The organism is Halomonas rhizosphaerae (assembly GCF_030012485.1).
Lineage (GTDB): Bacteria > Pseudomonadota > Gammaproteobacteria > Pseudomonadales > Halomonadaceae > Halomonas > Halomonas rhizosphaerae.
In genome coordinates, this window is record NZ_JASCQQ010000003.1 from 57,672 (window position 1) to 113,871 (window position 56,200).

A 56,200-nucleotide genomic window follows, 5' to 3' on the forward strand; every position below is an offset into this window, starting at 1 on the left:
GGCCGACCAGCCCCGCGCCGGGATGGTCGAACAGGCCGCCGAGGGCACCCTCTTCCTCGACGAGATCGGCGATCTCAGCCTGGCCTCCCAGGTCAAGCTGCTGCGGTTGCTGCAGGAAGGGGAGTACTATCCCCTGGGCAGCGACCGCCCCAAGCGGATGCAGGCGCGGATCGTGGTGGCCACCCACCATGACCTCGACGCGCGCCAGCGGGAGGGATCCTTCCGCAAGGACCTCTACTACCGGCTGCGCACCCACCAGGTCCAGATCCCGCCGCTGCGTCGGCGCAAGGGGGACATCCCGCTGCTGCTGGATCACTTCCTCGCCGAGGCCGCCGACGAGTTCGGCAAGGCCCGGCCGACCTATCCCCCCGAGCTGCCGGTGCTGCTGGCCAACTACGACTTCCCCGGCAACGTGCGCGAGCTGCGCGCCATGGCCTACGACGCCATGAGCGTCCACCGTTCCAGGACGCTATCCATGGAGGTGTTCAAGCGCGCCATCGACCCGTCCCAGGCGTCTCCTCCGCCGACGAACGGGCGGCAGACCGAGCAGGCGGTCTTCGCCCCGGACGCGCCCCTGCCGACGCTGCATGAGGTGACCGACCTGCTGGTGCACGAGGCCATGCGTCGCGCCGAGGGCAATCAGTCCATCGCCGCCCGGCTGCTCGGCATCTCCCAGCCGGCACTGAGCAAGCGGCTGAAGAAGATGCGCGAGACGGGGCCGGAACCCCTATAACCTCCTTGCGCCCATAACCCAGGTTATAAGCTCGAATAATCCATTCTACTTCATGCACTTACATACACCACGCCGACTAGTGCCGCCCCGGGGTTATACCCCTTTGGCACCGCGTCTCGCCGCCTGCGCCGTCAGTAGTCCCTTTTTATTCAACCACCTATGACGAAACCTCCCGATTGGCACACGCCTTGCTCTGGATAGGCTGGCTCCCTGACGGGAGCCACCACCCTCCAAGAGCAAGAGGTTCGACGACCTATGCCAACAACAATGATGGCGGCCGCGACGGCCGCACCCGCATCCCGCACGACGACCACCGCGATGACAGGAGGTGCCGGATGCTGGATCTGATCAACGACCTGCTGTGGGGCAAGGTGCTGATCGCCTTGCTGATCGCCGTCGGGATAGGCTTCACGCTGCGCTCCCGCTGCGTCCAGTTCCGCTATTTCGGCCGCATGTTCCGCATCCTCGGTGCCAGCCAAGCGTTCAAGCGCGACAAGCACGGCCACCTGAGTTCTTTCCAGGCGCTGCTGCTGTCGGTGGCCGGACGTGTCGGCGGTGGCAACATCGCCGGCGTCGCCGTGGCCATCACGCTCGGCGGCCCTGGAGCCGTCTTCTGGATGTGGGTGGTCGGCCTGATGGGCATGGCCACCAGCTTCCTCGAGTGCACCCTGGCCCAGGCCTACAAGACCGCCGAGCCCGATGGCACCTTTCGCGGCGGCCCGGCGCGCTACATCGCCCGCGGGCTCGGCCGCCGCTGGAACTGGCTGGCCGGGCTCTACTCGGTGCTGCTGCTGGCCACCTTCGGCTTCGCCTTCACCGCCCTGCAGTCCTATGCCGTGGCCACCTCCTTCGACGATGCCTTCGGCATCCCGGCCCACGTCACCGGCCTCGCCCTGGCCCTGCTCGTGGGCCTGATCATCTTCGGCGGCGTCAAGCGGATCGCGCGGGTCACCGAGGTGCTGGTCCCGGTGATGGCGGGTGGCTACCTGCTGATCGCCCTGGTGGTGTTGGCGCTAAACCTGACCCGGCTGCCCGACGTCATCGGACTGATCGTCAACAGCGCCTTCGGCCTCGGGCCGGCCATCGGTGGGGGCATCGGCGCGGCCATCCTGATGGGGGTCAAGCGCGGCCTGTTCTCCAACGAAGCGGGGCTGGGCAGCGCGCCGAACGTCGCCGCCGTCGCCTATGTACCGCACCCGGTCAACCAGGGCATCGTTCAGGCGTTCTCGGTGTTCATCGACACCATGATCATCTGCTCCGCCACCGCCTTCATCATCCTGCTCGGCGGGGCCTATGACCCGACCGCCGGCGCCGGGATCGACGGCATCGCCCTGACCCAGGCCTCCCTGGCCGACCATGTGGGGGAGTGGGGCCGCAGCTTCGTGAGCATCGCCCTGCTGCTGTTCGGCTTCAGCACCATCCTCTACAACTACTATCTGGGCGAGAACAGCCTCGACTTCTTCAGTCACCGCAACCGTCCCCTGTTCAACGCCTTCCGTGTCGCCATCATCGGCCTGTGCACCTGGGGCGCGATGACCGACCTGGGCACCGTCTTCGCCTTCGCCGACACCACCATGGGCCTGCTGGCCCTGGCCAACCTCGTCGCCCTGATGCTGCTGTTCAAGCCGGGGCTGCGCTTCATGCGTGACTTCGACGGCCAGATCCAGGATGGGGTGAAACAGCCGATCTTCGACGCTGCTCGATTCGCCGACCTGAACGTGGATCCGGCCGCCTGGGCGATCGAACCCGAGGACCGCGAGCGGGTACGACGCGCGTCCTCCGCCCGCCCCGCCGCCCAGTGAGCGACACCCGGCCCGGACCCCGTCCGGGCCATTTTCCCTGCCTCTCGAGGTCACCAGCATGAATGCCACACTCTCCTGTCCACGGCCCGGCACCTCGCCGGTGTTGCAGGCCTGGGTGAACGACATCGAGCGTCGAGCGCGAACCCGGCTCGGCATGGGGCGGATCGCCGACTACATCCCGGCCCTGGCGAACCAGGACCCCGCATGCTTCGGCCTCGCCGTCTGCACCAACGACGGCAACCTCTACATGGCCGGCGACGCCGAGATACCCTTCTCGATCCAGAGCCTGTCGAAGGTACTGCTGCTGAGCCTGGCGCTGCGCACCCATGGGGATGGCCTATGGCGGCGGGTCGGGCTCAACCCCTCGGGGATGCCCTTCAACTCCCTGATGCAGCTCGAGACGGAGCAGGGCAAGCCCCGCAACCCCTTCATCAACGCCGGGGCCATCGTGGTCGCCGATCACCTGGTCGGCGCCTTCGCCACGCCGGCGAAGCACCTGCAGGACATCGCCCGGACGCTGTCCGGGAATCCCAGGGTGCTGATCGACCACGAAGTCCTGGCGTCGGAATGGGGGCATCGCGCCCGCAATGCGGCCGCCGCCTACCTGATGAAGGCCTTCGGCAACCTCTACAACGAGGTCGACGAGGTCCTGACTGCCTACTTCGCCTGCTGCGCGCTGCGCATGAGTTGTGCGGACCTCGCCGTCGCCCTGAACTACCTGGCGGCCGACGGCCGCGCCCTGACCACGGGCGAGCCCTTCGTCCCACCCGCCATGGCACAGCGCATCAACGCCCTGATGTTCACCTCCGGCATGTACGACGCCGCGGGGGACTTCGCCTATCGCGTGGGGCTGCCGGCGAAGAGCGGGGTGGGCGGCGGTATCGTCGCCATCGTGCCCGGCCGGCTGTCGGTCTGCGCCTGGTCGCCGGCGCTCGACGCCAGCGGCAACTCGGTGGCGGCCCAGTACGCCCTGGAGCTGATCGCCGAGGACCTGGGGCGCTGGCATCAGGCGCCCTTGGACTACGTCGATGCATCGACTCCCTGCTGACACCTAACCACCGACTGCCCCAGCCAACCGTGCCGAGCTCCACGGCAGAGCTATCTCAGGCGGACATGGCGAGCGGCGCCGGGGACAAGTCGAAGAGAGGGTCCTACGCCACGCGTGAGGAGGATTCCTCCGAACGGGCTGGCCAGGGATGGCCAGCACCGGTCCTGCAAGCGTCGCAGGATGCGAGAGCGCCGCAGGGCGTCGGTGGCGCCCTAGGATGGGGTCACAGTGCCCCCTCGCAAACCTGTCGACGGTCTTAGCCCCGAGCAGCCTGATTAACCGCGACAGCCTCGGTTCTCGAAGCCCGGGTGCTGCGGGCGACAAGCCAGTTGTGCGATACTCCACCCTTTCCGCAGCCGCTCACCATCCGTTGTAACGTCGGGGACCCCTGCTCATGGCCCAAGGTACGCTCTTCATCGTTTCCGCTCCCTCCGGTGCCGGCAAGACCAGCCTGGTCCGCGAGCTGATCGAAAGCCTCGACGGCATCCAGGTCTCGGTCTCCCACACCACCCGTGAGCGCCGCGAGGGCGAGGTGGACGGCGTCAACTACCACTTCGTGGACGTGCCGGCCTTCGAGGCGATGATCGAGCACGGCGACTTCTTCGAGTATGCCCGGGTCTTCGACAACTACTACGGCACCTCGCGCCGCACCGTGGAGGCGATGCTCGCCGCCGGCCAGGACGTGATCCTGGAGATCGACTGGCAGGGCGCCCGCCAGGTTCGCCAGCAGCTGCCTGATGCCGTCTCGGTCTTCATCCTGCCCCCTTCCCGGGAAGAGCTGGAGCGCCGTCTGGCCAGCCGCGGTACCGACGAGCACGCGGTGGTCGCCCGGCGCATGCGCGATGCGGTGAACGAGATGACTCACCACGACGAGTACGACTACCTGGTGATCAACGACGACTTCACCACCGCCCTGCGCGAGCTGCAGTCGCTGGTCATCGCCCGCCGCCTGACCCGCGAGCGAGTGAGCGAGCACCACGCCCCACTGCTTGCCGCGCTCTTGTCCTGACGCCAGCAGCGGCGCTTGTCTTGAGGCTGCGGCGCCTGTCCTGACCCCGCCGCGGCGCTTGTCAGGGCAACCTGGCGTCGAGTAATCTATCCGGTCTACCCATCGGTGGAATTCCCGGGGCGTTCCCACGCCGGCCGGGGTTTTGCCCGTCAGCATTATTCAGGAAGGCATCCATGGCACGTGTCACCGTCGAAGATTGTCTGGAAAACGTCGAAAACCGCTTCAAGCTGGTGATGATCTCCACTCACCGTGCCCGCCAGCTGGCCCGTGGCTCCCGCGACGCCCTCTTGCCCTGGGAGAACGACAAGCCCACCGTCATGGCCCTGCGCGAGATCGCCGAGGGGCTGGTCGACGCCAGCGTGCTCGACGAGCCCGTCGAGGCGGCGCCGGTGCGGGTCCGGCCCGAGTTCGAGCCGGGCACCCACGTCGAGGAGTGATCCTGCCCCTCCCGGCGCAGGAGCGCTTTCCCGCAGGGCCACCACGCAGCATTCAGGGCGCGCCGCATGTTCACCATCGATGACCTGGCCGACCGACTCGGCGGCTACCTTCCCCAGGACGAGATCCGGCAGGTCAGGCGCGCCTTCTACTATGCCGAGCAGGCCCACGACGGCCAGCGTCGCCGTTCCGGGGAGCCCTACGTCACGCATCCCCTGGCGGTGGCCAACATCCTGGCCAACATGCACATGGACCATCAGAGCCTGATGGCCGCCATGCTGCACGATGTCATCGAGGACACCGGCATCTCCAAGAAGGCCCTGGGCGAGCAGTTCGGTAAGCCCGTCGCCGAACTGGTCGACGGCGTCTCCAAGCTGACCCAGATCACCTTCGAGGACAAGGCGGTCGCCCAGGCCGAGAACTTCCAGAAGATGGTGCTGGCGATGTCCCGGGACATCCGCGTGATCATCGTCAAGCTCGCCGACCGCCTGCACAACATGCGCACCCTGGGCGCCCTGCGCCCCGAGAAGAAGCGCCGCATCGCCCGCGAGACCCTGGAGATCTATGCCCGTATCGCCAGCCGGTTGGGCATCAACACCATCCGGGTCGAGCTCGAGGACCTGTCGTTCCAGGCCCTCTACCCGATGCGCGCCGAGCGCATCAAGCGCGCCGTCTCCAGCGCCCGGGGCCATCGCCGCTCGACGATCCGCCAGCTCCAGACCAGCCTGCAGCAAAGCCTCGACGACGAGGGCCTGCCGGGCACGGTGATCGGCCGCCAGAAGCACCTGCTGTCGATCTATCGCAAGATGCGCGACCAGCGGAAGTCCTTCGCCGAGATCATGGACGTGTTCGGCTTTCGCATCATCACCGAGGACGTCGACAGTTGCTACCGCATCCTCGGCGTGGTCCACAATCTCTACAAGCCGGTGCCGGGGCGCTTCAAGGACTACATCGCCATCCCCAAGGCCAACGGCTACCAGAGCCTGCACACCACCCTGTTCGGCCGGGGCGGCATGCCCATCGAGGTGCAGATCCGCACCCGCGAGATGGAGGCACTGGCCAACAACGGCATCGCCGCCCACTGGCTCTACAAGGCCGGCCAGACCGAGCACCCCATTGCCCAGGGCAGCCATGCCCGGGCCCGGGCCTGGGTCAAGGGCCTGCTGGAGATGCAGCGCCACGCCGGAGATTCCCTGGAGTTCATCGAGCACGTCAAGAACGACCTCTTCCCCGACGACATCTACGTCTTCACGCCCAAGGGCGACATCATGGAGCTGCCCCAGGGTGCCACGGTGATCGACTTCGCCTACAGCGTGCACACCGATATCGGCAACGGCTGCATCGCCTGTCGCATCGACCGGCACCTGGCCCCGCTCTCGACCCGCCTGGAGAGCGGCCAGACGCTGGAGATCATCACCGCCCCGGGGGCGCGACCCAACCTGGCCTGGCTCAATTTCGTGGTCACCGCCAAGGCGCGCTCGGCGATCCGCCATGCGCTGAAGCACCAGCAGCACACCGAGGCGGTGCAGCTCGGTCGGCGCCTGCTCAACAAGGCCCTGGCGCCGTTCGAGACCAGCCTGGAGGAGTTGCCGGAGGGCCTGCTTGCCAGCCTGCTCAGGGAGCATTCGCTGAAGGGGGAGGAGAGCCTGCTGGAATCCATCGGGCTGGGCACCCGGGTCGCCCATGTGGTGGCCCGCCGGCTGCTCGACCTGCAGCAGGGCGAGTCGGGCGATACCACGGAGGACCCGCAGCGCGCCCAGGGGCCGATCGTGATCAGCGGCGCCGAGGGCATGGTGATCAAGTTCGCCCGCTGCTGTCGCCCGCTGCCCGGCGACCCGGTGATCGGCCACCTGTCCGCGGGCAAGGGCATCGTGGTCCACCGCGCCGAGTGCCGTAACCTCGCCGAGCTCAGGAACGACCCGGACAAGCTGTTCGCCCTGGAATGGTCCGACGACATCGACGAGGACTTCCCGGCCGCCCTGCGCCTGGAGGTGGAAAGCCGCCGCGGCCTGGTGGCGGAGCTCGCCGCCCTGGTCACCGACGCCGGCGCCAACATCGAACGCATCGGCATCGAGGAGCGCGACGCGCGGCTGTCGATCGTCAACCTCATCCTCTCGGTACGCAACCGCGTGCACCTGGCGCGGATCATCAAGCGCCTGCGCAACCTCGCCCACGTGGGCCGCATCACCCGCCTCGGCAACTGAACCCATGCCGTCCCGCCAGCCGCATGGCGCGGTGGGCGGGCGGCTTTCCCATTTCACGACGCTGGACTGAAAGGAGCACCACCATGAGCAACAAGGCCGTGATCAACACCGACCAGGCCCCCGCCGCCATCGGCCCCTACTCCCAGGCCATCAAGGCCGGCAACACCGTCTACCTGTCCGGGCAGATCCCGCTGGACCCGGCCACCATGGCGCTCGTCTCCGATGACTTCGAGGCCCAGGCACGCCAGGTCTTCACCAATCTCAAGGCCGTCTGCGAGGAGGCCGCCGGCACCCTGCAGGACGTGGTCAAGCTCAACCTCTACCTGGTCGACCTGGAGCACTTCGCCGTGGTCAACGAGGTGATGGAGGAGTTCTTCGACAAACCCTACCCGGCCCGAGCCGCCATCGGCGTCAAGGCGCTGCCCAAGGGGGCGCAGTTCGAGGCCGAGGGCATAATGGTCATCGGCGACTGATAAGCATCCGAATAAATGCCTGCGCGGGCGAATCACTGCGTTGCACAGCGCTCGGAATCCTCAGTTCCTGCGCGCTGTGCGCCTTGTGCTTCATCCCGCTCGGCGATTGATTCGGCCACTTCTATGAGATTATTTCTGGCGCTGGAGCCTCCCGAGACGCTGCGCCAGCAGCTCGGCGAGCTGGCCGAGCTCGCCCAGGCCCGCTGCGGTGGGCGCCGCATGCCCGACGATAGCCTGCACCTGACGCTGGCCTTCCTCGGCGAGGTGGCCGAGGAGCGAGCAGCGGCGCTCGCGGCCTGGGTCGGCGAGCGGTCGATCCCGGCGGGGGAGTGGCGACTCGATGCCTGGGGGGCTTTCCGTCGCCCCGGCATCGTCTGGGTCGGCGGCCAGACGCCGGACCCTGAGCTGGTGCGCCTCCATGAAGCACTGTGGAAAGAGCTGGCAGCGTTCGGCTTCAACCACAGGCCGGGGCACTTCGTGCCCCACGTTACCCTGCTGCGCCGCGCCCACCACCTGGAGACTCGGGGACTGCCCTCGCTCGACCTGGTCTGGCCCTGGCGGCGGCTCTCGCTGGTGCGCTCCTTCACCGAGAAGGACGGGGCCCGCTACGCGACCCTGGCCCGCTCGTCGTCGGCCTGAGCGGGCCGTCTTTCTCTCGGGTCTCCATCAGGCCCTTTCTGGCAGGAAGCCCCCTTGCTTCAGCACCTGGGCATAGCCCTCGCGGAAGCTGGGATAGCGGAAGCGATAGCCGCTCTCGAGCAGCCGGGTGTTGTCGCAGCGCTTGCTGGCGCGGCGGCGCAGCGGCGACTGGATGGTCTCGGTGGCCTCGACCTTCAACTGCTTCGCCAGCCAGGCCATCACCTCGTGCAGGGGGGCCGGCTCGCAGTCGCTGGCGAGGTAGAGCGCCTCGAGCGACTCGCCGGCCAGGTGCCGACCGATCAGGTGTGCCAGCACCCCGGCGCAGTCGTCACGGTGGATGCGGTTGGAGTACATGACGGGGCTCGAGGGGGCGATGCGCCCCTCGCCGACCTGGTGAATCAAGCGATCTCGACCCGGGCCGTAGATGCCCGAGAAGCGCACCACGGTACCCGGAAGGTCATGGTCGATCAGCGCCTGCTCGGCCTCGCACATCAGCAGGCCCGAGAAGCCCGAGGGCTCGGCGGGGCTGGTCTCGTCGACCACCTCGCCATCCCGCTGGGCGTAGACGCTGGTCGAGGAGACGAAGAACACCCGTCCGGGCGCCTTGTCGCGACCGGCGAACTCGGCCAGCACCGCGGTCAGGCCATCGAGGTAGGCGGCACGATAGGCCGCCTCATCGAAGCGGTCGGCGCTGACCACGTAGACCAGCGTATCGGCGTCCGGCAGCCCGGCCAGGGTGGCCGGGTCATTCAAGTCGACCGCGACGGCCTCCAGTCCGCTGCCTTCCAGCGCGCGAGTGTTGCGGCGCGCCCCGATCACCCGGTGCCCCGCCTCGCGCAGCTCGCGTCCCAGGGCCATGCCGATGTCGCCACAGCCCAGAATCAGTGTCGTTGTCTTCACCTTTCCCTCGCCCCCTGATAAAAAGTCCCTATTGGCATTATTGTGTCCCTGTGCATCGGGCGAGATCACTGGGACCTTCACCCGTTTCGGAAGAGGATGCCTGCCGGCACCACAATGACTCTAACAGAACTCCGCTACATCGTGACACTGGCCCAGGAGCGCCATTTCGGACGCGCGGCGGAGCGCTGCTTCGTCTCCCAGCCGACCCTGTCGGTGGCCGTCAAGAAGCTCGAGGAAGAGCTGGGCGTGGCGCTGTTCGAACGCTCGAAATCCACCGTGCAGGTCACCCCGCTGGGCGAGAAGATCGTCGAGCAGGCGCAGCGCGTACTGGAACAGAGCAGCGTCATCAAGGAACTCGCCACGGCCGGTCGCGACCAGCTGGCGAGCCCCCTGCGCATCGGCGCCATCTACACCATCGGCCCCTACCTCTTCCCCCACCTGATCCCGGAGCTCTCCCGGCGTGCGCCGCAGATGCCGCTCTACATCGAGGAGGGCTTCACCGGCAACCTGCGCCGCAAGCTGCGCAGCGGCGAGCTCGACGCCATCATCATCGCGCTGCCCTTCACTGAGACCGACGTGGTCACCAAGCCGCTCTACGAGGAGGCCTTCGAAGTGCTGCTGCCGGCCGACCACCGCTGGGCCTCCCGGGAGAGCATCGACAAGGAGGACCTGCTGGAGGAGCGCCTACTGCTGCTCGGCGAGGGCCACTGCTTCCGTGACCAGATCCTCGAGGCCTGCCCAGCCATCAGCCACCAGCTCAACAGCCCCTCCAACACCCTCACCGCCGAGGGCGGGTCGCTGGAGACCATTCGCCACATGGTGGCCTCACGGCTCGGCATCACCGTACTGCCCCACTCGGCCATCGGCACCGGCCATTACGAGAGCGGCATGCTGATCAGCCGCCCCTTCACCGCCCCGGCACCCGCACGGACCGTGGCGATCGCCTGGCGCGCCAGCTTCCCCCGGCCCCGGGCCATCGATGCCGTCACCGAGGCCATCGCGCACTGCCGTCAGGCAGAGCTCGAGCCGGCATGAACGAGCTCGACGCGCCCGTCACGGAGCTCAAGGGCGTCGGCGAGGCGCTGTCGCTCAAGCTGGCCCGGCTGGGCATCGAGCGCGTCAGCGACCTGCTGTTTCACCTGCCGCTGCGCTACCAGGACCGTACCCGCATCACTCCCATCGCCACCCTGCGCGCGGGCCACGAGGCCGTGGTGGAGGGCGAGGTGGTGGCCGGCGAGGTGGTGCGCGGCCGCCGGCGCAGCCTGCTGGTGCGCCTGCGCGACGGCTCCGGGATCCTCAGCCTGCGCTTCTTCCACTTCTCCCCGGCACAGCAGCAGCAATTCCAGACCGGGGCGAGAGTGCGCGCCTTCGGCGAGGCCCGCGCCGGCGCCACCGGCCTGGAGCTCTATCACCCGGAGTACCGCCTGCTGGCCGGTGGCGAGGCGCCGGTGGAGGACCACCTGACGCCCATCTACCCGGCCACCGAGGGCCTCCACCAGACCCGCCTGCGGGCGCTGATCGACCAGGCCCTGGCCCGCCTGGATGCCGCTCCAGACGCCCTCCCCGACGGCATTCCCGCGCCCCTGCGCCAGCGCTTCGGCCTGCCCGAGCTTCACCACTGCCTGGACACCCTGCACCGGCCGCCGCCGGAGGCCGACGCGGAGCAGCTGGCGGCCGGCCGGCACCCGGCGCGGCGCCGCCTGGCTCTTGAGGAGCTGCTCGCCCACCGGCTCAGCCTGCAGGAGGTGCGCCAGCGCATCCAGGAGGACGGCGCCCCGGCCCTGCCCGGCGGCCGCAGCCTTCAGGCGCGCTTCCTGACCCAGCTGCCCTTCTCGCTGACCGGCGCCCAGCGCCGGGTGCTCGACGAGATCGCCGCCGACCAGGCACGCCAGGTGCCCATGCTGCGCCTGGTTCAGGGCGACGTGGGCTCGGGCAAGACGGTGGTCGCCGCCATGGCGGCGCTCTCGGCCATCGCCGCCGACTGCCAGGCGGCGATGATGGCCCCGACCGAGATCCTCGCCGAGCAGCACTACCGCACCTTCAGCGCCTGGTTCGAGCCGCTGGGCATCGAGGTGGCCTGGCTGTCCGGCAAGCTCAAGGGCAAGGCGCGACTCGACACCAAGGCGGCCATCCAGGACGGCCGGGCCCGCATGGTGGTGGGGACCCACGCGCTCTTCCAGGGCGACGTGCACTTCCAGCGCCTGGGCCTGGCAATCATCGACGAGCAGCACCGCTTCGGCGTCCACCAGCGCCTCGCGCTGCGCGAAAAGGGCGAGGCCGGCGGCCTGACGCCCCACCAGCTGGTGATGACCGCCACCCCGATCCCGCGCACCCTGGCGATGAGCGCCTATGCCGACCTGGACGTCTCGGTGATCGACGAGCTACCCCCGGGCCGGACCCCGGTGAAGACGGTGGTGATGCCCGATGAGCGGCGCCCCGAGGTGATGGCGCGCATCCGCCACGCCTGCGCCGAGGGGCGCCAGGCCTACTGGGTCTGCACCCTGATCGAGGAGTCCGAGGTACTGGAGTGCCAGGCCGCCGAGGCGACCCGCGACGAGCTCGTCGAGACCCTGCCGGAACTGGCCATCGGCCTGGTCCACGGGCGCATGAAGGCCAGCGAGAAGGCCGCGGTGATGGAGGCCTTCAAGGCCGGCGAGCTGGACCTGCTGGTTGCCACCACGGTGATCGAGGTGGGGGTCGACGTGCCCAATGCCAGCCTGATGATCATCGAGAACCCCGAGCGCCTGGGCCTCTCCCAGCTCCACCAGCTGCGCGGGCGGGTGGGACGCGGCGCCGTCGAGAGCTTCTGCGTGCTGCTCTATCACCCGCCGCTGTCCGCCCACTCCCGGGAGCGCCTGGCGGTGATGCGCGAGACCACCGACGGCTTTCGCATCGCCGAGAAGGACCTCGAGATCCGGGGTCCCGGCGAGGTGCTGGGCACCCGCCAGACGGGGCTTGCGCAGATGAAGGTCGCCGACCTGGAGCGCGACGCCGACCTGCTGGACCGCGTCGCCCCGTTGGCCGAGGCGCTACTCGACGAGCATCCCCAGGCCAGCCGCCCGCTGATCAGGCGCTGGCTGGGGGAGGAAGCGGGACGCTACGGGCAGGTGTGACAGCGCCAAGCTGCCAAGCAGAGGATCCGCGTATAAGGGGCTGGGCGTAACGGGCGGGAAGGGGCAACGTCTTGCTTGGCGCTCGGCGCTTTCAGCTCGTGCTTACAAATGCTTGAGAAGCTTCTGCAGCTTCTGCAGGTCGCCGGAATCGCCGACCAGGCGCACGCTGCCGGCCATCATGCCGTCGAGAAAGGCCTGCTGGGTGGGCTTCTTGAGGACCTTGATGGCCGTGGCCTCGTCCTCGAAGCGCAGCTCCAGGTCAAGGTCCACCGGCAGGCCGCGGCCCGCGCGGATACCGCGGGGCGACATGCGGTAGTGGCGGGCGATGGAGAGGTCCTCGGTGGCGATGCCCCAGTCGAGGCCACGCATCTCGCCGAGCAGTTCGCGGAACCGCGCCTTGCGGCGCAGGGCACGCTTGAGCATCAGCCCGAGCAGCCACAACATCATTCGCAGCTTCATATCGGCTCCGCCACCGGGAACAGGGAGTGGTTGGGCGACCCGCACGGGACGGGCCGCAATGCCTTATTTCGCGACGGCGTCCTTGAGGCCCTTGCCCGGCTTGAAGGCGACGGTCTTGCTGGCCGGAATGGTCAGCGGCTGGCCGGTCTGGGGGTTCTTGCCGGTGCGCGCGGCTCGCTCGCGCACGCTGAAGGTACCGAAGCCGATAAGGGTGACATCCTGACCCTGGGAAACGCTACCGGTAATCTCGTCGAGGATCACATTGAGCACCTGGCTCGCCTTGTCCTTGGAAAGATCGGCACGCTCGGCAATCGCCGCGGCGAGTTCTGGCTTGCGCATACAGCCCTCCTGGTATTGGCATCATGTTGCCGGCGATCACCACCGGCGGTGTTGTTATGGCATATGACCTGTCAGTGCATCACGCGCATGCCGGCTCACTCGATCCCGGGGCCTCGTGCCGCAGACGGGGAGATCTCGGGAAACGACATGCGGATGATACCGGTCCTCAACGCCGCTGCCTTGCCGGCTCGCTATCCGCTGCAGGCCCCGTCGTTGACGAGACTAGCCTAGCAACGGCGGCGCGGCTCGCGCCAGTTCGACTTTCCGACGGACGCAGCGTCCTGTCAACGCAAATCCGATCAAACGTCCGTCCTCGGCCTCGGCCAGGGCGGTCAGGTCACCGCCCTCGCCCTCGAGGCGCCAGCGGGACGGGGGACGGGCCGGCGGAAGGGCCACCACCGGCAGCAAGGGGGTCTTGACCAGCACCGGCCAGGGGCCATAGGTCACCGCGGAGGGAGTACCGGTCAGGGTGCTGGCCAGGGCCTTGGCACTGGCCAGCAGCGGCTGCACGTACATGGCATTGACGCCGTCGACGCAGGCCGCATCGCCCAGGGCATGGATGCCCGGCGCCGAGGTGGCCAGGTGCCGGTCGGTGTGGATGCCGGCCTCGCTGACCCTGAGCCCGGCCGATTCGGCCAGGGCGGTACGCGGCCGCAGCCCCGTGGCCACCAGCACCAGGTCGGCCGAGAGCGAGGCGCCATCATCGAGTTCCAGGCCGACGGAGGCGCCATCCGCCCCCAGGGCCACCAGCTGGCGTCCGCTGTGCAGCACCATGCCCGCCTCCCGGAAAGCCTCGCCCAGGGCGCGTCCCAGGGGCTCCGGCACCAGGCGCGGCAGGGGGGCCGGCTCCGGGGCTATCAGCTCGACGGCGTGGCCGCCGGCGGCGAGGTCGTTGGCGAACTCGCAGCCCACCAGGCCAACGCCGATGATCGCCACGCGTGCCGGCCTGCCCAGCGCCTCCAGAGCCGCGTGGAAGGCGCGATAGTCGTCCAGGTCATTGACGCTGAAGACCCGGTCGGCCACGGCGTCGGGCACCGTGAAAGGGCGCACCGGCGCGGCGCCGGTGGCCAGCACCAGCTCGCTCCAGGGCAGGGTCTCGGTGCCGATGGTCAGGGTGCGCTCCACCGGGTCGATGGCCTCCACCCGGGTGTGGGTCCGCACCACGGCCCCGAGATCGGCTGCGACCTCCAGGGCCGAGCGTGCCGCCAGGTGCTCCGGCGGCAGGCGCTTGGCGAAACCGGTGGAGAGCAGCGGCTTGGAATAGTCATCGCCGCTGTCGGCGGTGATCAGCGTCATCGGTCGTGCCGGGTCCTGCCCGCGCAGCTGGCGCAGCAGGCCCAGGCCCGCCATGCCGGAACCGATGATGGTCAGGGGTGCAGCCATGGCAATCCTTCCTGCAGGGGCCGTCGAGATCAGATTTGTCTTCTTTTGATCGGGGCTGACTGGAGTTTTCCTGGCTCTCGCGGCCGGCCACGATAAGCGTTTCCGGTCGCCATGGTACACTAGCCGCCCCCGAAATCGACGCGGAGAGTGACGGTGAGCAACGGCCCGGGAAGCGATCCCCGCTGGCGCCCCCTGGCGGCGGCGCGCCCTGCCATAAGCGCTGCCTGGTGGCAGTGGGTCGCCTCCCGCGACTCGCTCACCGCCCGGCTGATCAGCGCCGGCGGCCAGCGTGCCTTCAGGGTCCGGCTGCTGGACCAGCGCCTCGGCCGGCCACGTCGCGACGAGGCGCTGGCCCTGGGCCTCCCCCCGGCCCGCCATGCCTGGCTACGCGAAGTGGCGCTGTGCCTCGACGAGCGCCCCTGGGTGGTGGCGCGCTCGGTGGTGCCCCTGGACGGGCTGCACGGCCAGCGGCTCGACCGCCTGGGCGAGCGCTCTCTGGGCAGCTGGCTGTTCCGCCAGCCGGACCTGGAGCGCGGCCCCCTGGAGGTCAGTGCCGACCCGGCCCCCTTCCACGCCGCCCCGGGCCCCTGGGCGCGCCGCTCGCTGTTCCGCCACCGGCGCTTCGCCGTGCTGGTCCAGGAGTTCTTTCTCGAGCGCATGGCGGATGACCTCGGGCTGCCTTCACGCTAGGCTCTGCCGGCAAGCTTCCACATGCGAGAGACCGAGATGGATCGATCCCTGATGCACCCCAGGGGCCTGGCCCGGGTGCCCGACTTCCTGCACCTGACCCGCCTCGACCGCCCCATCGGCACCTGGCTGCTGATGTGGCCCACCCTCTGGGCCCTGTGGGTCGCCGCCGAGGGCATCCCCGGTCGCAAGGTGCTGCTGATCTTCGTGGCCGGGGTCTACCTGATGCGCGCCGCCGGCTGCGTGGTCAACGACTATGCCGACCGCCACTTCGACGGCCACGTCAAGCGCACCAGGAACCGCCCCCTGGCCACCGGCCGGATCAGCGAGGGGGAGGCTCAGGCGCTGTTCCTGATGCTGGTGATGGCCGCCTTCGTGCTGGTCTGGTTCACCAACCTCTTCACGGTGATGCTCTCGGTGGTGGGGGTCATCCTGGCCTTCATCTACCCCTTCATGAAGCGCTACACCCACCTGCCCCAGGCCTTCCTCGGCGCGGCCTTCTCCTGGGCGATTCCCATGGCCTTCGGTGCCGTGCTGGGAACGCTACCCCCGGTCGCCTGGCTGCTGTTCGCCGCCAACGTGGCCTGGACGGTGGCCTACGACACCGAGTACGCCATGGTCGACCGCGACGATGACCTGAAGATCGGCATCAAGTCCACCGCGGTGTTGTTCGGCCGCGCCGACCGGCTGATGATCGGCCTGCTGCAGGGCCTGACCCTGGGGCTGCTGGCCTGGGCCGGCGGGCTGCTGGCGCTGGGGGGCTTCTTCTGGCTGGGGCTCGCCGCCATGGCGGCGACCTTCGTGCACCAGCAGTTCCTCATCCGCGAGCGGGACCGGGACCGCTGCTTCCAGGCCTTCCTCAACAACCACTGGTCGGGCCTGCTGGTCTTCGCCGGCATCGCGCTCTCCCTGTGGCCGACGGTGAACGGCGGCTGAGCGGGCGGGCGACAGGCCGAACCTGTCACGCTATTGTCATCATGACGTGCTGTCATCGTCATCGATCTGTCATTGACCACGAGGCTCCGGGATGACCGCCAAGACCGTACTGATTGTCGATGATGAGGCGCCGATCCGCGAGATGATCGCGGTGGCGCTGGAGATGGCCGACTATCGCGTCCTCGAGGCGGACAATGCCCAGGATGCCCACGCCATGGTGGTCGACCACCAGCCCGACCTGGTGCTGCTGGACTGGATGATGCCCGGGACCAGCGGCATCGAGCTGGCCCGCCGCCTGAAACGGGAGGAGGCGACCGCCGAGCTGCCGATCATCATGCTCACCGCCAAGGGCGAGGAGGACAACAAGATCCAGGGGCTCGAGGCCGGGGCCGACGACTACATCACCAAGCCCTTCTCGCCGCGCGAATTGGTGGCGCGCCTCAAGGCGGTACTGCGCCGCGCCACGCCGCGGGGCATCGAGGACCCGGTGGAGGTCGCCGGGCTGCTGCTCGACCCGGTCAGCCACCGGGTCAGCGTCGATGGCCGCTCGCTGGAGATGGGGCCCACCGAGTACCGCCTGCTGCAGTTCTTCATGACCCACCAGGAACGCGCCTACACCCGCGGGCAGCTGCTCGACCAGGTGTGGGGCGGCAATGTCTATGTCGAGGAGCGTACCGTGGACGTGCATATCCGCCGCCTGCGCAAGGCGCTGGGCGAGCCTCATCACCAGCTGATCCAGACCGTGCGTGGCACCGGCTACCGGTTCTCCACCAAGGGCTGACGTGGGGCGGCTCTGGCGACGCGAGCTCTGGCGCCTGGCGACCCTGGTCGCCGCCGGGGCCCTGGTCGGCTGGCCCTTTTCCGCCATTCCGGCCGGCATCGCCGCCGGTCTGCTGCTCTGCCTGACCTTCCACCTGCGCCAGCTGCACGCCCTCTACCAGTGGCTCACCCTGCGCCCCCAGGAGGAGCCCCCCGCCGCCAGCGGCCTGTGGGGCGAGCTGTTCGACCGCCTCTACCGCTACCAGAAGAGCCAGCGCCTCACCCAGCAGCGGCTGCGGGCCACGCTGCAGCGTATCCAGGAGTCCTCCGAGGCGATGCGCGACAGCGTGGTGATGCTCGACCGCCACGGCGACCTGGAGTGGTGGAACAGCGCGGCCGAACGCATGCTGGGCCTCAAGCCCCAGCTCGACCGCGGCCAGCACATCACCAACCTGCTGCGTGACCCGCGCTTCGTCGACTACTTTCATGGCCGCGACTATCGCGAGCCGCTGACCCTGCCCTCGCCCATCGACGAGAGGCTGATCCTGCAGTTCCAGATCACCCTCTACGGCGACGACGAGCGGCTGGTAATGGCCCGCGACATCACCCGGCTGCACCGCCTGGAGCAGATGCGCCGCGACTTCGTGGCCAACGTCTCCCACGAGCTGCGCACCCCGCTGACCGTGTTGGCCGGCTACCTGGAGACCTATGGCGACATGGCCGGCCAGCTGCCGCCGCGACTGGGCCGCGGCCTGTCGCAGATGAAGGCCCAGACCGATCGCATGCAGAACCTGGTCAACGACCTGCTGCTGCTGTCACGGCTGGAGATCGACCAGGGCGGGCGCGATGACGCCCCGCTGGCGATGGGCGAGCTGCTCGAGGCCGTGCAGAGCGACGCCGCGGCGCTCTCCGCCGGCCGCCAGTCGATCGCGGTGGAGGTCGAGGAGTCCCGCGCCCTGGTCGGCAGCGAGCAGGAGATCCGCAGTGCGCTCTCCAACCTGGCCTTCAATGCCGTGCGCTATGCCGGGGACGGGCGCCATATCGTGCTGCGCTGGCGCCCCCATGGCGAGGGCGCCTGCCTGGAGGTGGAGGACGACGGCGAAGGCATCGACCCGGTGCACCTGCCGCGCCTCACCGAGCGCTTCTACCGGGTCGACAAGGGCCGCAGCACCGCCACCGGCGGCACCGGCCTGGGGCTCGCCATCGTCAAGCACGTGCTGCTGCGCCACGACGCCCGCCTGGAGATCGCCTCCCGCCCCGGCCGCGGCGCCACCTTCCGCTGCCTGTTCCCCGCCGAGCGCCTGCGCGACACGAGCGAGAGGGCTCAGCGCGCCTGAGGCGGCCCGCCATGCGCCGCGCCGATCTCGATACCTCGATAGTGCCGCTCCCACATCAGGACGGCGGCGGCCACGGCGCCGGGCAGCAGGAAGAGGTTGGCCAGGGGGATCCAGGTGATCAGGGTCACCCAGCCGCCATAGGTGAGGGTCGGCCACCAGCGGGCCTTCAGCCGGCGACGCATGTCGGCGAAGCTGACCTTGTTGTTGTCCATGGGGTAGTCGAGGTAGGTGATCGCCATGATCCAGGCCGAGAAGGCCGCCCACAGCAGCGGTGCCACCAGGTTGAGCACCGGGATCCAGCTGAGCACGAAGAGCAGCGCCATGCGTGGCAGGATGTAGCCCAGCTTGACCAGTTCGCGCCCCATGGCGTCCATCGCCGTCTTCGCCAGGCCACGGTCGTCCAGCGGCGGTCGCCCGGTCGCCTCCAGCTCCACCCGGGCGGCCAGGAAGCCGTAGAAGGGCGCGGCGATCAGGTGGGTCACCAGGGTGAAGGTGAAGAAGACGATCAGCACCAGGCTGACCACAAAGAGCGGCCAGATCAGCCAGGAGAGCCACTCCAGCCAGCCGGGGACCATGGCCATCCAGCCCTCCAGCCAGCCGCCGAAGTGGCCCAGCACGTACCAGAGCATGGCCGTGTAGACCAACAGGTTGACGACTATCGGCAGGAACACGAAGCGCCGCAGGCCGCGGGAGTAGACCAGGCGGGTCCCGCGGGTCAGCGCCGTCAAGGCATCGAGCATCCGTCACGTCCTCATGTCACACGGCAGGCCGCCGCCCGACGGGGCGGCGGCCTGCATCATTGAGGGTCAAGCGACGTTTGCGGTCAACCCTTGCCCTCGAGCATATCCTTGTCGAGGTCCTCGGGGTCGGTGTGGCGGATATCGAGCCCCTTGACCAGGTAGACCACGTACTCGGCCAGGTTGTTGGCGTGGTCTCCGATGCGCTCGAGGGCCCGCAGGATCCACATCACGCTGAGGACCGACGAGATCGAGCGGGCATCCTCCATCATGAAGGTCATCAGCGAGCGCATGGCGCTGCGGTACTCGTTGTCCACCTCCTCGTCCTCGTGGACCAGCTTGAGCGCCAGCTCGGTGTCGAGGCGGGCGAAGGAGGTCAGGGCGTCGCGCACCATGCGCCGCACGTGCTCGCTGATCATGCGCACCTCGACGAAGCCACGGTTGCCGTTGTCGGCCTCGATCAGGTCGATGGCGTTGCGGGCGATCTTGCTCGCCTCGTCGCCGATGCGTTCCAGGTCGGACGCGGCGCGAATCACCGCCAGGACCAGGCGCAGGTCGGAGGCGGTGGGCTGGCGCCGCGCCAGCACCTGGGTGCACTCCTCGTCGATCTTGATCTGCATGTCGTTGACCGCGCGGTCGTTGGCGACCACGCGCTGGCCCAGTTCGGAGTCACTCTCGAGCAGGGCCGCCACGGCGTCCTGGACCTGCTTCTCAACCAGCCCCCCCATCGCCATCAGGTGGGTCTTGAGCTCCTCGAGCTCCTGGTTGAACTGCCGGGAGATATGCTGGCTGTGGATATCGCTGGTAATGTCCATGGGATCTCTCCTTGGGGCCGGCCGTCAGGCCATGCGCCCGGTGATGTAGTTCTCGGTACGCCGCAGGCGCGGGTGGGTGAACAGGGTGTCGGTGGGGCCATATTCGACCAGCGCGCCGTCCTGCAGGAAGGCGGTGTAGTCGGAGACCCGGGCCGCCTGCTGCATGTTGTGGGTGACCAGCACCAGGGTCAGGTGCGACTTCAGGTTGCCGATCAGCTCCTCGATCTTCAGCGTGGAGATGGGGTCGAGGGCCGAGGCGGGCTCGTCGAGCAGCAGCACCTCGGGGCCCACCGCCAGGGTGCGGGCGATCACCAGACGCTGCTGCTGGCCCCCGGAGAGCGACCAGGCCGAGGCACGCAGCCGATCCTTCACCTCGTCCCATAGTGCCGCCGAGCGCAGCGCCCATTCGATGATGTCGTCGCGCTTGCGCTTGCTCAGCCCCCCCTGCAGGCGCAGGCCGAAGGCCACGTTGTCGTGGATCGACATGGGGAAGGGGTTGGGCGCCTGGAACACCATCCCCACCCGACGACGCAGTTCGGCCACGTCCACCTCCGGCGCGTGGATGTCCTCGCCCTCGAGCTTCACCTCGCCCGTGCGTACCACCTCGTCATTGAGGTCGTGGAGGCGATTGAGCACCCGCAGCAGGGTCGACTTGCCACAGCCGGAGGGCCCGATGAAGGCCGTGACGCGGTGCCTGGGAATTCTCAGGGTGAGATCCCGCAGCGCCGGCGTGTCCCCGTAGGCGAGGCTCAGCCCCCGGATGGCCAGGCTGCTGGCCTCGGGGGAAAAGTCGATGACCGCCGCCGGGTCGGGCGACGGGCGCAGGTCCTGGACGAATGGCATCGAGGCTCCCGGTTGGCGTGGCGGTACTGGGCTCATCGACGGGTGAGCGCCCCGTGACGCGTACTGAGATGATGACGCAGAAATATTGCAGTCAGGTTAAGCACCAGGATCACCAGCACCAGCAGCAGGGCAGTGGCATAGACCAGCGGCATCGCCGCCTGGACATCGCCGCCGTGGAAGGCCGCATCGAAGATATGGTAGCCGAGGTGCATGAACTTCCTGTCAAGATGCAGGAAGGGGAAGTCGCCGTCCACCGGCACCTGGGGCGCCAGCTTGGCCACGCCCACCAGCATCAGCGGCGCTACCTCGCCGGCGGCGCGGGCCACGGCCAGGATCACCCCGGTGAGCATGGCCGGCGTGGCCATGGGCAGCACCACCCGGGAGAGCATCTCCAGTCGGGTGGCCCCCAGGGCCAGGGCGCCCTCGCGCTGCTGGTCAGGGATCCGCGCCAGCCCCTCCTCGGTGGCCACGATCACCACCGGCAGGGTCAACAGGGCCAGGGTCAGGGAGGCCCACAGCAGCCCGCCGGTGCCGAAGGTCGGCGAGGGCAGGGCCGCGTCGAAGAACCACTCGTCCAGGGTGCCGCCGATGCCGTAGACGAACACGCCCAGACCGAAGACCCCGTAGACGATGGACGGCACCCCGGCGAGGTTGCGCACGGCGATCCGCACCAGCCGCGTCAGCCGCCCCTGGTGGGCCACCTCGTTGAGGTAGATGGCCGCCAGGACCCCGAAGGGCGTCACCAGAATCGACATCAGCATCACCATCAGCACGGTGCCGAAGATCGCCGGCCAGACGCCGCCGGCGGTATTGGCCGCCCGCGGGCCCTCCGAGAGGAAGCGCCAGACGCCCTCCCCCCAGGCGACCAGCTTGTCGAACGGCGACATGGCGTTGGGACGCCGCACCCGCAGTACCTGCTCCAGCGGCACCGCCAGCCGCCCGCCGTCGGCGGTCGCGAGGGTCAGCCGGCCGCCTTCCATGGCCGCCTGCAGCGCGCGCAGCCGGGCATTGGCGGTAGCCAGCTCGCGGTCCACGTCACCCCCCTCCTCGAGGGCCCGGACCCGCGGCAGGATGACCTCGTCGCGCAGGGCGTCGCGGGCCTGGCGCAGCGATGTCAGCTCGGCCAGCCGCGCCTCGAGGGCCGGCCAGGCGCCCTCGCCCTCGACCCGTTCTCCCGTCTCGCTCTCCAGCGCCGTGAGCCGGCCGATCGCTTCCCCCCAGCGGCGGCGCTCCAGCACCACCAGGTCGGGCGGATGGCTGACCTCGGCGATGGCCGACACCGCCACCCACTCCCAGCGGGTGCCGTAAAGGTCCCGGTTGCCGGTCCGATAGAGCCGTTCGCGCCCCGTTCCCTCGGGCAGCGGGACCTCGCGGACCCGTTCGCCGGCGAGCTGTCGGCCGTCCTCGAGCACCACCAGGGCGACGGGAGCGGGCCAGAAGTGTTCGAGGCCGCGAACCGCCAGCAGCGAAAGCAGCGCCAGCAGCGCCAGCAGCGAGAGCGCCACGCTGCCCGCCGCCAGCCAGGCGCCGGGGCCCTCACCGCGGGGCAGACGCGCCCGTGAACCGGACACCGGCCTCATGCCCCGCCCCCCAGGCGCCGGTAGCGCCGGCGCAGGCGGGTCCGCACCAGCTCGGCCAGGGTATTGACCAGGAAGGTGAAGACGAACAGCAGCAGCGCCGCCAGCAGCAGCAGTCGATAGTGCAGGCCCCCTGGGCCAGCCTCGGGCAGTTCGATGGCGATGGTGGCCGCCAGGGAGCGCAGGCCGTCCAGGGGGTTCCAGGTCATCAGGGCCGCATTGCCGCTGGCCATCAGCACGATCATGGTCTCGCCCACGGCCCGCCCGGCGCCGATCATCACCGCCGAGAAGATCCCGGGGGACGCCGCCGGCAGCACCACCCGCCACAGGGTCTGCCAGCGGGTCGCCCCCAGTGCCTGGGCGCCCTCCGCGAGGCTTCGCGGCACCCCCGAGAGGGCGTCCTCGGCCAGCGCATAGACGCTGGGCATCACCGCAAAGCCCATGGCCATGCCGACGATGATGGCGTTCCGCACGGCGACGTCGAGCCCCAGGCGCACCTCCAGCCAGTGGCGCAGGTCACCGCCAAACGCCCAGGCCTCGAGCCAGGGCGAGAGCGCGTGGGCGGCAGACAGCAGCAGCAGCAGCCAGGGCACCAGCCACAGGCCCGCCCAGCCCAGCGGCATCGCCTGCTGCAGACGCGGGGGCAGGCGCGACCAGAGGCCGCCCGCGAGCAGCAGCCCGGGCACCAGCAGCACCAGCATGGCCAGGACGTCCGCCAGGTGGCGTTCCACCCAGGGGGCGAGCACCAGGCCGGCGACGAAGCCGATCACCACCCCGGGCAATGCCTCCATCAGCTCCAGCGTTGGCTTCAGGCGGCTGCGCAGGCGCGGCGACATGAACAGGGCCGAGTGGGCGGCCGCGCCCAGGGCCAGGGGCACGGCGATCAACAGGGCCCAGGCCGCCGCCTCCAGGGTGCCCCAGGCCAGGGGCACCAGGCTGACCCGGGCCGCCTCGTCCGTCCCCAGGGTGGTGGTGGGATCCCAGCGATAGCGGGCCGGGTCAGCCGAGCCCTCCATGGGCAGCCAGAGGGCCTGCTGGCTGACCGCCTGCGTCGTGCCGGTGGGCCAGAACAGCGGCACCACCTCGACCGCCAGGAAGACGCCGATGGCCAGCAGCGCGGCGATTACGCCGATGCCGCCCGCGGTGACCAGCACGGTGGCCAGGCGATCGCGCCCCTGACGCAGGCGGCGTCGAACGGAAGTCGGGGAGGAGGAGTCGGGCATGACCGGGCCTGCGCGAAACGGGGGGCTAGCGGAATCGTACGACAGTGTGATGACAGGGAGATGACAGCATCAGCGGCCCGCCTCGTCCAGCACCAGCCCCTGTCGCTGGCGCTGGCGCTGCCGCCTCGCCTCGGGTAGGGCCACGAAACCCAGCTCCTCGACGATCGACTGCCCGGCCGGTGACAGCACTAGGTCGAGGAAGGCCCGCTCGGCGGCCGGCAGGGACTCGCCGGGAGGGTGGTTGAGATAGAGGTAGAGGTCGCGGGACAGCGCATAGTCGCCGCGCCGCACCGCCTCGGGGTCGGGGAAGTGGCGCACCCCCTCGGCTTCGCGGCGCGCCAGGGCCTTCACGCCCGGCGTGAGGTGGTTGAGCCCGGCATAGCCGATGGCCCGCGGGTCTTCGGCCACCGCCGCCACTACCGCGGCGGATCCCGGGTGCTCGTTGACCTCGGGACGGAAATGACCGTCACACAGCGCGATCCGCCGGAACAGTCCCTGGGTGCCGGACGCCGCATTGCGACCATGCAGGCGGATGCGTCCCTCCGGCCTGTCGAGCCCCAGCTGTCGCCAGCGTAGGACTCCCTCGCTTGCCCCACAGCGCCGTGAGTCGGAAAAGATGGCATCCAGCTCGCGATGCCCCAGGCTCTCGAGGGGGTTATGCCGATGGACCACGACCACCAGGGCGTCCCGGGCGACCGCCAGTTGCCGAGGCGGATAGCCGTGGCGCTCGATGAAGGCCCGGCGCTCGGCCTCGTTCATGGGACGGGACATCGGCCCCAGCCGGGTGGTACCGGCGACCAGGGCCGGCGGCGCGCTGGCCGACCCGCTGGCCTGCAGCTGCAGGCGGATGCCGGGATGCTGCCGGGTCAGCGCCTCGCCCCAGCGCAGCATCAGCCCCGCCATGGTATCGGAGCCCACCGCTCCCAGGGTCCCGGCGATCTCCTCTGCCTGGGCCTGGGCCTGGGCCTGGGGCGCACCGAGCATGACCAGCAGCAGCGAGGAGGCGAAACAATGACGCAGGATGGCAGACATCTCAGCTTCCTCGATGAAGGGATGAACCGGGCCGGAAATGGGACATCCTGTCGCAATGGTGGTGAACCGATGGCCTCGCCGTATACCATGGCGAGCTGATGAACGTCCCACAACAACAACCCGAGTCGCTCAGCCTTCCATGACAGATATCGACGATATTCCCGCCCCCCAGGGTCGACTGACCCTCAAGCTGCTGGCCAGTCGCCAGGATACCAACCTGCACGGCGACATTCCCGGCGGCTGGCTGATCGCCCGGATGGACCAGGCCGCCGAGGTGGCCGCCGGCCGCGAGGCCCGGGGCCGCACCGCCACGGTGGCCATCGAGGCCATGGACTTCCTCTGCCCGGTGCGGGTGGGCTCGATGGTCAACATCTTCACCCGGGTCAGCGAGATCGGCCACAGCTCGATCAAGATCGACGTGGAAGTGTGGATCCGTGCCCCCCATGAACGCGACCCCGACGAGCTGCACAAGGTCACCGAGGCCCGCTTCGTGATGGTCGCCCTGGACGACAACGGGCGGATCCGGGCCGCCCGCCAGGGCGACTGATGCCGCATCCAGCGACATCGCGCCCCAGAAGCGACGATGGGCGCCGCAGGGCGCCCATGGCAGAATGGCGAGTGACCGCCAGGCCTCAGACGCCGACCTTCTCCCGCGTCTTCAGGTAGGCGAATTCGCCCACGTCGGTGAAGCGCCGTACCTTCTGCTGGAAGGCGGTGTAGGAGTCATAGACCTTCCGCGACTCCTCGTCGGCTTCCACCTGCTTCTCGAGCACCTCCTGGGAGGAGGCGTAGAGCGCTTCCAGTACCTCATCCGGGAAGGTGCGCAGCTCCACCCCGTGTTCGCTGACCAGGGTATCGAGCGCCTCGGCATTGCGCACCGCGAACTCGCTGATCATCGCCAGGTTGGAGGCCATGGCCGCCTCGCTGACCACCGCCTTGAGGTCGTCGGGCAGGGCGTTCCAGGCCTCCAGGTTGACCGTGCCCTCGAGAATGGCGCTGGGCTCGTTCCAGGCCGAGGTGTAGTAGTACTTGGCCACCTGGTGCAGGCCGAAGGCCAGGTCGTTGTAGGGGCCGACCCAGTCGGCGGCATCCAGCACGCCGGTTTGCAGAGAGGTGAAGATCTCGGACCCCGGGGTGTTCACGGTGGTCACGCCGATGCCGTTCATGGCCTCGCCAGCCAGCCCCGGCAGGCGCAGCTTGAGGCCCTGCATGTCCTCCAGCGAGTTGATCTCCTTCTTGAACCAGCCGGCCATCTGGGTGCCGGTATTGCCCACCGGGAAGGGCTTGAGGTTGTGCTTGGCGTACACCTCGTCCCAGAGTTCAAGGCCACCGCCATGGTAGAGCCAGGCGTTGGTCTCGGTGGTGTTCATGCCGAAGGGCACGGCGGTGAAGAACTGGGAGGCCAGGGTCTTGCCGCGCCAGTAGTAAGAGGCGGAGTGGCCCATCTGGGCGGTGCCCTCGCCTACCGCGTCGAACACCTCCATGGCGGGCACCAGCTCCCCCGCGCCGTGCACGCGAACCTTCATGCGCCCACCGGAGAGGCGCTCGATGCGCGCGGCGAAATCGTTGGCCCCCGTGCCCAGGGCCGGGAAGTTCTTGGGCCAGGAGGTCACCATATCCCAGGTGATGGTCTCCTGGGCGCTTGCCGTGGAGAGGAAGGGGACGGCGGCGCCGGCGGCGGCACCGGCGCCCAGGGTCTTGAGAAACTTGCGACGTTGCATGCGAGCGTGACTCCAGGATGATTGTTATTCCCGCAATGCCTGCGGGCTCTAGATGTGTCCACTCGAGAGTATGCGTCAAGGCCGAATTGCCCGGCAAGTACCCGCACCTGACGTCAACGTCAACGAAAATCAGAGGGGCGTCAACTTGGCAAACCCCAGCACCAGCCACTTGTCGCCCTCGCCCTCGAAGCTGACCTGGACCCGGGCCCGCTCGCCCTCCCCCTCGGCGTTGAGGATCACCCCCTCGCCGAACACCGGATGGGTGACCCGCTGGCCCAGCGAGAGCGACGGCAGCTCAGCGCCCCCGTCGACCGAGGTCTGCCGCGAGAGTCCCACGGCCGGGCGACCGGCGGTCACGGGCCGGGAGATCTGGCCGCGCAGTCGCACCTCCTCGAGGTACTCCGCGGGCAGCTCGCGCAGGAAGCGCGAGGCGCGCTGGAAGGTCTCCTTGCCGTGCAGGCGGCGCAGCTCGGCATGGGTCAGGTAGAGCTTGCGCATGGCACGGGTCAGGCCCACGTAGCAGAGCCGCCGTTCCTCCTCCAGGCGGCCCGGCTCCTCCATGGACATCTTGTGCGGAAACAGGCCCTCCTCGACCCCGGCGATGAAGACTACCGGAAATTCCAGGCCCTTGGCCGAGTGCAGGGTCATCAGCTGCACGCAGTCCTCGAACTCGTCGGCCTCGTGGTCGCCGGCGTTCAGCGCGGCCTCGGAGAGGAAGGCTTCCAGGGCCACCGCCCCCTCGCCGGCCTCGGGGGGGTCGAAGGTCTCGCCCTGGGTGAAGGCCTTGGCGGCGGTGACCAGTTCCTCGAGGTTCTCGACCCGGGCCTGCCCCTTCTCGCCCTTCTCGCTGCGATGGTGCTCGATCAGGCCGGTACGCTCGATCACGTGGTCGATGATCTCGTGGAGCGCCAGGCCGGCGGTATCGTTGTCCAGGCGCTCGATCAGCTCGGCGAAGGCCCGCACCGCCGTGGCGGCCCGACCCTTGAGTGAGGCATCCAGCAGGGCGTCGTGCAGCGCCTGCCACAGCGAGACTTCGGTCTGGCGGGCACGGCTGCGCAGCACCTCCACGGTGCGGGTGCCGATGCCCCGGGCCGGGACGTTGATCACCCGCTCCAGGGAGGCATCGTCATCGCGGTTGAGGAGCAGCCGCAGGTAGGCCAGGGCATTCTTGATCTCCAGGCGCTCGTAGAAGCGTTGGCCGCCGTAGATCCGGTAGGGAACGCCCTGGCGGATCAGGGTCTCCTCCAGCACCCGGGACTGGGCGTTGGAGCGATAGAGGATGGCGATCTCGCGCCGATTGATGCCCTCCTCGACCTTCTCGCGGATGGTGTCGACGATGAAGCGCGCCTCGTCCAGATCGTTGAACCCCGAATAGACGGAGATCGGCTCGCCCTTGGCGCCCTCGGTCCACAGCTCCTTGCCCATGCGCTCGCTGTTGTGGCGGATCAGGGCATTGGCGGCATCGAGGATGGCGCTGGTGGAGCGGTAGTTCTGCTCCAGTCGCACGGTGCTGGTCGCCGGGAACTCCTGCTCGAAGCGCCGGAGGTTCTCGATGCGCGCCCCGCGCCAGCCATAGATCGACTGGTCGTCGTCGCCCACCACGGTCATCGGGGTCTTCATGCCGGTGAGCAGCTTGAGCCAGGCGTACTGCAGGGTATTGGTGTCCTGGAACTCGTCGACCAGCACATGGCCGAAGCGTGCCTGGTAGTGGGCCAGCAGCGCCGGGTTGTCCCGCAGCAGCTCGAGGCTTCGAAGCAAGAGCTCGCCGAAGTCCACCAGGCCACCACGCTCGCAGGTCAGTTGATAGCGCTCGTAGAGCTCGACCATCTGGGCCAGGTAGGCATCACCATGGGCATCGACCTGGTGGGGGCGAAGTCCCTCCTCCTTGCAGCCGGAGATGAACGACTGCACCTGGCGCGGCGGGAAGCGCTCATCGTCGATGCGATGGTCCTTGAGCAGCCGCTTGACCAGCCGCAGCTGGTCATCGCTGTCGATGATCTGGAAGTGCTGGGGCAGCCGGGCATCCTGCCAGTGGGTCCGCAGCAGGCGGTGGGCGATGGAGTGGAAGGTGCCCACCCAGACATTGCGCAATGAGATGCCCAGCAGCGCCTCCAGGCGGGTGCGCATCTCGCGGGCCGCCTTGTTGGTGAAGGTCACGGCGAGCACGGCGTAGGGCGACAGCCCCTCGGCCTGCATCAGCCAGGCGATGCGATGCACCAGCACCCGGGTCTTGCCGGACCCGGCCCCGGCCAGCACCAGCATGTTGCCCTGGGGCGCACTGACGGCCTCACGCTGGGCCGGGTTCATGTGGTCGAGAATCGCCGTGACGTCGTCCATGGGGAAGGCATCGCTGCTCGGAAAATGGGCCGACAGCTTAGCATAGGGGCAAGGGGCAAGGGGCAAGGGGCAAGGGGCAAGGGGCAAGGGGCAAGGGGCAAGGGGCAAGGGGCAAGGGGCAAGGGGCAAGGAAGTGTGTGCCCCTCGCGGCAGCCCACAAGGTGGCTTCCTTACAGCTTGGCGGCTTGCTCCTTGAAGCTCGGCGCTTGCCGAAGGCCTAGGGCTTTCCCTCCTGCTCCGGGAAGCGCAGCGGGTTGAGGCTCTTCTTCACTTCGCGGAGCTGCTCGGCGAGTTTCGGGCCACGGGTCTTGGCCACGCCCACCGCCAGCACGTCGATGAGCACCAGGTGGGCGATGCGCGAGCTCATCGGGGTATAGATCTCGGTGTCCTCGTGGACATCGATGTAGAGCGGCAGGGTGACCTCCTCGGCCAGTGGCGAGCCGCTGGGGCAGAGGCCTATCACCGTGGCGCCGGCCTCGCGGGCCAGGCGCACGCTGGCCACCAGCGCCCGGGTACGGCCGGTCTGGGAGATCGCCACCACCACGTCACCCTCCTTCAGGGTCACCGCCGACATGTTCTGCATGTGCGGGTCGGCGTAGGCCGCGGTGGAGATCTGCAGGCGGAAGAACTTGTGCTGGGCATCGAAGGCCACGGCGCCGGAGGCACCGAAGCCGTAGAACTCCACCCGGTTGGCCATGGCCAGGGCATTGATGGCCTGGCTCAGGGCCTCGTTGTCGAGTCGGTCGCGCACCGAGAGCAGCGTCCCTACGGTGGAGTCGAAGATGCTCTGGGAGAATTCCGCCACCGAGTCGCTGTCGTTCATCGAGAACTGGGCGAACTGGCTGCCCGAGGCCAGCATCTGCGCCAGCTGGAGCTTGAAGTCCTGGAAGCCGTTGCATCCCAGGGCGCGACAGAAGCGCACCACGGTAGGCTCGCTGACCTTGGCCTCGGTGGCCAGGTCGACGATGCGCATGTGGATCACTTCCTCGGGCTGGCGCAGCACGAAGCGCGCGACCTTCTGCTCGGAGCGGCGGAAGTGCTCCATGCGACGTCTCATCTCATCGAACAGGGCGCGGCTCACGCGGGACTCCTTGCGGGCTGGCCGCCCCGCGACGAGGGCGAGGCGGCGGAAACATTGGCGTGTTCAGGCTTACAGTATGCCCCAAGCCGACGGCCGATGCGCACTTGGGCGCCAGCGCGGGCCAAAATGCCATGGCATTCGGCGAGCGTTGGTACAGCGTTGTGCGCTCGCAACATGCGCCGTCATCATTCTGTCAAGTGGGGTATAGTAAGAAATGCAGTGTCGCGAATCTTTCAGGAGAGTCGATCATGCGCAATGTCGAACGGTTATCCTCCCTCAAGAGTGAGCTTCTCGACATCTTCATGAGCATGGAAGTCGTCGAACACGAACAGCGTTCACGCACCGCCGCCCAGCGCAACCTGCGCGCCCGGCGCGGCATCGAACTGCACAACGAATTCAAGCGCCTGACCCGGGACATCGCCCCGCTCCCCGACGAGGAGCTGGCGGAAGACGAGATGCACTGACGCCGCATCACGCAACGAGCCCCGCCGAAGCGGGGCTCGTTGAGGGGACGTCGCGCCGGTCCCTCCGGCGCTCCCGGCTCAGAGGCTCGAGACGAAGACCAGGATCACGCCGACCGGTGCCACGAAGCGGGACACCAGATGCCACAGCGTCGCCTGCCCGCCGGAGAGGTTCAGCTCGGCCGCCACGCTGTCGCGGTCCAGCCGCCAGGCCACGAACAGGATGGCCCCCAGGCCGGTCAGCGGCAGCAGGAACTTGCTGGTGAAGGTATCCAGCAGGTCGAAGACGTTCAGGCCCAGGATCAGGAAGTCGTCCCAGACGTTGAACGACATCAGCGCCGCGATGCCCAGCGCCCAGACCGCCACGCCGCCGACCAGGGTGGCCGACACGCGGGAGAGCGGGGTGCGCTCCTCCATCAGCTCCACCACCGGCTCCAGCAGCGAGATCGCCGAGGTCAGTGCGGCGAAGGTCAGCAGCAGGAAGAACATCAGGCCGAGGATCATGCCACCGGTCATGTTGCCGAAGGCCAGCGGCAGGGTGACGAAGATCAGGCCGGGCCCCTCGCCCGGGCTCAGACCGTTGGCGAAGACGATGGGGAAGATGGCCAGGCCCGCCAGCAGGGCGATGGCGGTATCCAGGATGATCACCGTCCGGGCCGTGCCGATCAGGTTGACGTCCTCACCCAGGTAGGAGCCATAGGCCATCATGATGCCCATGCCCAGCGACAGGGTGAAGAAGGCCTGGCCCATGGCCGCCAGCACCACCTCGCCGGTGACCGCCCCCCAGTCGGGGCTAAACATGAAGGCCAGCGCCTCGCCGAAATGACCGGTGGTCATGCCGTAGCCCACCAGCACCAGCATCAGCACCACCAGTGCCGGCATCAGGGTGCGCACGGCGCCCTCCAGGCCCTTGGTGACGCCTCGCGCCACGATCCAGACCACCAGCGCCATGAAGGCGGTATGCCACAGGGTCAGGGCCAGCGGGTTGCCCAGCAAACCGGTGAAGATCGCGCTGACGCCATCGGCATCCTGGCCGGTAAAGGCGCCGGTCACCGACCCTAGGGTATAGGAGAGCGACCAGCCACCGATCACGCTGTAGAAGGAGAGGATCAGGAAGGCGGCCAGCACCCCGCTGGCCCCGACCAGCGCCCAGGCAGGCAGTCGGCCATTCTTGCGGGCCAGGTCGACCATGGAGTTGATCGGGTTTTCCTGGCCACGGCGGCCGATCAGCCATTCCGCCACCAGGATCGGCAGCCCCACCAGGGCCACACAGGCCAGGTAGATGAGCACGAAGGCTGCGCCCCCGCTGTCACCCACCATGTAGGAAAAGCGCCAGATATTGCCCAGCCCCACCGCCGAACCGGTGGCAGCCAGAATGAAGGCCATCTTCGATGACCACTGTGCGTGGGAGAGTTTCGACATGTTTCACCCTGAGTGTACGTGTCGCCAACGGCCGGTCGGGCGCGATGACGGCTTGTGCTTGTCATTGCCACGTCCAGGGCGCCATGGTTCACACGACGCCGTCCAGAGCATGACAGGATCCAGGCAGGATCGCTGCCGTGTCGCGTCTCGCGCGTCCCGGGCCGGTGCGGCAGGGAACGGGAGATGCCCGGGTGCCCGATACTCGCAAGATCCACGCGGGTTATGCGCAGGATCCAGTCAATATCCATGGGTATTGGCACACCGGCCCATAAAACTATCCGATCAAACGCTCGATGGCCAGTCGCGGCGGCAAGATTATTGCCTCCCCCTTTGGGCGTAGAGCGAGAGCCCGAAGTGCGACTAGAAGAGCGTCGTCTGGCGCTCGCCGGCGAAGGCCTCGAGGGGAGGTAGCGAACAGCGTTCACAAAGCCGGGAATGCAGGCGGCGCGCCAGTTCCGGCGCCCCGTGGTTGTCCGGGGTGTGCACCATCAGGTAAGGGGTTTTCCCCTGATTTATCCACAGGATGAGACGTTCGATCCAGGGCGTGAAACAGCGCTCGTTGAGGTCGCTGTCCAGGTGGCCGATGAAGCGCACCAGCGGGCAGTCTCCCGTGGAAAGCACGTGTAATGGGACTCTCGGCTTCTCGGCCTGGGCGTGCTGGAGTCCCGGATGCGCGCCGGGGGCAGTGGCGAAGAGCGGGCGCACGTCGAGCATCACGCGGTTCGCGCCGTAAGTTATCAACATTCCGTTGAGGGCCTTCTCGGCCCTCCCCTTGTGGAAAAATTCCCTGTGGCGCACTTCCACCGCACAGGGAATCCCTGCCGGCCAGCGTGCCAGCAGATGTTCCAGCCGGGGCAGCTCGTCGGGACCGAAGTCCCGGGGCAACTGGACCATCATCGGGCCGAGCCGGTCATGCAGCGGAGAGAGCGCCTCGAGGAAGGCATCGAGGTCGGCCTCGATGCCGGCGAGACGCCGCTCGTGGGTCAGGCTCGCCGGCAGCTTGAAGCAGAAGCGAAAGCCCGGTGGCGCCTGGCGGGCCCAGGTCGCCACCGTCGCCTCCCGCGGTGCGCCGCTGTAGAAGGTGGTGTTGCCCTCCACGGTGGCGAACACCCGCGCGTAGTCGGCGAGCCAGCCCTCGCTGCCGCCATGGGGCGGATAGAGCCCGCCGCGCCAGTCGGGATTGGCCCACATGGGCAGGCCCAAGTTCAGGCGCGGCAGGGCATCCAGCGGGCTCACTCCACGGTGACGGACTTGGCCAGGTTGCGCGGCTGGTCCACGTCGGTACCCTTGAGCACTGCCACGTGGTAGCTGAGCAGCTGCAGCGGCAGCGTATAGAGGATCGGCGCCAGCGCCTCGTGCACATGGGGCAGGCGCAGCACGTGCACGTGCTCCTCCTCGTTCAGCCCCACCTGCTCATCAGCGAAGACGAAGAGCTCGCCGCCGCGGGCGCGCACCTCCTGGAGGTTGGACTTGAGCTTGTCGAGGAGCTCGTCGTTGGGCGCCACGGAAACGACCGGCATCTCGCTGTCGACCAGCGCCAGCGGACCGTGCTTGAGCTCGCCCGCCGGGTAGGCCTCGGCGTGGATATAGGAGATCTCCTTGAGCTTGAGCGCACCCTCCAGGGCGATGGGAAAGTGGGCGCCGCGGCCCAGGAAGAGGGCGTGGTGCTTCTCGGCGAAGGCCATGGAGAGCCGCTCGATGGCCGGGTCCAGCTCCAGTACCCGTGCCACCAGGCCGGGCAGTTCACGCAGCCCCTGGACCAGGCTTGCCTGCTCGGCCTCGGCCAGGCCTCGTACCCGGCCCAGCGCCAGGGTCAGCAGCATCAGGGCGGTAAGCTGGGTGGTGAAGGCCTTGGTGGAGGCCACGCCGATCTCGGGCCCGGCCTGGGTCATCAGGGTCAGGTCCGACTCGCGCACCAGCGAGCTGCCCGGCACGTTGCAGATCGCCAGGCTGGCGAGATAGCCGCGCTCCCGCGCGAAGCGCAGTGCCGCCAGGGTATCGGCGGTCTCGCCGGACTGCGAGAGCGTCACGAAGAGAGTCCCCTCGGGCACCACCACCTGGCGATAGCGATACTCCGAGGCGACCTCCACCTGCACCGGCACCCCGGCATAGCGCTCGAGCCAGTAGCGGGCCACCATGCCGGCATGGTAGCTGGTGCCGCAGGCGACGATATGGATCTGTCTGACCTGCCGGAAGAGGGCCTCGGCCTCGGGGCCGAAGCTCTCCACCAGCACCGAGCGCTCGCCCAGGCGCCCCTCCAGGGCGGCCGCGATCACCATCGGCTGCTCGTGGATCTCCTTGAGCATGAAGTGGCGATAGTCGCCCTTGCTGGCCGCCCCGTCGCCATGCTCGAAGGTCTGCACCTCGCGCTCGACCGGCATGCCCCGGGCATCGAACACCTCGATGCGCCCGCCGGCGGCGAGGCGCACCGCATCGCCCTCCTGGAGGTAGATGAAGCGGTCGGTGACCTGCAGCAGGGCCAGGGGGTCGGAGGCCAGGAAGGCCTCGCCGATGCCCACCCCCACCACCAGCGGGCTGCCCTTGCGGGCGCCGATGACGACATCGGGTTCCTCGGCATGGATCACCCCCAGTGCATAGGCACCGTCCAGCCGGGCCAGTACCCGCCGCACGGCGGTAAGCAGGTCACCGGCCTCGCGGCTCTCCCGCTCCAGCAGGTGGGCGATCACCTCGGTGTCGGTCTCGGAGGTGAAGGCATAGCCCTCGGCCTCGAGCTCACGGCGCAGGGCCTCGTGGTTCTCGATGATGCCGTTGTGCACCACCGCCAGGCGCTCGCCGGACTGGTGCGGATGGGCATTCACCTCGCTGGGGCGGCCATGGGTCGCCCAGCGCGTATGGGCGATCCCGCTGTGCCCCGGCAGCGGCTCGGCGACCAGGCGCTCCTCCAGGGCCGCCACCTTGCCCAGGGCGCGCCGCCGCTGCAGGCGCCCCTCCGGGTCGAGCACCGCCATCCCGGCGGAGTCATAGCCGCGGTATTCCAGGCGCTTGAGCCCCTCCAGCAGGATCCCCTGAACGTTGCGTTCGGCAACCGCACCGACGATTCCACACATATGACCTCTCCTCAGGGTTCCTGGCGCTTGGCGGGACGCGGCCAGTCGGCCTTGCTGACCTGGCGGCCCCGGGAGACGGCCAGGGCGTTGTCGGCGACATCCTTGCTGATGGTCGACCCGGCCCCCACGGTGGCGCCCTTGCCGACACTGACCGGCGCCACCAGCGCCGTGTTAGAGCCGATGAAGGCCTCGTCACCGATCTGGGTGAGGTGCTTGTTGACGCCATCGTAGTTGCAGGTGATGGTCCCGGCGCCGATGTTGACGTCGTGCCCGAGCCGGGCGTCGCCCACATAGCTGAGGTGGTTGATCTTGCTGCCCTCGCCCACCTCGACGTTCTTGGTCTCGACGAAGTTGCCGACCCGGGCCCCCACCGCCAGCCGCGAGCCGGGGCGCAGCCGGGCGAAGGGGCCGATGCGATTGCGGCCGGCCACCACCGCCCCGTCGAGGACGCTGTGGGATTCGATCACGCTCTCGGCGCCGACATGGCTGTCGCGGATCACGCAGTGGGGCCCGATGTGCACCCCCTCGCCCAGTTCCACCTCGCCCTCGAAGACGCAGCCCACGTCGATCTCCACGTCATGGCCGCAGGTCAGGCGGCCGCGCACATCGAGGCGCGACGGGTCGGCGAGGGCCACTCCCTGCTCCATCAGTCGCTCGGCGATGTCGTGCTGGTGGGCGCGCTCCAGACGGGCCATCTGGGCGCGATTGTTGACGCCCTCGACCTCCAGCGGTCGCGCCGGCTGGGCGGTGGCGATGCTCACGCCCTCGGCGGCGGCCATGGCGATGATGTCGGTCAGGTAGTACTCGCCCTGGGCGTTGTCGGCGGAGAGGCGCGGCAGCCAGCGCCGCAGCTGGGCGGCGGTCATGGCCATGATGCCGGTATTGCACTCGCGAACGGCCCGCTCGGTCTCGGAGGCATCCTTGTGCTCGACGATGGCCACCACCTCACCGGCGGCGTTGCGCAGGATGCGTCCGTAGCCCGCGGGGTCCTCCAGGGTCACGGTGAGCAGGCCCAGGTGCCGCTCATCGACGTGGGCCAGCAGCTCGACCAGGGTCTCGCGGCGGATCAGCGGCACGTCGCCGTAGAGCACCAGCACCCGACCCTCGCCGAGCGCCTCCAGGGTCTGGGCCACCGCATGGCCGGTGCCCTTCTGCTCAGCCTGCAGGGCGTAGTGCACCCGGCAGTCGGCCAGCGCCTCGCGGACCTGCTCGGCCCCGTGCCCGACCACCACATGGGTACGCTCGGCCTCGAGCCCCCGGGCGGTGTCGATCACGTGACGCACCATCGGCTTGCCGGCCAGGCGGTGGAGCACCTTGGGCCGGGTCGAGCGCATGCGGGTTCCCTGCCCCGCTGCCAGTATCACCACGTCGAGCGTCATCATGACTCCTTGTCCTGGTTCATCTCATCCCGTCTATTCTAGGGGGCGTCCCGCCTCCGCCGCCATGCCGGATGCCGGTCCATCGACCACGGTCGCGCCGAGTTCATCGACGGCCTCGCGGCCGAAGTGATCCAAAAAGGCCGGGCTGGCGAGGCTCGCCCAGCCCTCGCCCTGGCGCACCAGCATCAGCACCGCGAGTTCCCGCTCCCGGGCCAGCGCCATGCCCGCTTCCTCGCCAAGCACCAGCAGGGCGGTGGCCCAGGCGTCGGCCCAGGCATCGGAGGGGTGGACGACGGTCACCGAGGCCAGGCGATGGTCGATGGGGCGCCCGGTGCGCGGGTCCAGGGTGTGGGAATAGCGCTGGCCGTCGTGCTCGAAGTAGTTGCGATAGTCGCCCGAGGTGGCCACCGCGATGTCCTCCAGGGGCAGCACATGCTGGGCCTCCTGGGGGCCATCCCGGGGGATCTCGATGCCGATGCGCCAGGGCGCGGACTCGGTGTCGCGATGGCCGGCCACCTTGACCTCGCCGCCCAGGTTGACCAGGTAGTGGTCGAGCTCCTGCCGGGTCAGGTAAGCCGCCACCCGGTCGGTGGCATGCCCCTTGGCCACGCCGGAGAGGTCGACGAAGACATCGCGCAGGCGCCTGGCCTGGAACGCCTGATCGTCGACCTCCAGGCTGTCGGGGCCGATCTCGGCCAGTCGTGCGGCCAGGGTGGCCTCACTCGGCACTTCCCGGGGACGCGCCTCGGGGCCAAAGCTCCACAGGTTGACCAGCCCGCCGATGGTCATGTCGAAGGCCCCGTCGCTGGCCTCGGCCACCGACTGGCCGATGGCCAGCACCTCGACCAGCTCGTCGGAGAGCGGCTGCCACTCGCCCAGCGGGGCCTCATTGAAGGCCATGAGCTCGGAATCCTCGCGCCAGGTGGACATGGCCGCATCCACCGCCTCGAGTTCGGTGAGGATCCCCTCTTCGAGCTCGTCGGCCTCCCGGCGCGTCAGGGAATCAGCGATGGTCACCTGGTAGAAGGTGCCGAAGGTCTCTCCCTCGAGGGTCACCGGGGAGTCCAGCGGGCGGTCGCGTTCGGAACAGCCCGCCAGCGGAATGATCAACAGGAGCAGCCACAGGGGACGCCACACGCTCATGACGGGGAACCTCCGAATAGCCAGATCAGGGCAACACCCAGCACCAGGCGGTAGACCACGAAGGGCTGCATGCCGATGCGCTTGATGAAGACCAGGAAGAAATGAATGCAGAGATAGGCACTGAGGCCCGAGAGCAGCGCTCCCATGATCAGGGCGCCCCAGTCCACCGGCCCGGCGGAGCCGGCGAGCCCGACGATCTCCAGGCCGCCGGCCAGCACGATCACCGGGATCGACAGCAGGAAGGAGAAGCGCGCCGCGCCCTCCCGGTTCAGGCCCAGCAGCAGCCCAGCGGTCATGGTGATGCCGGAACGAGAGGTGCCGGGAATCAGCGCCAGGGCCTGGGCCAGCCCGATCCAGAGGGCATCCTGCCAGCTCAGCTGGTACTCGTTGCGTGTTCCGCGACGGCGCCAGTCGGCGTAGGCGAGCAGCAGGCCGAAACCGATCAGGCCGCCGGCGATGACCAGCGGCGAGCGCATGATTCCCTCGATGGCGTCCTGGAAGGCCAGCCCCGCGAGCCCCACAGGGATGGTGGCGAGGATCACCCACCAGGCCAGTCGCGCGTCCTCGTCACAGCCCTTTCCCGCCACGCTGCGACACCAGCTGACGGTCATGCCGACCAGCTCATGGCGGAAGTAGAGTACCACCGCACTCAGGCTGCCGATGTGCAGGGCGACGTCGAAGACCAGGCCCTGGTCGTACCAGTCGGTGAAGACCGGCACCAGGATCAGGTGGGCAGAGCTGGAGATCGGCAGGAACTCGGTCAATCCCTGAACGATCGAGAGGACAACGATCTGTAGCCAGTCCATGTAACGGTCCGTGTGGGTGGAAGGCGCCGGCACCTCGGCGGAAACAGAGGATACACATCCGCGGCCCGGCTGTCCGCCGTCAGGGGGTCACAGCCCCGAGAGCATGACGGTGGCGAAGCCGAAGTAGATCACCACCCCCGAGGCATCGATCACGGTGGTCACCAGCGGCGCCGAGGCGGTGGCCGGGTCCCAGCCCAGGCGGTCGAGCACGAAGGGCAGGCACATGCCCAGCAGGCTGCCGAACAGCACGATGCAGATCATGCTCACCGCCACCACCATCGCCACCGCCTCGCCACCGCGGAGCACCCCGATGGGGGCCACGGCCAGCGCCATGGTCAGCCCCAGGGAGCCCGCCACCAGCAGCTCGCGTCCCAGCAGCTTGCCCCAGTCTTTGACGCCCACGTCGCCGGTGGCCATGCCGCGCACCATCAGGGTGGCGGCCTGGGCGCCGGCGTTGCCACCGCTGCCGATCAGTAGCGGCAGGAAGAAGACCAGTGCCACCTGGGCGGCGATGGTCTCCTCGAAATAGGCGATGCCGGCCCCGGAGAAGAGGTTGCCGAACACCAGCAGTACCAGCCAGGTGACCCGCTTGCGGTAGAGGCTCCACAGCGGCACCCGGCTGACCCCGTCCTCCAGCGCGCCGATGGACATCCCCTTGTGGATATCCTCGGTGGCCTCGGACTCGACCACGTCCATGGCGTCGTCATGGGTGACGATGCCCACCAGGCGCCGCTCGGCGTCGACCACCGGCAGGGCCAGCAGGTCGTAGCGGGCGACGGTCCGCGCCACCTCCTCCTGGGCCTCGTCCACGCCGGCGCTGATCACGTCCTTGATCATCAGGTCGTCGATCAGGGCCCCGGGGCGCGCCACCATCAGCTGGCGCAGTGACAGGGTGCCGGCCAGGCGCCCCTCGGGGTCGACGATATAGAGCTGGTAGACCGTCTCGGCATCCGGGGCCGTCTGTCGCACCCGCATCAGCGCACGGGAGACGGTCATCCCGGTCGGGATGGCCACGTAGTCCGCGGTCATGATCGCGCCGGCGGTGCCCTCCTCGTAGCTCGCCAGCCGCTTGAGCTCCTCCCGCTCGCGGTGGGCCATGCGCCGCAGCAGTGCCTCGCGACGATCCTCGTCCAGCACCTTGAACAGGTCGGTACGCTCGTCGGATCCCATCTCCTCGAGCAACAGCAGCAGCGCCTTGTCCTCCATCGCCTCGGCGACGGCCAGCTGCTCCTCGCCGGGCAGGTAACCCAGCACATTGGCGCGACGCTCGAGGGGCAGGCCGTCGAGCAGGGACAGGGCCACCGGCAGGCCCTCCTCGTCCTCGCCCAGGGCGTCCTCGACGATCTCGCCGATGTCCGCCGAACGCAGCTCACGTAGCAGCACGCCGAGCCGCTCGGCGTCCTCTTCCTCCAGGGCGGCCAGCAGCGCCGCACGATGCGGTTTGAGGGTGTCATCGAGGGACATGGCTATCCTCCTGTGCGCGCCGTGTCGTCAGCCGGAAGCGGGGCAGGGTCGGGCGCCGGCCAGAGACGACAACGCCCCCCGGACGCTGGGTTCGGGGGGCGCGGTCGACGGCACGAGGCGGGATCAGCCCTTGCCGGCCTTCTTGCGCAGTTGCTGGATCGTGCGCAGCTGGGCCACGGCCTCGGCCAGTTCGGCCGATGCCCGGGTGTAGTCCAGCTCGGCGGACTTGTCGTTCAGGTTCTTCAGCGCATGCTGGCGTGCCTCTTCGGCCGCCGCCTCATCGAGGTCATGGGCGCGGGTGGCCGCGTCGGCCAGGATGGTCACCACGTCCGGCTGGACTTCCAGGAAGCCTCCCGAGACGTAGTAGTTCTCCTCCTGGCCGCCATCATGAAGCACGCGCACCGGACCCGGCTTGAGCTCGGTCAGCAGCGGAGCGTGGCCGGGGAGGATCCCCAGCTCGCCCATGCGCCCGGTGGCGATGATGCGCTCGATCTGGCCGGAGAAGATCCCTTCTTCGGCGCTGACGATCTCGCACTTGAAGCTTTTCGTCATGACGACGTCTCCCAGGTAGACGGGATTACTTCATCTGGTTGGCTTTCTCGACGGCCTCGTCGATGGTGCCGACCATGTAGAAGGCCTGCTCCGGCAGCTCGTCGTACTCGCCGTCGAGGATGCCCTGGAAGCCGCGGATGGTGTCCTTCAGGGACACGTACTTGCCGGGCGAGCCGGTGAACACCTCGGCCACGAAGAACGGCTGCGACAGGAAGCGCTGGATCTTGCGCGCCCGGTACACGGCCAGCTTGTCCTCGTCGGACAGCTCGTCCATGCCCAGGATCGCGATGATGTCCTTGAGCTCCTTGTAGCGCTGCAGCACGTTCTGCACGCCGCGGGCGGTGTTGTAGTGCTCCTCGCCGACGACCAGCGGGTCGAGCTGACGCGAGGTGGAGTCCAGCGGATCGATCGCCGGATAGATCCCCAGCTCGGCGATCGAGCGCGCCAGCACCACGGTGGCATCCAGGTGCGAGAAGGTAGTCGCCGGCGACGGGTCGGTCAGGTCGTCCGCGGGCACGTAGACGGCCTGCACGGAGGTGATCGAGCCGGTCTTGGTGGAGGTGATGCGCTCCTGGAGCACACCCATCTCCTCGGCCAGGGTCGGCTGGTAGCCCACCGCGGAGGGCATCCGGCCCAGCAGGGCGGAGACCTCGGTACCGGCCAGGGTATAGCGGTAGATGTTGTCGACGAACAGCAGCACGTCGCGGCCTTCATCGCGGAACTTCTCGGCGATGGTCAGGCCGGTCAGGGCCACACGCAGGCGGTTGCCGGGCGGCTCGTTCATCTGGCCGTAGACCAGCGACACCTTGTCGATGACGTTGGACTCGGTCATCTCGTGGTAGAAGTCGTTACCCTCACGGGTACGCTCGCCGACACCCGCGAAGACCGAGTAGCCGCTGTGCTCGGTGGCGATGTTGCGGATCAGCTCCATCATGTTGACGGTCTTGCCCACGCCGGCGCCGCCGAACAGGCCGACCTTGCCACCCTTGGCGAACGGGCAGACCAGGTCGATGACCTTGATGCCGGTCTCGAGCAGCTCGTTGGAGGCCGCCTGGTCGGCATAGCCCGGTGCCTTGCGGTGGATCGGCATGCGCTCCTGCTCGCCGATCTCGCCCGCCTCGTCGATGGGCTCGCCGAGCACGTTCATGATGCGGCCCAGCGTCTCCTTGCCCACCGGCACGGAGATGGCTGCACCGGTGTTGGTGACGTCCATGCCGCGCTTGAGCCCCTCGGTGGAGCCCATGGCGATGGTGCGCACCACGCCGTCGCCCAGCTGCTGCTGGGTCTCCAGAATGGTCTCGACATCCGAGACCTTCAGCGCGTCGTAGACCTTGGGCACATCGTCCCGCGGAAACTCTACGTCAATCACCGCGCCGATGATTTGTACGATACGTCCGCTCATCTTGGTTCCTCTCAAATACCTGAAAATGAAACCTGCATGCCGGGAGGGCCATGGCCTCCCCTGGCGCTATACGGCGGCGGCACCACCGACGATCTCGGAGATTTCCTGGGTAATGGCCGCCTGACGGGCCTTGTTGTAGACCATCTCCAGGTCGTCGATCAGGTTGCCGGCGTTGTCGGTGGCACTCTTCATGGCGATCATCCGCGCGGCCTGCTCGCAGGCCCCGTTCTCGACCACCGCCTGATAGACCTGCGATTCGATGAAACGCACCAGCAGGCTATCCAGCAGCGCCTTGGCATCCGGCTCATACAGGTAGTCCCAGCTACCGGGACGCTTATCTTCTTCGTCGTGCGATTCCGCACCCATGTCGGGCGACAGCGGCAACAGCTGACGGACGACCGGCTTCTGGGTCATGGTGTTGATGAACTCGTTGTACACCACGTACAGCCGGTCCAGCTGGCCCTCGTCATAGGCATCCAGCATCACCTTCACGCTGCCGATCAGGTCCTCGACCTCGGGTGACTCGCCCAGGCCGCTCTTCGCCGCGACGAGGTTGCCCCCGTAGCTCTTGAAGAAGGTGCCGGCCTTGCTGCCCAGGGCACAGAAGTCGAGCTCCGCCCCCTGGTCGCGCCATGCCTTGGCATCCGTGACCACGGCCTTGAACAGGTTCACGTTCAGGCCGCCGCACAGGCCACGGTCGGTGGACACCACGATGTAGCCGACCCGCTTGGCGTCGCGCTCGACCATCCAGGGGTGGCGGTACTCCGGGTTGGCATCGGCGACATGCGAGACCACGTTGCGGATCTGACGCGCATAGGGCTGGCTGGCCTTCATCAGGTCCTGGGCCTTGCGCATCTTCGACGCCGCGACCATTTCCATGGCGCTGGTGATCTTCTGCGTGTTCTTGATGCTCCCGATCTGGGTGCGTATCTCTTTTGCAGCTGCCATAGCGATCTACTCCGTTCGTGGCACTCAGAAAGCTCCAGGGCCCGCCCCGCACGCGGGGCGGGCCAACGGGATTACCAGCTCTGAGTGGCCTTGAACTTGTCGAGACCCTCTTTCAGCCCTTCCTGGATCTCGCTGCTGTAGTCGCCGGTCTGGTTGATCTTGTCGAGCAGCTCGGCGTGTTCGGCCTTCATGAAGTCGCGCAGGGCACGCTCGAAGTCCAGCACCTTGTTGACCTCGACCTCATCCAGGTAGCCCTCGTTGGCGGCATACAGGGAGAGGGCCATCTCGGCCACGGACATCGGCGAGTACTGGTTCTGCTTCATCAGCTCGGTGACGCGCTGACCATGCTCCAGCTGCTTGCGGGTGGCCTCGTCCAGATCGGAGGCGAACTGGGCGAAGGCCGCCAGCTCGCGGTACTGGGCCAGGGCCAGACGCACGCTGCCGCCGAGCTTCTTGATGATCTTGGTCTGGGCCGAACCGCCGACACGGGACACCGAGAGACCGGCGTTGATCGCCGGGCGGATGCCCGAGTTGAACAGGTCGGTCTCGAGGAAGATCTGACCGTCGGTGATGGAGATCACGTTGGTCGGCACGAAGGCCGAGACGTCACCGCCCTGGGTCTCGATGATCGGCAGGGCCGTCAACGAGCCGGTCTTGCCCGTCACCTCGCCATTGGTGAACTTCTCGACGTAGTCGGCGTTCACGCGAGCGGCACGCTCGAGCAGGCGGGAGTGGAGATAGAAGACGTCGCCTGGGTAGGCCTCTCGGCCCGGCGGACGACGCAGCAGCAGGGAGACCTGGCGATAGGCCACGGCCTGCTTGGAGAGGTCATCGTAGACGATCAGCGCGTCTTCACCGCGGTCGCGGAAGTACTCGCCCATGGTGCAGCCGGAGTAGGCCGCGAGGAACTGCATCGGGGCCGGGTCGGCGGCGCCGGCAGCGACCACGATGGTATGTTCCATCGCGCCATGCTCCTCGAGCTTGCGCACCACGTTGGCAATGGTCGACTGCTTCTGGCCGATGGCCACATAGACGCAGGTGATGCCCTTGCCTTTCTGGTTGATGATGGCATCGATGGCGATGGCCGACTTGCCGATCTGGCGGTCGCCGATAATCAGCTCACGCTGGCCGCGGCCGATCGGCACCATGGCGTCGATGGACTTGAGGCCCGTCTGCACCGGCTGGTCGACCGACTGGCGGGTGATGACGCCGGGGGCGACCTTCTCCACCGCATCGGTCATCTTGGCGTTGATGTCGCCCTTGCCATCGATGGGGTTGCCCAGGGCATCGACCACGCGGCCGACCAGCTCGGGGCCCACCGGCACCTCAAGGATACGGCCGGTACACTGGGCGGTCATGCCCTCTTCGAGCTGCAGGTAGTCGCCCAGCACCACGGCGCCCACGGAGTCGCGCTCGAGGTTGAGCACCATACCGAAGATGCTGCCGGGGAACTCGATCATTTCACCGAACATCGCGTCCTCGAGGCCGTGCACTTTCACGATGCCGTCGGAGACGCTGACGATGGTGCCCTGATTGCGGGCTTCGGATGCGACATCCAGCTTCTCGATACGCTGCTTGATGATGTCGCTGATCTCGGAAGGATTCAGTTGCTGCATGCCATGTCCCTCAGACTCAGGCGGTAAGGGCTTCGGAGAGGCGCGTCAGTCGACCGCGTACCGACCCGTCGATGACGGTGTCGCCGGCACGCAGGATGACGCCACCGAGAAGCGCGGAGTCCACCTGAGTGGTAATGGAGATTTCGCGATTCAGGCGCTTCTTGAGCGCACCGGCGAGCTTGTTCTGCTGCTTGTCGTCGAGCGGGAAGGCCGAGACCACGGTGACATCGACGCGTTTCTCGAGCTCGGCGCGCAGCCGCTCGAACTGTGCGGCGATGGCCGGCAGGGCCGGCAGGCGGCCCTTCTCGCCCAGGGTGTCGAGGAAGCGACGCGACGCCTCGTCGATGTCGACTTCCGCCAGCTCCAGCAGCAGGGCCACCTTGCGCTCGGCGGTCAGGCCCGGATGGGTCAGAAGCTTCTCGACATCACGCACGGCGACGACGCGACCCAGCGTGACCAGCCAGCCGGACCAGGCATCCAGTGCCTGCTGGTCACGGGCATAGTCGAACGCTGCCTTGGCATAGGGTCGTGCGACGGTAGACAGTTCCGCCATGGGTCACCTCCTCACAGTTCGGCCGCAAGCTTGTCGAGCAGCTTGCGATGTGCCTTCTCGTCGACGGAGGCTTCAAGAACCCGCTCGGCCCCGGAGACCGCTAGGTGCGATACCTGGGCGCGCAGTTCATCCTTGGCACGCTGGACTTCCTGGTCGATCTCGGCACGCGCGGAAGCCACGATGCGCTCACCTTCGGCGCGGGCCTGCTCGCGGGCCTCCTCGATCATCTGCGAGGAGCGCTTGTTGGCCTGCTCGAGGATCTGGGAAGCCTGCTCCTTGCTCTCGCGCAGGGTGGCATCCGCCTTCTCCTGGGCGAGCTCGAGGTCGCGTGAAGCCCGGCTGGCCGCATCGAGGCCATCGGCGATCTTGCGCTGCCGTTCGTGGAGCGCGTTGCTGATCGGCGGCCACACAAACTTTATGCAGAACCAGACAAAGATCGCGAAGGCGATCGTCTGCCCGATAAGCGTCATGTTGATATTCACAGGGATGTACCTCTGACTGGTTCGTGGCGACCGGAAACAGGCAAACCGAGCGCAGGGCGCCCGGTATGCGGCACGTTAACCGGCGACGACGAAGATCAGGTACATCGCGATACCGACACCGATCATCGGCACGGCGTCCAGCAGGCCGGCCATCAGGAAGGTCTTGGTCTGCAGCTGGTCACCCAGTTCCGGCTGGCGCGCGGTGGATTCCAGCAGCTTGCCGCCGAGGATGGCGAAGCCGATGCCGGTGCCGAGGGCGCCCAGACCGATCATGAGGGAGGCAGCAATGTAGACGAGTTCCATGGTGGTGCTCCTAGTTTCTCGAGTTGAGGTTCAAGGTTGGGGGTTGATCAAGTGTTGCGCGTTTCAGTGATGTTCGTGCGCCTGGCTCAGGTAGACGACGGACAGCACGGTGAAGATGAAGGCCTGGAGGCTGATGACCAGGATATGGAAGATCGCCCAGGGCACGTTCAGCGTCCACATCACCCAGAACGGCAGCAGGGCGATGAGGATGAAGATCACCTCGCCGGCGAACATGTTGCCGAAGAGACGCAGGCCGAGACCCAGCGGCTTGACCAGCAGGCCGATGACCTCGAGCAGCAGGTTGAAGGGCACCAGCGCCCAGTGGTTGAACGGCGTGAGCGAGAGTTCCTTGGCGAAGCCACCCACGCCCTTGACCTTGAGACTGTAGTAGATGATCAGCAGGAAGACCCCGAGGGCCATGCCCAGGGTGGCATTGGGATCGGTGGTGGGCACCATCTTCATGTAGTCGACGCCGAGGCGCAGGAAGATCTCGGGCACGTAGTCCACCGGGATCAGCTTGAGCAGGTTCATCAGGAAGATCCAGACGAACAGCGTCAGCGCCAGCGGGGCAATGACCGGGTTGCGGCCATGGAAGGCACCGTGGACGGTATTCTCGACGAACTCGAAGACCATCTCGACGATATTCTGCAGGGTGCCCGGCACCCCGGTGGTCGCCACCTTGCCGGCCTTGCGGAACAGCCAGATGAACAGCACGCCCATGGCGATGGACCAGCCCATGGTGTCCAGATGAAGGGCCCAGAAGCCCATTTCCTGGGCCTCGGCGGCGGAGTGCGCCATCGACCAGCCGTTCTCGGGGTGATAGCCGAAGGTCAGATTCTGCAGGTGGTGCTGAATATACTCGGTCGGCGAGGGGTTGTTGCCAGCCATGGATCTGCCTCTCGTTGGGGTCGGTCATCCACGCAGCAGCCAGGGAGCCAGCCAGTGCATGAAGTGGACCGCCACGTATGCGCCAAAGAAAAAAGCCAGGTTTGAGGGGGGTACTGACGCGAAGACCAGGGCGAACAGTGCCACCGTCAAACCGAGCTTGCCCGCTTCGGCCCGATAGAAGCTGGACACGAAGCGCCTTGCCTGTCGGCCATCCCCCAGAACGCCGAGTCGCCAGACGAAGTACAGATTGGGAAGAAGACAGACGAGCCCACCGGTCATTGCCGAGATGGCTGCCTTCTGCCCGCCTGCCACCAGGCCGAGGAGCGTCATGGCGACGACCACGCCTCCCTGAGCCTGCAGCAGTCGGCGATAGTTCGGACGCCGTCTCATCGCCGGGAGGCTAGCCATGTGCCACTCGCCATGCCCCTTGCATAGGGCCCCGACCCACAGGCAAACAACGGCGGATTATAGGGAACCCCCCCCGCCCCTTCAACCAGAGCGACGGCGATTCCGGTGATATAGGATCCGTCTTCGACCAAAGGGGGACGGATTGTCGACAGCGGGGACGACGGCCCATGATGGAGAGTCTCACCGGATATGCTCCAGGATGCCATCGAGCTCGTCGAGGCTGGCATAGCGGATGGTCACCCGCCCCTTGCCCCCGCGCCCATGCTGGATCTTGACGGGCGCCCCGAGCACCTCGGCGAGCCGCGTCTCGAGGCCGGCCACGTCCGCGGATGGCGCCTCGCGCCGTTGCCTGGCGGGCTCCCCGCTGGCCAGGCGCTTGACCAGCGCCTCGGTGTCGCGGACGGTGAGATCCTTGTTGACCACCTCATGGGCGGCCTTGCGTTGCTTGGCACCGGAGAGTGCCAGCAGCGCCCGGGCATGGCCCATGTCCAGGTCACCGCGCTCGAGCAGGGTCTGCACCTCGGGGTCCAGCGTCAGCAGCCTCAGCAGGTTGGCCACCTGGGCACGGGAGCGGCCCACGGCATCGGCCACCTGCTGCTGGGTCAGGGCGAACTCCTCGAGCAGCCGCTTGAGGGCCATCGCCTCCTCGACGGGGTTGAGGTCCTCGCGCTGGATGTTCTCGATCAGCGCCAGCGCCAGCGCGACCTCGTCACTGACCTCGCGGATCACCGCGGGGATCACGTCGAGCTCGGCGAGCTGGGCGGCGCGCCAGCGACGCTCGCCGGCGATGATCTCGTAGCGCGCCTCGCCGACGGGACGGACCACGATGGGCTGCATCACGCCCTGGGCGCGAATCGAATCGGCCAGTTCCTCGAGGGCCTCGGGCTGGATGTCACGGCGCGGCTGATACTTGCCGCGGGAGAGCTGCCCCAGCGGCAGCCGCTCGAGGCGCTCCTCGGCAGGGCTCTCCGGCGATTCCGCGGCCGGCGTGGCCTCGCTCGTATCGACCTCGGGCAGGTCCAGGCTTTCACGTCGGCGGGCATTGGCACCGATCAGGGCATCCAGGCCACGTCCCAGGGCGCGTTTACGCGTCATCGACATTCCCTCATCACTACCAGCGGTATTCGGCGGCCGGCCTACAGCGACAGGCGCCGGATCAGTTCCTTGGCCAGCACCCGATGGGCCTGGCTGCCCCGCGAGAAGCGGGCGTACTTGGTCACCGGCAGCCCGTGGCTCGGTGCCTCGGCGACCCGCACGTTACGCGGGATGGTGGTCTTGAGCAGCGCATCGCCGAAGTAGTCGCGCAGCTGCTTGCTGACATCGCGGGTGAGGCTGTTGCGGGCATCGAACATGGTCCGCAGGATCCCGTAGATCTCGATCTGGGGGTTCACGCTGTCCTTGATCTGCTCCACGGTATCGAGCAGCGCGGACAGGCCCTCCAGGGCATAGAATTCGCACTGCAGCGGGATCAGCACGCCGTCGGCGGCGGTCAGGGCATTGACGGTGAGCATGTTCAGCGACGGCGGGCAGTCGATCAGCACCACGTCATATTCGCCGGCCACCTCCTCCAGGGCCTTGACCAGGCAGCGCTCGCGCCCCTCATGCCCGTCGAGCAGTTCCACCTCGGCGGCGGTCAGGTCGCCGTTGCCGGGCAGCAGCGCATAGCCTGCCTGCGGGCAGTCGAGGATCACCTCGGTGGGCCGCTTCTCGCCCAGCACCACGTCGAGCACGCTGCCATCCAGATCATGCTTGTCGGCGCCACTGCCCATGGTGGCATGTCCCTGGGGGTCCAGGTCGACCAGCAGCACGCGGCGGTCCAGGGCGGCCAGGCTGGCGGCGAGGTTGACGGCGGTGGTGGTCTTTCCCACGCCGCCCTTCTGGTTGGTCAAGGCTATGATCTTGGTCACGGGCAACTCCCTTGCTGGGGAAACAGACGCCTCTGGGTCAGGCCTGGGTCACATCCCGGTGCCGAAGGACCACGAGCTGCCGCCTGCCGTCCTCGTAGGGCACCGCGAGGTCGTGTCGTGCCGTCACGGCGATCTCCTCGGGCAGTCCGGCCAGTTCATCATCCACGGCGGGCCCCTTCATGGCCAGCCATTCGCCATCGGGTGCCACCAGGGGCGCGGTCAGCGCGATGAAATCGCCCAGGCTGGAGAAGGCCCGCGAGATCACCTGGGCATAGCCCCCGGCGACGGGCTCGAAGGCTTCGACCCTGGCCTGTACCGGCGTGGCGTTGCCGAGGCCCAGCTCCATCACGGCCTGGCGCTGGAAGCGTACCTTCTTGCCGTTGCTGTCGAGCAGCGTGACCGAGAGACTCGGCTCGAGGATCGCCAGTACCAGTCCCGGCAGGCCCGGCCCCGAGCCCACGTCGAGCAGTTCCGGGCCACGGACGAAGGGCAGCACCGCGGCGCTGTCGAGGAGGTGGCGGGTCACCATCTCCTCCGGCGTGCGTACCGCGGTGAGGTTATAGGCGCGGTTCCACTTGTGCAACAGTCCCACCAGCGCCAACAGCCGACGCCGCTGCTCGTCATCCACGCCGATGTTCAGTGCCGCCAGTCCACCATCGAGGCGCGCCTCGACGATCTGCTCGTCCGACGTCATGCGCTGGCCGCCCGGCTGTCGTCGAGCAGCCGCCGCTTCTTGAGGTGGATCAGCAGGATCGAGACCGCCGCCGGGGTGACGCCGGAGATGCGTCCCGCCTGCGCCAGGGTCTCGGGGCGTGCCTCCTCGAGCTTCTGGCGGATCTCGTTAGAGAGCCCCTCGACGCGCTGGTAGTCGAGGTCGGCCGGCAGCGGCGTGGCCTCGTGGCGCTTGAGCTTGTCGATCTCGTTCTGCTGTCGATCGATGTAGCCCTGGTACTTGGCCTGGATCTGCACCTGGTCGGCCACCGCCTCGTCCTCGACCGCATGGCCCTCGATGCCGGGCAGGTCGGCGAGATCGCCATAGGCAAGCTCCGGGCGCCGCAGCAGGTCCATCAGGCTGTATTCGCGCGCGAGCGCCGTGCCGGTCCTGGCCTCGACCCGGGCGGCCGCGGGGGTACCCGGCTGCACCCAGCTGGCCCGCAGGCGCGCGCTCTCGCGCTCGACTGCCTCGCGCTTGGCGGCAAAGGTTGACCAGCGGGCATCGTCCACGAGTCCCAGTTCGCGACCGGTCTCGGTGAGACGCATGTCGGCGTTGTCCTCGCGCAGCAGCAGGCGGTATTCCGCCCGCGAGGTGAACATGCGGTAGGGCTCCTTGGTCCCCAGCGTGATCAGGTCATCGACCAGCACGCCCAGGTAGGCCTCGTCACGCCGCGGTGACCAGGCCTCCTGCCCGCGGGCCCGCCGCGCGGCGTTGAGGCCGGCCAGCAGCCCCTGGGCCCCCGCTTCCTCGTAGCCGGTGGTGCCGTTGATCTGACCGGCGAAATAGAGGTTGTGGATAAACTTCGTTTCCAGCGAGTGGCGCAGATCCCGGGGATCGAAGAAGTCGTACTCGATGGCGTAGCCCGGCCGGGTGATATGAGCGTTCTCCAGCCCCGCGATGGAGCGCACCACCTGCAACTGCACGTCGAAGGGCAGCGAGGTGGAGATGCCGTTGGGGTAGAGCTCGTGGGTATCGAGGCCTTCCGGCTCGATGAACACCTGGTGGCTCGCCTTGTCGGCAAAGCGATGCACCTTGTCCTCGATGGACGGGCAGTAGCGTGGGCCGACCCCTTCGATCACCCCCGAGTACATCGGCGAACGATCCAGGTTGGCGAGGATGATCTCGTGGGTCCGCTCGTTGGTATGCGCGATATGGCAGCTTACCTGCCGAGGATGCATCTCGCGGTTGCCGAGGTAGGACATCACCGGCGTCGGGCTGTCGCCGGGCTGCTCCTCGAGACGGGAGAAATCGACGCTCCTGGCATCGAGCCGCGGCGGCGTTCCCGTCTTCAGGCGGTCGACCCTGAACGGTAGCGCCCGCAGCCGCTCGGCCAGGGCATTGGAGGGCGGGTCTCCGGCACGGCCACCACGGCTGGTGTCGAGGCCGATATGGATCACCCCGCCGAGGAAGGTCCCGGTGCACAGCACCACGGTCTCGGCCAGGAAGCGGATGCCGGTCTCGGTGACCACGCCGCGCACGGTATCGCCCTCGACGATCAGGTCGCCGGCTGCCTGCTGGAAGAGCGTCAGGTTGGCCTGAGTCTCGAGCATGCTGCGAATCGCCGCCTTGTAGCGGACCCGGTCGGCCTGGGCCCGGGTGGCACGTACCGCGGGTCCCTTGCGGGCATTGAGCACACGGAACTGAATGCCGCCCAGGTCGGTTGCCAGGCCCATGGCACCGCCCAGGGCATCGATCTCCTTGACCAGGTGGCTCTTGCCGATCCCGCCGATGGCGGGATTGCAGGACATCTGGCCGAGGGTCTCGATGTTGTGAGTCAGCAGCAGGGTCCGGCAGCCCATGCGAGCCGAGGCCAGGGCGGCTTCGGTTCCGGCATGGCCGCCGCCGATGACGATGACGTCAAAGCGGTCGGGATACTCCAAGGGTCACCTCTTGGCGCATGGCGCCGATATTGCAGTCAGGAGTGGAAATCAGCGGGGCAGTATAACCCCCCTGTGGGTAATCGTCAGGGTTTTCCACACCCCGATTGTCCCTGCCGATGGTCATCTCTTCACTGCTAAACAATAAAACAGAATATAAAAGAGAAGTTCTGTTGTGGTAGTAACTACTGGTGTGGACATTTTCGGTGGATAACCGTATCAACCTTAATTTTTTCAATGCCTTGAGGTGTTGACTCCTGGCGGGACAGGAGGGTGACTGCCTGCGGACGAGGTGTCGGGAGCCTGTGGACGGAAAGCTCGCTTGTCCACAGCGAGACTCGCTCACCGCTTGTCCACCGTCGGCTACCCGGCTTGTCACCGTGACTGTGAACAACCTGCCCTGATTCGTCCATTGCCACTGGTGACGGGGGGTACAGGCCGTTAGAGCCCGGTTACTCGGTATTTCTGTCCACAGGCAAAAAAAGGCCCTGTCGATAACGACAGGGCCTTTCCGGGAGGGTGCACGTGAGCGGGATCAGTGCTTGAGTACCCTCGACAGGAACTGCTGGGTCGGCTGGTTGCGGGGATGATCCAGGACCTCTCCGGGAGGCCCCTCCTCGGCGATCTCGCCCTGGTGGATGAAGATCACCCGGTCGGCCACCTCCCGGGCGAAGCCCATCTCGTGGGTCACGATCATCATGGTCATGCCCTCTCGCGCCAGCTCACGCATGGCATCGAGGACCTCGCCGATCATCTCCGGGTCGAGCGCCGAGGTCGGCTCATCGAACAGCATCAGGCGCGGCTCCATGGCCAGGGCACGGGCCAGGGCCACACGCTGCTGCTGACCGCCGGAGAGCTGTCCGGGATGCTTGGCGGCCTGGTCGCTGATGCCCACCCGCTCGAGCAGTCGCTCGGCCGTCTCGGTGGCATCCGCACGGCTCCAGCCACGTACCTTCATGGGCGCCAGGGTCACGTTGTCGAGCACGCTCAGGTGCGGGAAAAGGTTGAACTGCTGGAAGACCATGCCGACCTCGGTGCGGATCTTCTGCAGCGCCTGGCCGGCCTTGCCATGGGGCAGCAACTCGTTGCCATCGACCTCGATATGGCCCTGCTGGAACTCCTCGAGGCCATTGATGCAGCGGATCAACGTCGACTTGCCCGAGCCGCTGGCGCCGACGATTACCACCACTTCCCCGGGCGAGACCGCCAGATCGATGTCCTTCAGCACATGCAGGTCGCCGAAGAACTTGTTGACCTTGTCCAGGCGCACGATGGGGTCGGCACCGGAAGGGGACTTGTCTTGGTTCATGTCACGCTTTCCTTATTGTCCGACCAGGCCCCTGCGCTCCAGCTGGCGCAGCGCAAACGAGAGGCTCAGGGTGATCACCAGGTAGAGCAGGGCGACCATCAGGTAGACCTCCAGGGCGTTGAAGGTGGTAGCGATGTAGACCTGGCCCTGGCGGACCAGCTCGCCGACCCCGATCACCGAGAACAGCGAGGTGTCCTTGATGCTGATGATGCCCTGGTTACCCAGCGCCGGAATCATGCGCCGGAAGGCCTGGGGCCAGATGATGTAGCGGAAGGTCTGGCGTCGCGACAGGCCGAGCGACAGACCCGCCTCACGCTGGCCGCGCTCGATGGACTGCACGCCACCGCGCACGATTTCCGAGATGTAGGCACCGGAGTTGACGGCGATGGCGGCGATGCCGGCCACCAGGGCATTGATCGGTCCGCCGAGGATTTGCGGCAGACCGTAGAAGATGAACAGCACCTGGACCAGGACCGGGGTGCCACGGAAGATCTCGATGTAGGCCACGGCCGGGATGCGCAGCCAGGTGATGGGGCTGATCCGGAGCAGCCCGAAGAGGATGCCGATCAGGAACCCGATGGCCAGGCCGCCGAAGGAAATCAGCAGGGTGTAGGGAATGCCCTTGAGCAGGAAGGGAATGGAGGCAAAGGCCGCCTGCCAGTCGAATTGGAAGGTGACGTCCACAAGGTTTCTCCGTCAAGACGCGGGGGTAGCGACAGGGGGAGCGTGCCGGGTTCGCAACGCAACGGGGCCGGGCACTCGACCCGACCCCGTGATCAGGAAGCGAAGGCCCTCATTCGTCGCTGGGCGCCTCGCCGAACCATTCCTCGTAGATCTCGTCGTAGGTGCCATCCTCCTTCATCTCGGCCAGGGCCTCGTTGACGGGCTCGACCCATTCGCTGTCCTTGACGAAGACGATGCCGTACTGCTGGCCCTCGTAGAGGTCCCCCACGACCTTGACGCGGCCCTCGCCGCGCGTCTGCGCGAAGTAGCCGACGTTGGGGGCGTCGTAGAAGACGGCGTCGACGCTGCCACCGAGCAGCGCCATGTACATGTCGCTGGAGCCCGGGTAGGGGGTGATGTCGGCCTCGTCGCCCAGGTTCTCCTCGAGGAAGTCGTAGCTGGTGGAGCCGACCTTGGTGCCGATCTTCTTGCCCTCGAGGTCCTCGAGCTCCTCGACGCTGTCGTCATTGGCGCCGACCAGGATCCGCAGGCCGCTGTCGTAGTAGGGATCGGAGAAGTCGACGATCTCGGCTCGCTCCTCGGTGATCGTGATGCCGGCGATGGCGATGTCGACGTTGCCGGTCTGCACGGCGGGGATGATGCCGTTGAAGTCCATGGTGCGCAGGTTGTACTCGAAGCCGGCACGCTCGGCCAACTCGGCGAGGATGTCCATGTCGAAGCCGACCATCTCGCCGGTTTCCTGGTCCATCATCTCGAAGGGCACGAAGCTCGGGTCGGTGACGACCTCGAGGACATGGTCATCGGCGCTGGCTGCGCCGACAAGCCCCAGCCCGAAAGCGACGCTGGCGGCCAGGGAGGCGGTCTTCAGTTGGCGTTTCATACGATTCCCCATGGAAGAATTTGTTGTGGATTACGCCTTAAACCATGGCGAGTTCCCGGGGAAGCGTCAAGTGGAGGGAAAAGCGTGCGGTCGTCGCTGAGCCAACGCTGGCGGTCAGACCATGAAGGAGGCGCCGCAGCCGCAGGTGGTGGTGGCGTTGGGGTTCTGCACCAGGAAGCGGGCACCGGCCAGCCCCTCCTCGTAGTCGACGGTGGAGCCGACGAGATACTGGTAGGAGAGGGGGTCGACCACCAAGGCCACCCGGCCGAATTCGACGAGGGTGTCGTCGTCGGCGACCTCATCGGCGAAGTCGAAGCCGTACTGGAAGCCCGAGCAGCCTCCACCGGTGACGTAGACCCGCAGCTTGAGCCGGGGATTGCCCTGTTCCTCGATGAGCGCCGCGAGACGGGCACGGGCCCCATCCGAGAGCATCAAGGGGGTGGGAACGAAGGATTCGGCACCGCTCATGGGTGACCTCCCCTGGATCGATGAATGTCTTGCCAGGGGGGATTATCCACAATCCCCAGCAAAAGGGTCAACTTTGTTGGGGTGGTGTCCTAGATGAGGGTATCAGGGCATGATGGCCGGGGCGTCGAGGCCGGCCGACTCGTCGAGGCCGAACATCAGGTTGAGGTTGTGCACGGCCTGACCGGAGGCGCCCTTGACCAGGTTGTCGATCACCGAGAGCACCACCACGGTGTCGCCGTCACCGGGACGGTGGACGGCCAGGCGGCATACGTTGGCTCCCTTCACGCTGCGTGTCTCGGGATGGCTGCCCGCCGGCATCACGTCGACGAAGGGCTCACTGGCGAAGCGCCGCTCGAAGAGCGCCTGGAGGTCGCCGGGGTCGGCGGTCAGGCGGCCGTAGAGGGTGGCGTGGATGCCGCGGATCATCGGCGTCAGGTGGGGCACGAAGGTCACCTCCACCGGGCCCCCGGCAGCATCCGCCAGTCCCTGGCGGATCTCCGGCAGGTGGCGGTGGCCCGAGGCGCCATAGGCCTTCATGGACTCGCTGGCCTCGGCCAGCAGCGAGGGTACCTTGGCGCCGCGGCCGGCCCCGGTAACCCCGGACTTGCAGTCGGCGATGACCCGGTCGGCATCGATCACGCCCGCCTCCAGCAGCGGCAGCAGGCCGAGCTGCACGGCGGTGGGGTAGCAGCCCGGCACGGCGATCAGTCGCGCCTGGCGGATGCGCTCGCGGTTGACTTCGGGCAGGCCGTAGATCGCCTCGCCGAGCAGCTCGGGGGCGCCGTGGGGCTGGCCGTACCAATGGGCCCACTCCTCGGTGTCCCGCAGCCGGAAGTCGGCCGAGAGGTCGATGACCCGGGTGCCCCTGTCGAGCAGCTCGCCGGCGAGGGCATGGGCCACGCCGTGGGGGGTGGCGAAGAAGACGGCATCGCAGCGGGCCAGCCGGTCGGCATCGGGCTCGCTGAAGGCCAGGTCATCGTAGTGGCCGCGCAGGTTGGGATAGAGCTCGCTGACGGCCATGCCGGCCTCGGAGCGCGAGGTGATGGCGTCCACCGCCACGTCCGGGTGACGGGCCAGCAGCCTGAGCAGTTCGACGCCGGTGTAACCGGTGCCGCCGACGATTCCGACCTTGATCACGATGGCCTCCTGGGATTGGTGACGTGATGCTGGGACCTGTGTCCCCGGATATGATACACAAGAGAGACGCGACCTACCCAGGCCCAGCCTGGCGGGTCTTCCCCAGCAAGGCCGAACAGGATCGTCGCCGTGCCGCGTCTCTCGCTACCCGACTTGAGCCTGGAAGGCTTCCGTCGCCAGCTGGCCAACGTCGATGCCCTGCCGCAGCTCTGCGTGCTGGGTGTGGTGTCGGGCCTGGTGACGGGCGGGCTGATGGTGGTATTCCGCCTGCTGCTTTCCCTGGGGGGCATGCTGCTGTTTCCCGACGGCGACCCCGAGGCCTTCGAGGCCCTGCCGTCGGCCCTGCGGGTGCTGATGCCCCTGGTTGCGGCGGCCCTGATCGGCCTGTGGCTCATACGCCTGCCGCCGGAGGGACGGCGTATCGGCGTGGTCCACGTCATCGACCGGCTGACCTATCATCAGGGACGCTTCCCGCTACGCAACTGGCTGGCCCAGTGGTGGGTGGGCGTGGTGTCGGTGATCGGTGGCCTTTCCGCCGGACGCGAGGGGCCGGCCATCCACCTGGGGGCGGCGGCCTCCACCGGCCTGGGACAGTACCTGCGCCTGCCCCACAACAGTCTCAGGGTGCTGGTGGCCTGCGGCACGGCAGCGGGCATTTCGGCCTCGTTCAATACGCCCATCGCCGGCGTCATCTTCGCCATGGAAG

At 67.8% G+C, this 56,200-nt stretch carries 55 protein-coding genes (2 of these 55 only partly in view); 17 read left to right on the top strand and 38 right to left on the bottom strand.

The genetic code is table 11. From position 1 onward, the window contains the following. From QLQ86_RS00455 to thpR, 8 genes are all read left to right on the top strand, one after another. Positions 1-733, top strand: the 3' portion of a protein-coding gene (locus tag QLQ86_RS00455) for a sigma-54-dependent transcriptional regulator (RefSeq protein ID WP_282815593.1). 701 nt of this gene lie to the left of the window's left edge; 733 of the gene's 1,434 nt are visible here — the last part of the coding sequence; its start codon lies off the left edge, out of view; its stop codon occupies positions 731-733. Between the two features lie 335 nt (positions 734-1,068). After that, the gene (locus QLQ86_RS00460) at positions 1,069-2,535 is read left to right on the top strand and encodes an alanine/glycine:cation symporter family protein (protein ID WP_282815594.1); all 1,467 of its coding nucleotides are present in this window, start codon (positions 1,069-1,071) and stop codon (positions 2,533-2,535) included. 58 nt (positions 2,536-2,593) lie between these two features. Next, on the top strand, positions 2,594-3,583 hold the full coding sequence (gene glsB, locus QLQ86_RS00465; protein WP_282733964.1) for a glutaminase B: 990 nt from the start codon (positions 2,594-2,596) through the stop codon (positions 3,581-3,583). Positions 3,584-3,977: 394 nt separating this feature from the next. Continuing rightward, positions 3,978-4,592: a guanylate kinase gene (gmk, locus tag QLQ86_RS00470; protein WP_282733963.1), complete on the top strand. Its 615-nt coding sequence runs from the start codon at positions 3,978-3,980 to the stop codon at positions 4,590-4,592. A 173-nt stretch (positions 4,593-4,765) separates the two neighbouring features. After that, the gene (gene rpoZ / locus QLQ86_RS00475; protein ID WP_278032308.1) at positions 4,766-5,029 is read left to right on the top strand and encodes a DNA-directed RNA polymerase subunit omega; all 264 of its coding nucleotides are present in this window, start codon (positions 4,766-4,768) and stop codon (positions 5,027-5,029) included. A gap of 66 nt (positions 5,030-5,095) precedes the next feature. Then, on the top strand, positions 5,096-7,231 hold the full coding sequence (locus QLQ86_RS00480) for a RelA/SpoT family protein (RefSeq protein WP_282815595.1): 2,136 nt from the start codon (positions 5,096-5,098) through the stop codon (positions 7,229-7,231). A gap of 83 nt (positions 7,232-7,314) precedes the next feature. Continuing rightward, entirely contained in the window at positions 7,315-7,704 is a 390-nt protein-coding gene (locus QLQ86_RS00485) for a RidA family protein (protein WP_282733961.1), read from the top strand. A 123-nt stretch (positions 7,705-7,827) separates the two neighbouring features. Beyond that, the gene (thpR, locus tag QLQ86_RS00490) at positions 7,828-8,343 is read left to right on the top strand and encodes an RNA 2',3'-cyclic phosphodiesterase (protein ID WP_282733960.1); all 516 of its coding nucleotides are present in this window, start codon (positions 7,828-7,830) and stop codon (positions 8,341-8,343) included. A gap of 27 nt (positions 8,344-8,370) precedes the next feature. Here the strand turns inward: thpR and QLQ86_RS00495 are convergent, their stop codons facing one another. Beyond that, complete coding sequence (locus tag QLQ86_RS00495; protein ID WP_282815596.1) at positions 8,371-9,243, bottom strand: SDR family oxidoreductase; 873 nt, start codon at positions 9,241-9,243, stop codon at positions 8,371-8,373. Positions 9,244-9,357: 114 nt separating this feature from the next. Between QLQ86_RS00495 and QLQ86_RS00500 the strand changes: the two genes are divergently transcribed. Further along, complete coding sequence (locus tag QLQ86_RS00500) at positions 9,358-10,278, top strand: hydrogen peroxide-inducible genes activator (protein WP_282733958.1); 921 nt, start codon at positions 9,358-9,360, stop codon at positions 10,276-10,278. Beyond that, positions 10,275-12,356, top strand: a complete 2,082-nt coding sequence (gene recG, locus QLQ86_RS00505) for an ATP-dependent DNA helicase RecG (RefSeq protein WP_282733957.1) — start codon at positions 10,275-10,277, stop codon at positions 12,354-12,356. Before QLQ86_RS00500 ends, recG begins: the two co-directional genes overlap by 4 nt. A gap of 102 nt (positions 12,357-12,458) precedes the next feature. On the opposite strand, the gene QLQ86_RS00510 is transcribed toward recG, so the two are convergent. The 3 genes from QLQ86_RS00510 to QLQ86_RS00520 form a co-directional block, all read right to left on the bottom strand. Continuing rightward, a complete protein-coding gene (locus QLQ86_RS00510; RefSeq protein ID WP_282733956.1) occupies positions 12,459-12,815 on the bottom strand; it encodes a hypothetical protein in 357 nt (118 codons plus the stop codon). Positions 12,816-12,878: 63 nt separating this feature from the next. Then, positions 12,879-13,154 (bottom strand): HU family DNA-binding protein, encoded by a 276-nt coding sequence (locus QLQ86_RS00515; RefSeq protein ID WP_040183570.1) that lies wholly within the window; start codon positions 13,152-13,154, stop codon positions 12,879-12,881. Between the two features lie 222 nt (positions 13,155-13,376). Continuing rightward, a complete protein-coding gene (locus tag QLQ86_RS00520) occupies positions 13,377-14,537 on the bottom strand; it encodes an NAD(P)/FAD-dependent oxidoreductase (RefSeq protein WP_282815597.1) in 1,161 nt (386 codons plus the stop codon). Between the two features lie 153 nt (positions 14,538-14,690). On the opposite strand from QLQ86_RS00520, the gene QLQ86_RS00525 reads away from it, so the two are divergent. From QLQ86_RS00525 to phoR, 4 genes are all read left to right on the top strand, one after another. Further along, positions 14,691-15,227: a chorismate--pyruvate lyase family protein gene (locus QLQ86_RS00525; protein ID WP_282815598.1), complete on the top strand. Its 537-nt coding sequence runs from the start codon at positions 14,691-14,693 to the stop codon at positions 15,225-15,227. A 36-nt stretch (positions 15,228-15,263) separates the two neighbouring features. Next, complete coding sequence (gene ubiA / locus QLQ86_RS00530) at positions 15,264-16,160, top strand: 4-hydroxybenzoate octaprenyltransferase (RefSeq protein ID WP_282733954.1); 897 nt, start codon at positions 15,264-15,266, stop codon at positions 16,158-16,160. Between the two features lie 91 nt (positions 16,161-16,251). After that, entirely contained in the window at positions 16,252-16,941 is a 690-nt protein-coding gene (gene phoB, locus QLQ86_RS00535; RefSeq protein WP_282733953.1) for a phosphate regulon transcriptional regulator PhoB, read from the top strand. Position 16,942: 1 nt separating this feature from the next. Next, entirely contained in the window at positions 16,943-18,256 is a 1,314-nt protein-coding gene (phoR, locus tag QLQ86_RS00540; RefSeq protein ID WP_282733952.1) for a phosphate regulon sensor histidine kinase PhoR, read from the top strand. On the opposite strand, the gene cysZ is transcribed toward phoR, so the two are convergent. From cysZ to QLQ86_RS00570, 6 genes are all read right to left on the bottom strand, one after another. Then, positions 18,244-18,996, bottom strand: coding sequence for a sulfate transporter CysZ (cysZ, locus tag QLQ86_RS00545; protein ID WP_282733951.1), 753 nt, complete (start codon positions 18,994-18,996; stop codon positions 18,244-18,246). The genes phoR and cysZ overlap by 13 nt on opposite strands. Positions 18,997-19,079: 83 nt before the next feature. Then, complete coding sequence (gene phoU / locus QLQ86_RS00550) at positions 19,080-19,808, bottom strand: phosphate signaling complex protein PhoU (RefSeq protein WP_133637172.1); 729 nt, start codon at positions 19,806-19,808, stop codon at positions 19,080-19,082. A gap of 24 nt (positions 19,809-19,832) precedes the next feature. After that, positions 19,833-20,651, bottom strand: a complete 819-nt coding sequence (pstB, locus tag QLQ86_RS00555; protein ID WP_282733950.1) for a phosphate ABC transporter ATP-binding protein PstB — start codon at positions 20,649-20,651, stop codon at positions 19,833-19,835. A 32-nt stretch (positions 20,652-20,683) separates the two neighbouring features. Next, positions 20,684-22,231 carry a phosphate ABC transporter permease PstA gene (gene pstA, locus QLQ86_RS00560; protein WP_282733949.1) on the bottom strand — a complete coding sequence of 516 codons (1,548 nt, stop codon included), beginning with the start codon at positions 22,229-22,231 and terminating at the stop codon, positions 20,684-20,686. Then, the gene (locus QLQ86_RS00565; protein WP_282733948.1) at positions 22,228-23,451 is read right to left on the bottom strand and encodes an ABC transporter permease subunit; all 1,224 of its coding nucleotides are present in this window, start codon (positions 23,449-23,451) and stop codon (positions 22,228-22,230) included. Before QLQ86_RS00565 ends, pstA begins: the two co-directional genes overlap by 4 nt. A 69-nt stretch (positions 23,452-23,520) precedes the next feature. Then, on the bottom strand, positions 23,521-24,483 hold the full coding sequence (locus QLQ86_RS00570; protein WP_407650019.1) for a phosphate ABC transporter substrate-binding protein: 963 nt from the start codon (positions 24,481-24,483) through the stop codon (positions 23,521-23,523). A gap of 139 nt (positions 24,484-24,622) precedes the next feature. On the opposite strand from QLQ86_RS00570, the gene QLQ86_RS00575 reads away from it, so the two are divergent. Next, entirely contained in the window at positions 24,623-25,030 is a 408-nt protein-coding gene (locus tag QLQ86_RS00575; RefSeq protein ID WP_282733947.1) for an acyl-CoA thioesterase, read from the top strand. Positions 25,031-25,115: 85 nt separating this feature from the next. Here QLQ86_RS00575 and QLQ86_RS00580 read toward each other — a convergent pair whose 3' ends face one another. From QLQ86_RS00580 to hexR, 3 genes are all read right to left on the bottom strand, one after another. After that, a complete protein-coding gene (locus QLQ86_RS00580; RefSeq protein ID WP_282733946.1) occupies positions 25,116-26,204 on the bottom strand; it encodes a TRAP transporter substrate-binding protein in 1,089 nt (362 codons plus the stop codon). 129 nt (positions 26,205-26,333) lie between these two features. Beyond that, entirely contained in the window at positions 26,334-28,541 is a 2,208-nt protein-coding gene (gene uvrD / locus QLQ86_RS00585; protein ID WP_282815599.1) for a DNA helicase II, read from the bottom strand. A gap of 217 nt (positions 28,542-28,758) precedes the next feature. Next, the gene (gene hexR / locus QLQ86_RS00590; RefSeq protein ID WP_133637165.1) at positions 28,759-29,622 is read right to left on the bottom strand and encodes a transcriptional regulator HexR; all 864 of its coding nucleotides are present in this window, start codon (positions 29,620-29,622) and stop codon (positions 28,759-28,761) included. A gap of 248 nt (positions 29,623-29,870) precedes the next feature. Here hexR and QLQ86_RS00595 point away from each other — a divergent pair, with 248 nt between their 5' ends. Then, positions 29,871-30,086, top strand: a complete 216-nt coding sequence (locus QLQ86_RS00595) for a PA3496 family putative envelope integrity protein (RefSeq protein ID WP_282733944.1) — start codon at positions 29,871-29,873, stop codon at positions 30,084-30,086. A 78-nt stretch (positions 30,087-30,164) separates the two neighbouring features. Here QLQ86_RS00595 and QLQ86_RS00600 read toward each other — a convergent pair whose 3' ends face one another. From QLQ86_RS00600 to argC, 25 genes are all read right to left on the bottom strand, one after another. Beyond that, positions 30,165-31,505, bottom strand: coding sequence for a sodium-dependent transporter (locus tag QLQ86_RS00600; protein ID WP_282733943.1), 1,341 nt, complete (start codon positions 31,503-31,505; stop codon positions 30,165-30,167). A gap of 360 nt (positions 31,506-31,865) precedes the next feature. Continuing rightward, positions 31,866-32,696 (bottom strand): DUF72 domain-containing protein, encoded by an 831-nt coding sequence (locus tag QLQ86_RS00605; RefSeq protein WP_282734013.1) that lies wholly within the window; start codon positions 32,694-32,696, stop codon positions 31,866-31,868. Between the two features lie 41 nt (positions 32,697-32,737). Then, on the bottom strand, positions 32,738-34,573 hold the full coding sequence (glmS, locus tag QLQ86_RS00610; protein ID WP_282733942.1) for a glutamine--fructose-6-phosphate transaminase (isomerizing): 1,836 nt from the start codon (positions 34,571-34,573) through the stop codon (positions 32,738-32,740). Between the two features lie 11 nt (positions 34,574-34,584). Then, positions 34,585-35,952, bottom strand: a complete 1,368-nt coding sequence (gene glmU / locus QLQ86_RS00615) for a bifunctional UDP-N-acetylglucosamine diphosphorylase/glucosamine-1-phosphate N-acetyltransferase GlmU (protein ID WP_282815678.1) — start codon at positions 35,950-35,952, stop codon at positions 34,585-34,587. 33 nt (positions 35,953-35,985) lie between these two features. Then, positions 35,986-37,095, bottom strand: coding sequence for an FAD:protein FMN transferase (locus QLQ86_RS00620; protein ID WP_282733941.1), 1,110 nt, complete (start codon positions 37,093-37,095; stop codon positions 35,986-35,988). After that, a complete protein-coding gene (locus tag QLQ86_RS00625; protein WP_282815600.1) occupies positions 37,092-37,901 on the bottom strand; it encodes an undecaprenyl-diphosphate phosphatase in 810 nt (269 codons plus the stop codon). The genes QLQ86_RS00620 and QLQ86_RS00625 overlap by 4 nt, the downstream gene beginning before the upstream one ends. A gap of 87 nt (positions 37,902-37,988) precedes the next feature. Continuing rightward, the gene (gene mgtE, locus QLQ86_RS00630) at positions 37,989-39,365 is read right to left on the bottom strand and encodes a magnesium transporter (protein WP_282815601.1); all 1,377 of its coding nucleotides are present in this window, start codon (positions 39,363-39,365) and stop codon (positions 37,989-37,991) included. Positions 39,366-39,488: 123 nt separating this feature from the next. Next, the gene (locus tag QLQ86_RS00635) at positions 39,489-39,917 is read right to left on the bottom strand and encodes a F0F1 ATP synthase subunit epsilon (RefSeq protein ID WP_089712490.1); all 429 of its coding nucleotides are present in this window, start codon (positions 39,915-39,917) and stop codon (positions 39,489-39,491) included. A 25-nt stretch (positions 39,918-39,942) separates the two neighbouring features. Next, on the bottom strand, positions 39,943-41,319 hold the full coding sequence (gene atpD, locus QLQ86_RS00640) for a F0F1 ATP synthase subunit beta (RefSeq protein WP_282733938.1): 1,377 nt from the start codon (positions 41,317-41,319) through the stop codon (positions 39,943-39,945). A 66-nt stretch (positions 41,320-41,385) separates the two neighbouring features. After that, on the bottom strand, positions 41,386-42,267 hold the full coding sequence (atpG, locus tag QLQ86_RS00645; RefSeq protein ID WP_282733937.1) for a F0F1 ATP synthase subunit gamma: 882 nt from the start codon (positions 42,265-42,267) through the stop codon (positions 41,386-41,388). 71 nt (positions 42,268-42,338) lie between these two features. Next, positions 42,339-43,883, bottom strand: a complete 1,545-nt coding sequence (gene atpA / locus QLQ86_RS00650; protein WP_282733936.1) for a F0F1 ATP synthase subunit alpha — start codon at positions 43,881-43,883, stop codon at positions 42,339-42,341. Positions 43,884-43,899: 16 nt separating this feature from the next. After that, positions 43,900-44,436 carry a F0F1 ATP synthase subunit delta gene (locus QLQ86_RS00655; protein WP_282733935.1) on the bottom strand — a complete coding sequence of 179 codons (537 nt, stop codon included), beginning with the start codon at positions 44,434-44,436 and terminating at the stop codon, positions 43,900-43,902. An 11-nt stretch (positions 44,437-44,447) separates the two neighbouring features. After that, a complete protein-coding gene (locus QLQ86_RS00660) occupies positions 44,448-44,918 on the bottom strand; it encodes a F0F1 ATP synthase subunit B (protein WP_106231173.1) in 471 nt (156 codons plus the stop codon). A 75-nt stretch (positions 44,919-44,993) separates the two neighbouring features. Continuing rightward, positions 44,994-45,221, bottom strand: a complete 228-nt coding sequence (gene atpE / locus QLQ86_RS00665) for a F0F1 ATP synthase subunit C (protein ID WP_023006402.1) — start codon at positions 45,219-45,221, stop codon at positions 44,994-44,996. Between the two features lie 63 nt (positions 45,222-45,284). Continuing rightward, positions 45,285-46,109, bottom strand: coding sequence for a F0F1 ATP synthase subunit A (gene atpB, locus QLQ86_RS00670; RefSeq protein WP_282733934.1), 825 nt, complete (start codon positions 46,107-46,109; stop codon positions 45,285-45,287). A 24-nt stretch (positions 46,110-46,133) separates the two neighbouring features. Further along, positions 46,134-46,517, bottom strand: coding sequence for an ATP synthase subunit I (locus tag QLQ86_RS00675; RefSeq protein WP_282815602.1), 384 nt, complete (start codon positions 46,515-46,517; stop codon positions 46,134-46,136). A 180-nt stretch (positions 46,518-46,697) separates the two neighbouring features. After that, positions 46,698-47,612: a ParB/RepB/Spo0J family partition protein gene (locus tag QLQ86_RS00680; RefSeq protein WP_282733932.1), complete on the bottom strand. Its 915-nt coding sequence runs from the start codon at positions 47,610-47,612 to the stop codon at positions 46,698-46,700. 41 nt (positions 47,613-47,653) lie between these two features. Beyond that, positions 47,654-48,424 (bottom strand): ParA family protein, encoded by a 771-nt coding sequence (locus QLQ86_RS00685; protein WP_282733931.1) that lies wholly within the window; start codon positions 48,422-48,424, stop codon positions 47,654-47,656. Positions 48,425-48,461: 37 nt separating this feature from the next. Further along, positions 48,462-49,118, bottom strand: a complete 657-nt coding sequence (gene rsmG / locus QLQ86_RS00690) for a 16S rRNA (guanine(527)-N(7))-methyltransferase RsmG (RefSeq protein ID WP_282733930.1) — start codon at positions 49,116-49,118, stop codon at positions 48,462-48,464. Then, on the bottom strand, positions 49,115-51,019 hold the full coding sequence (gene mnmG / locus QLQ86_RS00695) for a tRNA uridine-5-carboxymethylaminomethyl(34) synthesis enzyme MnmG (protein ID WP_282815603.1): 1,905 nt from the start codon (positions 51,017-51,019) through the stop codon (positions 49,115-49,117). The genes rsmG and mnmG overlap by 4 nt, the downstream gene beginning before the upstream one ends. A 532-nt stretch (positions 51,020-51,551) precedes the next feature. After that, positions 51,552-52,325 carry an amino acid ABC transporter ATP-binding protein gene (locus QLQ86_RS00700; protein WP_282733928.1) on the bottom strand — a complete coding sequence of 258 codons (774 nt, stop codon included), beginning with the start codon at positions 52,323-52,325 and terminating at the stop codon, positions 51,552-51,554. A gap of 12 nt (positions 52,326-52,337) precedes the next feature. Next, positions 52,338-53,009: an amino acid ABC transporter permease gene (locus QLQ86_RS00705; protein ID WP_282733927.1), complete on the bottom strand. Its 672-nt coding sequence runs from the start codon at positions 53,007-53,009 to the stop codon at positions 52,338-52,340. Between the two features lie 109 nt (positions 53,010-53,118). Then, positions 53,119-53,889 (bottom strand): transporter substrate-binding domain-containing protein, encoded by a 771-nt coding sequence (locus tag QLQ86_RS00710; protein WP_282815604.1) that lies wholly within the window; start codon positions 53,887-53,889, stop codon positions 53,119-53,121. 114 nt (positions 53,890-54,003) lie between these two features. Then, a complete protein-coding gene (erpA, locus tag QLQ86_RS00715; RefSeq protein WP_282733925.1) occupies positions 54,004-54,357 on the bottom strand; it encodes an iron-sulfur cluster insertion protein ErpA in 354 nt (117 codons plus the stop codon). A 102-nt stretch (positions 54,358-54,459) separates the two neighbouring features. Next, positions 54,460-55,494, bottom strand: a complete 1,035-nt coding sequence (gene argC, locus QLQ86_RS00720) for an N-acetyl-gamma-glutamyl-phosphate reductase (protein ID WP_282733924.1) — start codon at positions 55,492-55,494, stop codon at positions 54,460-54,462. Between the two features lie 129 nt (positions 55,495-55,623). On the opposite strand from argC, the gene QLQ86_RS00725 reads away from it, so the two are divergent. Further along, positions 55,624-56,200, top strand: the start of a protein-coding gene (locus QLQ86_RS00725) for a chloride channel protein (RefSeq protein WP_282733923.1). The gene runs 1,196 nt beyond the window's last position; the window shows 577 of its 1,773 coding nt (coding positions 1-577); the start codon lies at positions 55,624-55,626; its stop codon lies off the right edge, out of view.

Coding starts and splice junctions, on each gene's coding strand:
- QLQ86_RS00460 (WP_282815594.1), top strand. CDS start 1,069: ATGCTGGATCTGATCAACGACCTGCTGTGGGGCAAGGTGCTGATCGCC.
- glsB (WP_282733964.1), top strand. CDS start 2,594: ATGAATGCCACACTCTCCTGTCCACGGCCCGGCACCTCGCCGGTGTTG.
- gmk (WP_282733963.1), top strand. CDS start 3,978: ATGGCCCAAGGTACGCTCTTCATCGTTTCCGCTCCCTCCGGTGCCGGC.
- rpoZ (WP_278032308.1), top strand. CDS start 4,766: ATGGCACGTGTCACCGTCGAAGATTGTCTGGAAAACGTCGAAAACCGC.
- QLQ86_RS00480 (WP_282815595.1), top strand. CDS start 5,096: ATGTTCACCATCGATGACCTGGCCGACCGACTCGGCGGCTACCTTCCC.
- QLQ86_RS00485 (WP_282733961.1), top strand. CDS start 7,315: ATGAGCAACAAGGCCGTGATCAACACCGACCAGGCCCCCGCCGCCATC.
- thpR (WP_282733960.1), top strand. CDS start 7,828: ATGAGATTATTTCTGGCGCTGGAGCCTCCCGAGACGCTGCGCCAGCAG.
- QLQ86_RS00500 (WP_282733958.1), top strand. CDS start 9,358: ATGACTCTAACAGAACTCCGCTACATCGTGACACTGGCCCAGGAGCGC.
- recG (WP_282733957.1), top strand. CDS start 10,275: ATGAACGAGCTCGACGCGCCCGTCACGGAGCTCAAGGGCGTCGGCGAG.
- QLQ86_RS00510 (WP_282733956.1), bottom strand. CDS start 12,815: ATGAAGCTGCGAATGATGTTGTGGCTGCTCGGGCTGATGCTCAAGCGT.
- QLQ86_RS00515 (WP_040183570.1), bottom strand. CDS start 13,154: ATGCGCAAGCCAGAACTCGCCGCGGCGATTGCCGAGCGTGCCGATCTT.
- QLQ86_RS00520 (WP_282815597.1), bottom strand. CDS start 14,537: ATGGCTGCACCCCTGACCATCATCGGTTCCGGCATGGCGGGCCTGGGC.
- ubiA (WP_282733954.1), top strand. CDS start 15,264: ATGGATCGATCCCTGATGCACCCCAGGGGCCTGGCCCGGGTGCCCGAC.
- phoB (WP_282733953.1), top strand. CDS start 16,252: ATGACCGCCAAGACCGTACTGATTGTCGATGATGAGGCGCCGATCCGC.
- cysZ (WP_282733951.1), bottom strand. CDS start 18,996: ATGCTCGATGCCTTGACGGCGCTGACCCGCGGGACCCGCCTGGTCTAC.
- phoU (WP_133637172.1), bottom strand. CDS start 19,808: ATGGACATTACCAGCGATATCCACAGCCAGCATATCTCCCGGCAGTTC.
- pstB (WP_282733950.1), bottom strand. CDS start 20,651: ATGCCATTCGTCCAGGACCTGCGCCCGTCGCCCGACCCGGCGGCGGTC.
- pstA (WP_282733949.1), bottom strand. CDS start 22,231: ATGAGGCCGGTGTCCGGTTCACGGGCGCGTCTGCCCCGCGGTGAGGGC.
- QLQ86_RS00565 (WP_282733948.1), bottom strand. CDS start 23,451: ATGCCCGACTCCTCCTCCCCGACTTCCGTTCGACGCCGCCTGCGTCAG.
- QLQ86_RS00570 (WP_407650019.1), bottom strand. CDS start 24,483: ATGTCTGCCATCCTGCGTCATTGTTTCGCCTCCTCGCTGCTGCTGGTC.
- QLQ86_RS00575 (WP_282733947.1), top strand. CDS start 24,623: ATGACAGATATCGACGATATTCCCGCCCCCCAGGGTCGACTGACCCTC.
- QLQ86_RS00580 (WP_282733946.1), bottom strand. CDS start 26,204: ATGCAACGTCGCAAGTTTCTCAAGACCCTGGGCGCCGGTGCCGCCGCC.
- uvrD (WP_282815599.1), bottom strand. CDS start 28,541: ATGGACGACGTCACGGCGATTCTCGACCACATGAACCCGGCCCAGCGT.
- QLQ86_RS00595 (WP_282733944.1), top strand. CDS start 29,871: ATGCGCAATGTCGAACGGTTATCCTCCCTCAAGAGTGAGCTTCTCGAC.
- QLQ86_RS00600 (WP_282733943.1), bottom strand. CDS start 31,505: ATGTCGAAACTCTCCCACGCACAGTGGTCATCGAAGATGGCCTTCATT.
- QLQ86_RS00605 (WP_282734013.1), bottom strand. CDS start 32,696: ATGTGGGCCAATCCCGACTGGCGCGGCGGGCTCTATCCGCCCCATGGC.
- glmS (WP_282733942.1), bottom strand. CDS start 34,573: ATGTGTGGAATCGTCGGTGCGGTTGCCGAACGCAACGTTCAGGGGATC.
- glmU (WP_282815678.1), bottom strand. CDS start 35,952: ATGACGCTCGACGTGGTGATACTGGCAGCGGGGCAGGGAACCCGCATG.
- QLQ86_RS00620 (WP_282733941.1), bottom strand. CDS start 37,095: ATGAGCGTGTGGCGTCCCCTGTGGCTGCTCCTGTTGATCATTCCGCTG.
- QLQ86_RS00625 (WP_282815600.1), bottom strand. CDS start 37,901: ATGGACTGGCTACAGATCGTTGTCCTCTCGATCGTTCAGGGATTGACC.
- mgtE (WP_282815601.1), bottom strand. CDS start 39,365: ATGTCCCTCGATGACACCCTCAAACCGCATCGTGCGGCGCTGCTGGCC.
- QLQ86_RS00635 (WP_089712490.1), bottom strand. CDS start 39,917: ATGACGAAAAGCTTCAAGTGCGAGATCGTCAGCGCCGAAGAAGGGATC.
- atpD (WP_282733938.1), bottom strand. CDS start 41,319: ATGAGCGGACGTATCGTACAAATCATCGGCGCGGTGATTGACGTAGAG.
- atpG (WP_282733937.1), bottom strand. CDS start 42,267: ATGGCAGCTGCAAAAGAGATACGCACCCAGATCGGGAGCATCAAGAAC.
- atpA (WP_282733936.1), bottom strand. CDS start 43,883: ATGCAGCAACTGAATCCTTCCGAGATCAGCGACATCATCAAGCAGCGT.
- QLQ86_RS00655 (WP_282733935.1), bottom strand. CDS start 44,436: ATGGCGGAACTGTCTACCGTCGCACGACCCTATGCCAAGGCAGCGTTC.
- atpE (WP_023006402.1), bottom strand. CDS start 45,221: ATGGAACTCGTCTACATTGCTGCCTCCCTCATGATCGGTCTGGGCGCC.
- atpB (WP_282733934.1), bottom strand. CDS start 46,109: ATGGCTGGCAACAACCCCTCGCCGACCGAGTATATTCAGCACCACCTG.
- QLQ86_RS00675 (WP_282815602.1), bottom strand. CDS start 46,517: ATGGCTAGCCTCCCGGCGATGAGACGGCGTCCGAACTATCGCCGACTG.
- QLQ86_RS00680 (WP_282733932.1), bottom strand. CDS start 47,612: ATGACGCGTAAACGCGCCCTGGGACGTGGCCTGGATGCCCTGATCGGT.
- rsmG (WP_282733930.1), bottom strand. CDS start 49,118: ATGACGTCGGACGAGCAGATCGTCGAGGCGCGCCTCGATGGTGGACTG.
- QLQ86_RS00700 (WP_282733928.1), bottom strand. CDS start 52,325: ATGAACCAAGACAAGTCCCCTTCCGGTGCCGACCCCATCGTGCGCCTG.
- QLQ86_RS00710 (WP_282815604.1), bottom strand. CDS start 53,889: ATGAAACGCCAACTGAAGACCGCCTCCCTGGCCGCCAGCGTCGCTTTC.
- erpA (WP_282733925.1), bottom strand. CDS start 54,357: ATGAGCGGTGCCGAATCCTTCGTTCCCACCCCCTTGATGCTCTCGGAT.